Source organism: Tardiphaga sp. 841_E9_N1_2, assembly GCF_051811065.1.
In the GTDB taxonomy this organism is placed as follows: domain Bacteria; phylum Pseudomonadota; class Alphaproteobacteria; order Rhizobiales; family Xanthobacteraceae; genus Tardiphaga; species Tardiphaga robiniae.
In genome coordinates this window covers 115,344-170,134 of sequence record NZ_JBPWQC010000001.1, presented here as the reverse complement: position 1 = coordinate 170,134, position 54,791 = coordinate 115,344, and the positions used below count along the sequence as shown (strand labels likewise).

Sequence of the window (54,791 nt, the reverse complement as noted above, 5' to 3'; positions counted from 1 at the left end):
TTCGACGATGAAATCCATCACCGCGACACGTGCGGTCTCATCCACATAGTGCAGCCGCGGCGCGATCCCTGCCTGTGCGGCGATGCGCATCGACGTATATTGGTGCGGATTACGCAGCGGACTTGCGGCCCCCTCCATGCGCAATACGTAGCGGCGATCGCCGGCGGCTACTCGATAGACAAAAGCACCCGAGACGCCACCTGGAATCGGCCGGATGGAATCGATGGTTGCAGAACCGACGGTCGCCCTGAGCGCGACCCTCGCCGTCTCGCGGTGCGTCATCGGAATATTGGAAAGATGCTCTCCGCTCATTGTCCCCCCGGGGCGAACCGCGTGGGAACGACGTGTAGCAGAACCGATGACCTAAATCTTCGCGACCTTGGCGACCAGATCCGCCAAACGCTCCGCGGCATCGAGCTTGCCGACCTTGCGGGCGCCTGAGGCCATCGCGGTCAACCGCGACGGCTCGCCGGCCAGCGCCGAGATTTCAGCCGCCAGACGATCCGGCGTAAAGTCGCTCTGCGCGATGCGGAGTGCGCCGCCGGCATCGGCAAGCACACCGGCATTGGCGAACTGATCCTGATCGAGCGCACCGGGCAGCGGCACCAGAATGGACGGCCGCCCGATGGCCCCGAGTTCGGCGACGGTGCCCGCACCGGAACGCGAGATGACGAGTTGGGCTGACGCGAGACGCGCGGGGAGATCGCTGAAGAACGGTGCGAGTTCGGCCCTGATCTTGAGCTTGTCATAGACCGCACGCACACGGCTCATGTCTTCGTCGCGCACCTGTTGTGTGAGCACAAGGCGATTCCACAGCGCCGGTTCGAGACGCTCGATCGCCGGCGGGACGATATCAGCCATGATGCGCGCGCCCTGGCTGCCGCCGACGACGAGCAAGCGGAATGGCCCGGTGAGATCCGGCGCGGCATAGGGGACGGCGGCGGCCGCGAGGATCGCCGGGCGCATCGGCGTGCCTGTCGTGGTGGTCTTCTTCGACAATTCGGGATCGCGGTCGAGCACGCCGGGCAACGACGTCGCGATGGCGCTGACCTTGCCGGACAGCATGCGATTGGCGCGGCCCATCACGGCGTTGGAATCGTGAATGAGGGTGGGAATGCCGAACAGACGCGCGGCAAACAGCGGCGGCACAGTCGGATAGCCACCGAAGCCGATCACCGCCGCGGGCTTCAGGCTGCGCATCAGATTCAGCGCCATCGCGGTGCCGGCAGCGAGCATGATCGCGGTGCGGGCCAGCGAGATGGGATTGCGGGAGCGCACCGTCTCGCTCGGCACCACGTCGATCATCTCGCGCGAAAACAGACCGCTATATTTCAGCGCACGCGCATCTGTCACGAGCCGGACGCGCAGCCCGCGCTTCATCAGCGCAACGCCGAGCGCTTCCGCCGGAAACAGATGTCCGCCGGTGCCGCCCGCCGCCAGCAATATGAGGGGCGCGGTACTCATCACGCGTAAGTGCGCGCGACGTGGGCGTCGATCGCCTCGACTTCGGTGCGCGGGCGCATCCGCGTCAAAGCGAGCAGCATGCCGACGCTGTAAGCCAGCGAGATCATCGACGAGCCGCCATAGGAGATGAAGGGCAGCGTCATGCCCTTGGCGGGGATCAGATGCAGATTGACCGCCATGTTGATCGCCGCCTGCACGCCGAACAGGATCGCGAGGCCCGAGGCAGCGAAGCGCGAGAACAGATCTTCGGTGGCGTAAGCGCGCGACATCGCGCGGATCACGATGAAGGCAAACAGGCTGAGCACGGCGAGGCACAGCAGGATGCCGAACTCTTCGGCGCCGACGGCGAAGACGAAGTCGGTGTGGCTGTCCGGCAGGCTGCGCTTGGCGATGCCCTCGCCGGGCCCAAGGCCGAACCAGCCGCCATTCGAAAATGCTTCCATTGCCGTATCGACCTGGAACGTGTCGCCCGAGGCGGGATCCATGAAGCGTTTGATACGGCCGGCAACGTGCGGCACCAGGAAGTAAGCCATCAATAGCCCGCCTGCCGCGGTGGCGCCGAGGCCGAACACCCAGACCATGCGCATGCCGGCGATGAAGAACAGCGAGCCCCAGGCCATCAGGATCAGCATGGTTTGGCCGAAGTCAGGCTGCATCACCAGCAGCGACACCAGCATCATCAGCAGCACGATCGCCATGGAGGTCGCCGGCATTTCCGGTTTGCGCGCGGATTCCGAGAACAGCCACGCGGCGATGACGACGAAAGCCGGCTTGGCGGATTCCGACGCCTGAATGTTGATGCCGAGAATGGTGATCCAGCGCTTGGCGCCCTTCACTTCCGGCCCGATCAGCAAGGTCGCCAGGATCAGCACGATGGAGATCGCGAACACGACCAGCGCCGAGCGGCGGATCTGCCGCGGCGTCATGAAGGACACGCCGATCAGTACGATAATCGACGGCACCAGGAACAGGATGTGGCGGTTGAAGAAGTGGAACGGATCAAGCCCGATGCGGGTCGCCACCGGCGGCGACGCCGCGAGCGAGAGGATCACCCCCGCCAGCATCAGCGCGATGATCGCCGCCAGCAGCAGGCGGTCCACGGTCCACCACCATTCGCTGAGCGGGGTGCGTTGTTCGCGAGAGATCATAAGCGCGTCCTGCGGGTCGATGAACTCCTATCGATGGGCCATCGTGGTTGCCAGACGGTTAATGGATTGTGAAAATTTGGCCCCATTCAGGGCGGCCAGCGGCGGACTGTGACTGCAGGGTGCGTGAAATCGGAATAGTCGATGACGAGATTCGCGCGGTTTTGCGGGTCGTTCTCTTGCAGATACAGGCGCTGGCCTTCGATATAGCGCCGGTTGGACGCGGCATCCACATCAGCCGATCCGTATCCGGGGCCGCGACCGGCGCCGCGCGGGATGGTGATGGTGAATGGCGCATCCAGAAAAATCGACAGATCCCAGACGTCCCTGAGTTCCGGGCGGTGCAGAAAAATGCCATCGAAGACGAGGACAGCATCGAGATCGGCGATCGACCAGCAAGCGGCGACCGGGGCGTTCACGGTGTGATCGAAGATGGCAGGGCAATAGACGCGCGAGCCGCCGGGTCCGAGTGGATCGAGCAATACTTTCCGCAACTCAACATAATTGTAGGAGTCCGCGTAAAAGCCATGTGGAGAGGTTTTCCCCTGCCGGTATCGGATCTCGCGCCTGTTGTGAAAGCTGTCCACGGAGGCGCGGATAACGGGCCGTCCGAGCGTGCCGATTACACGCGCGAGCGTGTCCGCGAACACCGTCTTTCCTACACCGTCCACGCCATCGATGCCGACGCGGAGGATCGAGCCCGTCGCATGATGCCGAATAAATTCAGCGATCTCTGCGATCAGTGGCGACGTGTCCTTGCGATCATCCGACGGCTCAATCATCAACGCCCCCTGTACGGTGCGATCAAATGACCTCGACTGTTGGCTCCCAACAGCCGCGTGATATTCCCTCGACTGAGCCAGAACACGTCGGCTGATACTGGATCGTGAAGATCGCGCCTTAAACCGCCCTCACCCCATCCAGCGCCAGCACCAGCTCCCTGAACCGGTCGCCGCGGATCTCGAAATTGCGGAACTGGTCGAACGAGGCGCAGGCGGGCGACAGCAGCACGACCGGCTCTGTCAGCCCGGCTTCCGCGGCATCGCGCGCGGCATTGGCGACCGCGACGTCGAGACTGACGCTGATCTCATACGGCACCTTGCCGTCCAGCGTCTGCGCGAAATCGTTGGCGGCTTCGCCGATCAGATAGGCGCCGCGGATACGCGGGAAGAATTCGGCCAGCGAGGTGATGCCGCCCTCCTTCTGCTTGCCGCCGGCGATCCAGAAGATGTCGTTGAAGGACGACAGCGCTTTCGCCGCGGCGTCGGCATTGGTGCCCTTGGAGTCGTTGACGAACAACGTCGCGCCCTGGCGCCCGACCTGCTCCATGCGATGGGCGAGACCGGGGAACGAGCGCAGGCCCTTCTGCAATACGGCCGAGCTGACGCCCAGCGCCAATGCGGCAGCAGAGGCACAGGCGGCGTTCTGCGCATTGTGCAGGCCGCGCAACGAGCCGATGCCGGCGATATCGACCACATCGCTTTGCGCGCCGCCGGCATTGCGCACAATGGTGCTGCCACGAATGGTGAGGCCATCGGCGAGCGGATGTTCGACGGAGACGCGCACCACGCGCTTGCCGGATTGCTCGATGCGATCAGCCGCCTTGCTGCACCAGTCGTCGTCGACACCGATGATGGCGGTGCCGCCAGCCTGCACACCGGCAACGAGACGCTCCTTCACCGCAGCGTAATGCGCCAGCGTGCCGTGACGATCGATATGATCGGGCGTGACATTGAGCAGGATGCCGACGGACGGATCGAGCGAGGGCGTGAGATCGATCTGATAGGACGACATCTCGATCACATGGACGCGGCCGGCCGTGGGCGGCTCCAGCGACAGGATCGCGGTGCCGATATTGCCGCCCATCTGCGTATCGAAACCCGCCTCGCGCATCAGATGCGCGACGAGCGCCGTCGTCGTCGATTTGCCATTGGTGCCGGTGATGGCAACGAAGGGCGCATCGGGCACATGCAACTTGCGCTCGCGGCAGAATAATTCGATGTCGCCGATAACCTCGACGCCGGCTGCCTTCGCAGCGACGACTGTCCAATGCGGCGCCGGATGCGTCAACGGCACGCCGGGCGTCAGGATCAGTGCGGCAAAGGCACCCCACGCCACCGTGCGCAAATCGGCGGTAATGAAACCGGCCTGCGTGGCCTGGACCATTCTGTCGATGCTGTCGTCACAGGCGATGACTTCGGCGCCGCCCGCCTGCAGCGCGTGGCAAGACGCAAGGCCGGAGCCGCCGAGGCCGAAGACGGCGACGGTCTTGCCGGCGAAGGATGTGACGGGGATCACGAGATCACCGCAGCTTCAGCGTGGAGAGGCCGACCAGCGCCAGCATCACCGAGATGATCCAGAAGCGGATGACGATCTGCGGCTCGGTCCAGCCCTTCTGCTCGAAGTGGTGATGGATCGGCGCCATGCGAAATACGCGCTTGCCGGTGAGCTTGAAGGAGGTGACCTGCACAATCACCGACACGGCCTCCAGCACGAACAGGCCGCCGATCACCGCGAGCACGATCTCGTGCTTCACGGCCACCGCGATGGAGCCGAGCATGCCGCCCAGCGCCAGCGAACCGGTGTCACCCATGAAGATCGAGGCCGGCGGCGCGTTGAACCAGAGGAAGCCAAGCCCTGCGCCGAGCACCGCGCCGCAGAGTACAGCGAGTTCGCCGGTGCCCGCGACGTAGTTGATCTGCAGATAGTCGGAGAACACCGCGTTGCCGGCGAGATAGGCAATCATGCCGAACGAGGCAGACGCGATCATGACAGGTACGATGGCGAGACCGTCGAGACCATCGGTGAGGTTCACGGCATTGCCGGCGCCCACGACGATGAAGGCGCCGAACAGCACGAAGAACCAGCCGAAATTCACGATCACGTCCTTGAGGAACGGGATCACCAGCGAGGAGGACAGCGGATCGCGGCCGAGCTTGACGAAGGCGAAACAGGCGGCACCCGCGATGATGAATTCGATCAGCAACCGCGTGCGACCGGCAAAGCCCTTGTGGCTCTGCTTGGTCACTTTGAGATAGTCGTCGTAGAAACCGACGAAGCCGAAGCCGAGGGTAACCGCCAGCACGATCCAAACATAGGGATTGCGCGGATTGGCCCAGAGCAGCGTGGAGACCACGAGGCCGGACAGGATCATCAGCCCGCCCATGGTCGGCGTGCCCACCTTGACCAGATGCGACTGCGGGCCGTCGGTGCGGATCGGCTGACCTTTGCCCTGGCGCAGGCGCAGATTGTCGATGATCCAGGGTCCGAACAGGAACACGAACAGTGCGCCGGTGACCACTGCGCCGCCGGTGCGGAAGGTGATGTAGCGGAACACGTTGAACACCGGCACGGTGCCCGCGAAGTCGATCAGCCAGTAGAACATTCAGTCCGCCCTATACCGCGGCGTCGTCGAGCGCGGCGTTGCCGGGAAAGCGCTTTTCGAGCGCGGAGACAATCGGTTTCATCTTCGAGCCGAGCGAGCCCTTGACCATGATGGCGTCACCGGCGCGGATCGCGGCCAGCACCTGCGATTCGAGCGCCGCCGCATCCCCGGCATAGCCGCCCCGCTTGCCCGTGGAAAGAGCATCCCAAAGGTTGCGCATCAGGGGACCACAGCAAAATACCAGATCGATGCCATTGGACTGCACCGCATCCAGCAACCCGGCATGAAGTTTCGCGCCATCGGCGCCGAGTTCGAGCATGTCGCCCAGCACCACGATGCGGCGACCCTTCGGCCCGACAGCCGCAGCGCCCAGCACGTTGATGGCGGCCGCCATCGAAGCCGGATTGGCATTGTAGCTCTCATCAATCAGCGTCGCCTCGCCGCCTGGCACTTCGAGCACATGGCGAGCGCCGCGGCCCACAGCGGGCACGACCTGCGACAGCGTCAGCGCGGCATGAACGAGATCGGCGCCCATCAATTCGGCTGCCGCCAGCACCGCCAGCGAATTCATTGCCATGTGGCGGCCGGGCATACCGAGCTTGTAGGTGACGTCATGGCCGAGGATATTGGCGTGCACCGCCGAGCAGGTTGGGTGCAATGAGACGTCGAGCAACCGCGCCTCAGCCTTCTGGTCGGCGCCGAACGAGACAATGCGCGAGACGCCGGCCTTCTTGGCGCTCTTCTGCAACCGCGCGAATTGCGCATTGTCGCGGTTGAGAATCGCGACGCCATCGGGCTCAAGCCCGGAAAAGATTTCGGCCTTGGCGTCGGCAATAGCTTCGACGCCAGCGAAGAATTCCAGATGCACCGGCTCGACGGTGGTGATGACGGCGTAATGCGGCCGGACCATCTTCACCAGCGTCTCGATTTCGCCGGCGTGATTCATACCGATCTCGAAGATCGCGAAACGTACATCGGCCGGACAGCGCGCCAGCGTCAGCGGCACGCCCCAGTGATTGTTGAACGACGCGACCGAGGCATGTGTCTTGCCCTGCGCTTCCAGCACACGGCGTAGCGCTTCCTTGGTCGAGGTCTTGCCGACCGAACCGGTGATTGCGACGATCGGCGCTTTCAGACGTGCACGCGAGGCGATGCCGAGTTCGACGAGCGCTGCGAGCACGTCGTCGACCACCAGCAGGCGCGCATCCGCGGGAAACTTATCGCGCTGCGCGGTTTCGACGACGGCCAATCCTGCGCCAGCTTTCAGCGCAGCCTCGACGAAGGCGTGGCCGTCATGCACGTCACCCTTGATCGCGAAATACGCCTCGCCGGATTTGATGGTGCGGGTATCGATGGAGATGCCGGTGATGCCTTCCGGCAGCGCGCCTTGCACCGTGGCGTGCATCGCGTCGGCCATCGCGGATGATGTCCAAAGAAACTCGCTCATGCAGTCCTCTTGGCAAGCGCCGCTGCGGCGGCCTCGTGATCGCTGAAAGGCAGCGTGCGGGTACCAACGATCTGTCCGGTCTCATGGCCCTTGCCGGCGATCAGGAGGGCATCGCCGGGCTGCAGGCCTTCGACGGCCACGCGAATGGCTTCGGCGCGGTCACCGATTTCGGTGGCGCCCTTCGCAGCCGCCATGATTGCCGCGCGGATAGTCGCTGGATTCTCGCTGCGCGGATTGTCGTCGGTAACGATCACACTATCGGCATTCTCGGCGGCAATCTTGCCCATCAGCGGCCGCTTGCCGGCATCGCGATCACCGCCGGCGCCGAACACCACGACGAGCTTGCGCTTGGCATAAGGGCGCAGGGCCTGCAGTGCCTTCGCCAGTGCATCCGGCTTATGTGCGTAATCGACGAACACCGGCGCGCCATTATGAGTGCCAACCTGCTCGAGCCGCCCCTTGGCGCCTTGGAGATGTTCGAGCGCGGCGAAGGTCGCATCGACATCACCGCCGGTGCCAATCACCAGACCTGCCGCGACCAGCGCGTTCTCGATCTGGAATTCGCCAACCAGTGGCAGCCTGATCGCGTAGGTCTTGCCGCGATGCTCAAGCGTGAGTTTCTGCGCGAAGCCTTCGACCGTGGCATCGACAAGGCGAATACCCTCGCCCACGCCGTCGCCCTTGCGACCGACCTTCATCAGGCGCAAATGGCGCGACTGCGCGGCATGGATGACTTGCGGCGAATGCTCGTGATCGGCGGCGATCACGGCGACGCCGCCATCAATGACGAGATTCAAAAACAACCGCAGCTTGGCACTGAGATAATGCGCGACGTCCGGATGGTAGTCCATGTGATCGCGCGACAGATTGGTAAAGCCGGCGGCGCTGACGCGCACGCCATCAAGCCTGAATTGATCGAGGCCATGGGACGACGCTTCGAGCGCGAGACGAGTGACGCCCTCGCCGGTGATCTCGTCGATCTGCTGGTGCAGCGAGATCGGATCCGGCGTGGTCAGCGAGCCATAGACGGTGCGCTTCGGCGAGACGAGACCGATGGTGCCGATGCTGGCAGAGGCATATCCGAGACGGCCCCAGATCTCGCGCGCAAAGGATGCGACCGAGGTCTTGCCCGATGTCCCCGTGACGGCGGCAATGACCGCAGGTTGGCGCGGATAGAATTTCGACGCCGCGAGAGCCAGCGCAAGGCGCGGATTGGGCGTGCGCACAAAAGGCACGGACAGATCGTCGGGCTTGTGGTCACCGGCGACAGCGACGGCACCTGACGCCAGTGCCTGCGCGATGAAACGCGAACCGTCGGTCTTCGCACCGGCGAGTGCGAAGAACAGATCGCCCGGCTTCACTGCGCGGCTGTCCACAGCCAGTCCGGTGACGGTGACGTCCCTTGCGGACTGCTCCATCACGGCATCAGGGTTGAACAAATCGCGTAGTTTCATGCTGCTCCGGGCAGGCCAGATCGAGGGACACATCGGGTTCCGCAACGCCACGCAAACCGCATTTTGCACCGGCTGTAAAGCGCAGATGCGGCGTTACTGAGTCACCTTGGATGTCGCAAGAATAAGGCGGTCGGACGGCGCCAGATCGAAGCGCGGCTCAAGCCCCAAAAGCGGCGCGATACGGGCGATCACATTGCCCCCCGTCGGCACCGCATTCCAGCCCGAGGTGATGAAACCATGGGTTTCCGGCAGCGCCTTCGGCTCGTCCAGCATCACCAGAACCTGGAATTGCGGATTGTCCATCGGCAGCACAGCGGTAAAGGAATTCAGCACCTGCTTCTTGGAATAGCGGCCGTTGACGACCTTCTCGGCCGTACCGGTCTTGCCACCGAGATAGTAACCCTTGGCCCTGGCTTCGGCCTGCCGCGCCGAACCGGTCTCGGCATTCAGGCGCATCATGTAGCGCACCTTGTCGCTGGTCTCTTTCTTAATGACGCGCTTGCCGATCTCCCGCGCTTCCTCTTCGGTGCGCTTCAGGAAGGTCGGCGGGATCAGCAGCCCGCCATTGATCATCGCATTGACGCCCATCACCGCCTGCAGCGGCGCCACGGCCATGCCGTGACCGAATGCGATGGTGATGGTGTTCAGTTCACCCCAGCGTTTCGGCACGATCGGCATCGCGCTCTCAGGCAATTCCGTCCGCAAGCGATCGAGCTGGCCGACTTTCTTCAGGAAGGCCTTGTGCGCTTCGACGCCCTGCCCGAGCGCGATCTTCGCAGCACCGACGTTTGACGAAAAAGTGAAGACTTCGGTGAGCGAGATCGGACGCGGCACCGGATGGGTGTCGTGGATCTTGAACTTGCCATAGCTCAGCGGGTAGCGCGCGTCATACATCGTATTGAGATTGGCCTTGCCGCTGTCGAGCGCCATCGCCAGCGTCAGCGTCTTGAAGGTCGAGCCCATTTCATAGACGCCGGTGGTCAGGCGGTTGATGCGGTCCGGATCGTGCGCTTCCTTCGGATTGTTCGGATCGAAGTCAGGCAGCGAGACCATGGCGACGATCTCGCCGGTCTTCACGTTCGAGACGAGCCCCGACGCCGCCTTGGCGCTGTACTTCGCCTTGGCCTTGAGCAGTTCGTCGCGCAGCGCATGTTCAACGCGCAGGTCGACGGCGAGCTCGACCGGCTTCTGCAGACGGTCGGACGCAAAGCCCGCGCGATGCAGATCTGCGAGGCCATTGCTGTCGAGCCATTTCTCGATGCCGGCAATGCCCTGATTGTCGATATTGGTCAGGCCGATCAGATGCGAGACCGCCGCACCGCTCGGATAGACGCGCTTGTTCTCGCGCAGGAAGCCGATGCCGGGAATGCCGAGGCGATGAATGTCGCGCTGCTGCTGCGGCGTGATCTCGCGCTTCAGCCAGGCAAAGCCCTTCTTGCTCATGATCCGCTCGCGCACTTCGGCGCCGTCGAGATCGGGCAATGCGCCAGTGAGCAATTCGACCGCTTCGTCCTTGTCGATGATGCGGCGCGGCTCCGAGAACAGCGACGGTGACTTCACGTCGGTCGCCAGGATCGCGCCGTTGCGGTCGACGATATCGGGACGTGCGGTCGCGATGGCGTCACGCGTGGAGCGGCGCTCGGCATGGGTGTCGCCGTTGACGGCAAACATGATCAGGCGCACGGCAATGATGCCGTACACACCGCCGAACGCGATCATCGCAAGACCGACGCGCGCACGTGCCTTCGCCGCACGATCGACGTTGCGCCCGTAGAGCAGGCTGCGGATCAGACGCTGGCGCCAGGGCTCCGGCGGCCGGGTGATCGGTTTGTTCGGGTCGAGTTGCGGACCTGTCACTGCGGATCCTCCGGCGCCGGCAGCGAACCGGTCACGATAGCCGGATCGATGGTATGGATCATCGCGCCGATCGGATCGGGCTCACCGGGCTTGGCAAAGTTCGGCGGCCGATCCGGCAGGTTCTTCATCGTGTCGAATTGCTGCGCCGTCACCGGCTGCAGCTTGAGATGACGTTCGGCCAGCCCCTGCAGCCGCATCGGCGCATCCAGCTTGGCCCATTCGGCACGCAACGACGCGATCGCATCGCGCTGTTCGCGAATATCGGCATGCAGGCGCAGCACCTTCTCGGTGCGCACCGTGGATTCCATCTTGATACGATAGACATAGGCGGCGGCGAAGACGAGAACGGCGATCACGAGAAGGTGGATGATCCGCATGGTCAGCCTCCCCTCAACACGGAGGCGAGCGTCGGCCAGCCCGGCAACGGGCCGGCATCCTGCGCCGGCGCATCGGTGCGCTCGGCGCCGCGCAGCTTCGCAGAGCGCGCGCGCGGATTGGCCTTGAGTTCTTCGTCGCCAGCAGTGATCGGGCGCTTGTTGACGAGCGAGAAGCGCGGACGGGATTGCGCGACCTCCGGCAGATGCCGCGATCCGCCGCCGGTCTTGCTGCGTTCGGTCATGAAATTCTTGACGATGCGGTCTTCCAGCGAATGGAACGAGACCACCGACAGCCGGCCACCCGGCTTCAGCACGCGCTCGGCGGCGGCGAGCGCGGTATGCAATTCATCGAGCTCTGCATTGACGAAGATGCGCAGCGCCTGGAATGTCCGCGTCGCCGGATGGATTTCGCCGGGCTTGGCCCACACGACCTTCTGCACGACATCGACGAGCTGTTTCGTCGTTTCGATCGGCGCTTCCTTGCGCGCCGCGACGATCGCGCGCGCAACAGAGCGGGAATGCCGTTCCTCGCCGAAGATATAGATGATATTGGCGAGATCGGCCTCGGAGGCCTTCGCCACCACATCGGCCGCGGTCGGCCCGTGCTGGCTCATGCGCATGTCGAGCGGGCCGTCGAAACGAAACGAGAAGCCGCGTTCGGCCTGATCGATCTGCATCGACGACACGCCGACATCCATCACGACGCCATCGACGAGCGGCTCGCCCTGCGCGGTGCACACATCGGCGAGATTGGAGAAGCGATCCTCGACCAGCGTGAGACGGCCGTCAGATGCGTCGACCAGATCGAAACCACCCGCGATGGCGGTCCGGTCGCGATCGATGGCGATGACGCGGGTTCCCTCGGTCGCGAGAATGGCGCGGGAATAGCCGCCTGCGCCGAATGTGGCATCGACATAGATGCCACCGGCGCGCGGGCTCAGCATGTCGACGGCTTCGACGCCGAGAACGGAGATATGTCTTGTATCGGGCGTGCTCATGCGCGCGCCGGCCGGAGGCGTGCAGACAGCGCGTTCCGTTCCTTCGCATCGAGGCGCAAAATCAAACTGGACACGAACAGGCCCATGTCGCCTCAACTGTCGGCGCGCCGCCTGGCTTTTCCTCCTGAAAAGCCCGGTCGCCGCGCGATTGCGGGTTCCATTCGACGCGCCACCCGCGTTTGGCGCGGGAAAGGCCGGACGTCCGCATGGATTTGTCGGGATTGCCATGGGATTTGAACGTCAAAACGGAACTTTGGCCGCCCTTTTCAGGTTGGCTCTTCACCACTCAGTAACGGCACTTAGCGTTAAGAAAGCGTTGATGGGTTGGAGAGCAATCAATCAATTGCAAGTGCCGGTTTCATCGTAGTGCTGATGCTTTAAGCCCACAGTGGATAAAAATGGGGCAAAACTGTATGCAGTCGTTGCATAGCGAGGTGCCAGTCGGGGATAGTACGCGCCTGCGGCACAACCGATATGTGCCGCTGTTCTCGTGACCGATTTGAGTTTTCTGATGGCTTCACCTTCGTCCGCACCCGCTGGATCCGACTCCAAGCGTCAACGCGCCCTCCCGATTCCCAAGGGCGCTGCGGACATGCCGACCTTTACCCCGGATTCTTCCGTCGTTTCCGACGTGATCCCGTCGCCGAATTTCGGTGAGCGTAACAAGGGCCTCGTGCCCGATATGATCGTGCTGCACTATACCGGCATGCCCGATCCGGAAGGCGCGATCGCGCGCCTGTGCAGCGCGGGCACCGATGTCTCTGCCCATTACATCGTGCTCGAGGATGGCCGCATCGTGCAGACGGTGCCGGAAGCCAAGCGGGCCTGGCACGCCGGCGTCGGTTTCTGGGCCGGCGAAGAGGACATCAATTCCTGCTCGATCGGCATCGAGATCATCAATCGCGGCCATGACTGGGGCTATCCGGATTTTCCGAGCCGGCAGATCGCCGCCGTCACCGCGCTGTGCCGCGGCATCATGCTGCGTCATGACCTGCAGCCGCATCGCGTGCTCGGCCATTCCGACGTCTCGCCCTCGCGCAAGAAGGATCCCGGCGAAAAATTCCCGTGGCACTCGCTGGCCAATTCGGGCGTCGGACACTGGGTGATGCCGGCGCCGATCGTGCGCGGCGAAACTATGAAACTCGGCACTGCAGGCGACGACGTACTGGCGCTGCAGCATGCATTGGCGCGCTATGGCTACGGCATCGAGACCGATGGCCAGTACAATGCTCCGACCATGGAAGTGGTCACCGCCTTCCAGCGCCATTTCCGTCCCGAGCGCGTCGATGGTCTCGTCGATCACTCGACGCTGACCACGCTGCAGGCCCTGCTCGCCAGCCTGCCCAGCGAAGCGTCAGCCTAGATCTCCGGATCGGTCATCTCGTCCAGCTCAGCCAATCGCCGCGCGTAAAGCCGGCGCAATGGCTCAAGTTGTGTGGCCGCACTGGCCCGATGATACGCATCGCGGGCGGCATCGCGCCGGCCAAGACGGCGCAACAGGTCGGCGCGCACGGCCGGCAGCAGATCGTAGCCGTCGAGTCCGCCCCTCGCCTGCAATGCGTCGACCAGATTCAAGGCACGCAGCGGACCATCGACCATCGCCACCGCGGCGGCATGGTTGAGCTCGATTACCGGCGATGGCCTGATCCGCAGCAGAACTTCGTAGAGCCCGGCGATCTGCGGCCAGTCGGTGGCTTGATAGCTTGGCGCCTGCGCATGCAGCGCCGCGATCGCGGCCTGCACCACATAGTCATCGGGTCGGCCCGGAGCGTGCAACGCGTCCTCGACCAGCCGCAATCCCTCGGCAATCTGTTGGTGATCCCACAGCGACCGATCCTGCGCTTCCAGCAGCACGATATCGCCATCCGCCGTAGCACGACCGGAGCGGCGCGCGTCGTGCAGCAGCATCAGCGCCAGCAGGCCTTTGATCTCGCGTCGCTGCGGCATTAGCGCATCAAGCAAACGAGCCAGCCGGATTGCTTCCCGCGCCAGGTCCGGCCGCATCAGATCGTCACCTGACGTGGCAACGTAGCCTTCGGTGAAAACCAGATAGATCACGGCCAACACGCCGCGCAGGCGCTGTTCGAGCGCATCCAGCACAGGCACTTCATAGGGAATTCCGGCGATGCGGATCTTCTGTTTGGCACGCACCAAACGCTGCGCCATGGCGTCTTCGCCGATCAGAAACGCCCGTGCCACCTGAGCGGTGCTCAATCCACAGACGGTCCGCAGCGTCAGCATCACCTGCACCTCCACGGCGAAAGCCGGATGGCAGCAGATGAAAATCAGCCGCAACATGTCGTCGTCGAGAACGGCGTCATCACAGCGATCGTCATTTGCGCACGCATTCAGCAACAGCTCGTGCGTCACCTGTTCCTGCTTGCCGCGAAACGAGACCTGACGCCTGACACGGTCGATCGCCTTGTTGCGGCCGACATTAACAAGCCACGCACGCGGGTTTGCCGGCGGCTCAGCGGTTGGCCATCTTTCAAGCGCAACTGCAAAGGCATCCTGCAACGCATCTTCAGCCAAATCGAAATCGCCGACGAGGCGGATCAGCGTCGCCAGCGCGCGACCCGCCTCGTTGCGAAAGATCTTGTCGATTTCGGCCAGCGTCATGGTGTCAGTTATAGACCCAGATCGGCCGCACCTCGATCGAACCGACCCGCGCACTGGGAATCCGCGCCGCAATCGCCAGTGCGGCATCGAGATCCTTGGCGTCGACCAGATAGTAACCAGCGAGCTGTTCGCGCGTCTCGGCGAACGGACCATCGGTGGTGAGCATCTTGCCTTCGCGCACCTGCACCGTCGTCGCTGTGGTCGTCGGTTGCAGCCGGTCACCGGCCTTGAAATTGCCGCTCTGGACGATGGACTGGGTGAACGCGCCATATTCCTCAAGCATCTTCTTGCCTGTGGCGGCGTCCATTTTCGCGTATTCGGCTTCGTTCTGGTAGATCATCAGCAGATACTGCATTGCGTTCTCTCCTCTTGAGCGGCGCATTCGCCGTGACATGGGCATGATCGGGTCCGAAAACTGGTTGCCACTTTCCGGGATCATGCGGTCAGTCGAACGAACCGGCAGCAGAACGACATCTTCAGGATAATTTATTTTGGCAAAGACTGCGCGCGTTCCTGGCTTGACGCCACGGCCCTGAGCCTCCATGCCTGTGCCGTCAGTCGGCTGGACGGCCGCTCCCGCTACGGTCGAAAGGCTGCGGGAGAGGAAAGTCCGGGCTCCATCGACATACGGTGCCGGATAACGTCCGGCGGGGGTGACCCCAGGGAAAGTGCCACAGAGAACGAACCGCCTCGCCTCCCTCCGCAAGGAGTTGGTGCGGTAAGGGTGAAAAGGTGCGGTAAGAGCGCACCGCGTATCCGGCAACGGAAACGGCATGGCAAACCACACCGGGAGCAAAACCGAATAGGGACGGCAAAGCAGTCAGTTCGCTCACCTTGAGCGATAACACTGCGGGGCAATGTCTTGCTCGCTGTCCGGGTAGGTTGCTTGAGGCCATAGGCAACTATGGTCCCAGAGGAATGGCCGTCACGTATCGCCGGTGCAAATCGGCGATGCCCTACAGAACCCGGCTTACAGGCCGGCTGATAACTTTCTGAACAACGAAGGGCCCGGCGCAAAACGCCGGGCCCTTCGCCAGTTCTGGCGCCGGTGACCGCACATAAATCTGCTTCAGTCCCGTCCTGCCTGAATGATCGCCTCTGCGAGGCGTGCAGGATTGCTGAAGAACATTTCATGGCTGCCCGGACATTCGACCAGTCGAAACAGACCAAGACGTTCGGATAGTCGCGGATGCCATGGCAGGCTGTGTGGCAGCGCAATGTCCTGCTGACAATTCACGTAGGATTTCCCGACCGCAAGTTCGGCGAGAGGCTTGCTCAGCGAAATCTTGTCGGTGAATGTCTTGTAGGGATGCGGATTGAGTTGCTCATAGGCCGACTTCGCCAGTCCGAAATCGGCATCGTTGATAAAAGCGTCACGCCAGATTTCGAACGGCAGCATCACCGCGTTGTTGTTGGCGGCAGCGATGGAATCGAACAGACCAAGGTAATGCGGGGGCACCATGTCGTTGAGCGACTGTCCGTCCAGCGGAACGAAGGCGTTGACATAGACCAGCCGCTTGATGCGTTCTGCCATACGGTCCGCGACGCCTGAAATCACCATGCCGCCATAGCTGTGTCCGACAAGGCGTATGTTCCGCAGATCTTCCTTCTCGATGTAATCCGCGATCGAAGCGATGGCTTGCGTCAGTCCAACACTGCTGCGGTCGTCATTTGCGTTGTTGCCAGCGACCGTCGGGCAATGAACCACATGCCCGCTCGCACGCAGATGACCGGCGACCGCGTCCATCTCCTTCCCCGTGTGCCAGGCGCCGTGAACCAGGACGTATAGATCTGCCATGCAATCCTCCCGATGTTTCCCGGACATTCATAAACACCGACATGCCGGGCAGATGGCCGGATTGTGCCAGCCCAATCGACGATTTGCGTCACAGGCTATCGTCGGCGCCTGAACTCGCCAGGTGTCACACCCAGATATTTGCGGCACTGCCGGATAAAATGTGATGGATCCGTCAGGCCGACCTTCTGGCCGATGCCACCGATACTCACGCGGTCGAAGCGCGGCTCGGCCAGCATCTTGCGGGCCATTGACATACGGCAGTCGGCAAGCAGCCCGCTAAAGGTCACGGACGCGCTGGCGAGACCGCGATGCAGCGTGCGCTCCGAGATTTGCAGTTGCGCGGCAATCGACGCTGCAGTGAGGCCGGGCTCGGCATAGCGTTCGCGCAGAGCGCGACGAATCCGATCAATCAGCGCGGCCGTGCCGGACGTCTCCGCCGGCGACTGCGTCACATCGCCTTCCAGTGTCAGAGCCAGCAGGGCTCCCAATTGATCGACGAGGAGAGGCGCCGGCAGCGGACTGCGAACGGCCAGCTCCGGTGACCATTGCCAGACGAAGCCGCTCAGTGCCAGTCCCCAGCCAGACTGTCCATCAATCACCCGGCCAAGATGCTGCTCGGGCGCGGTAAGCCAGCGCTCGACCCATCCCATCGGCAGCTCCAGCGAAATCGTGTCCGACGTCACCGGAAAATGAAATTCATAGGGGCGCCGCGAATCCACCAGGAGAAGATCATGGGGGCGCAACATCGCCGTTCTCTCGCATTGCATGGCCGACCAGTTCCGGTCGGTCTTGCAAAGCAGATAGTAAAAATTGGACTGGCCGCGCGCGATGGCGCGTCTGGTGCGATAGACATGCTGGGGATCGCCTCGAACTTGATTGACCCCAATCACATCGAGCTGCCCGCGTTGTAGTTCGGACGCAAAGCTCGCGGGCGCGAGGCTGGCGATATCCATCTCCAGAAAGCCTTCGCAGACCGCGGAAATCCAGTAATCCAGCCGTCGTTCCGGCTCGACGAGAGCAGTCGACCATGTCTGAATGTCCGGCGAGCAATCCATCGTCGACCCCCAATACGGTCTATACTGGTCGCAGGATCGACAGAGTGTTGCGCAAAGCAGGAACTGTCAACGACATCCGATTTTGCGACGACGGGCGTCACCGTGCGGGTGTCGCCACGATCGGCTCGCCCACGGGGGACGAACGCATTCACGACATGCGCCAAAATGCGAACGAGGGCCAACGGCGGCCCCCGTTCCTTCCTGATATCATTCCGCGGCGGCGGTGCGATCGAGATCCAGCACCTGACGCTCGAACAGACCGCGATAGATGCCACCCGGTCGCGCTGTGAGCGTGGCATGCGTGCCCTCTTCCGCGATGTGCCCGTGATCGAACACCAGAATGCGATCGAGGCTGCGCACGGTCGACAGGCGATGCGCGATCACGATCGAGGTGCGGCCTTTCATCAACCGCTCCATCGCCTCCTGGATCAACGCCTCCGACTCTGAATCAAGGCTCGATGTCGCCTCGTCCAGAATCAGCACCGGTGCGTCCGCCAGGAATGCACGCGCCAGCGCGACACGCTGCCGCTCGCCGCCCGACAGTTTCACACCACGCTCACCGACCAGCGTGCCGTAGCCTTTCGGCAGCCGGGTGATGAAGTCATGCGCATTCGCCAGCCGCGCCGCCTGTTCAATCGCCGCCATGCTGGCGCCGGGCCGGCCATAGGCGATGTTGTCGGCCAGCGAACGGTGAAACAGGATCGGATCCTGCTGCACAATCGCAATCCGGCTGCGCAGTGACTCCTGCGTGACCTCTGCAATGTTCTGACCGTCGATCATGATGCGCCCGCTCGAGACATCGTAGAGCCGCTGGATCAGCTTGACGAAGGTCGTCTTGCCGGAGCCCGAACGCCCGACCAGACCGACGCGTTCGCCCGCGCGGATGTCGACCGACAGCCCGTCATAGAGCGGCGTGGCATGACCGCCATAGTGGAACGTCACGTCATCGAACAAGATGCGCCCGCCCATGATGGCAATCGGCTTGGCATCGGGTGCATCGGCGATGCCGAGTGCGACATCATGGATGGCGACAAGCTCCTCCATGTCGTTCACCGAGCGCTGCAGGTTGTTGATGTGCATACCGACATCGCGCAGATAGCCGTGGATGACGACATAGCTCGTCAGTACATAGGTGACATCGCCCGCCGTCGCCTGACCTTGCAGCCACAGCCACAAGGCGCCGCCGATCACCGCTGTGCGCACGCAGAGCAGCACTGCGAGCTGCACCGTGCTCGTGGTGTTGTAGCGATACCATGTGCGCGCCACGCGCACACGCCAGCGGCCGACGACCTGCCCCAGCCGCTCGTCTTCGCGGCTTTCCGCGCCGAAGGATTTCACCACGGCGTTACAGGTCAGGGCATCCGCCAGCGTACCGCCAACCTTGGTGTCCCATGCATTCGACACGCGCGCGGCCGGCGCGATGTAACGCGTGGAGAACCACACGGTCATGGCGATATAGGCGACCGTGCCGACGGCGATCACACCGCCCAGCGCCGGCCAGTGCCAGCCGAGCAGCAGCATCGAGCCAAGCAACACCACCAGCGACGGCAGCAGCGCCATCAACAGCGTGTCGTTGAGCAGATCGACCGCCCACATTCCGCGCGTGACCTTGCGCACCGTGGAGCCCGCAAAGCTGTTGGCGTGCCAGTCGGTCGAGAAACGCTGCACGCGCGCGAAAGCCTCGCGCGACAGATCCGACATGATGCGCAGCGTGAACGGAACGATGGCGTGGATGCCGAGTAGCCGCAGCAGCATCGACGTCGCGCCAAGCGCCACAATGGCGCCAAAGGCTGTGAATGCCGCCTGCCGGGCCGCCGGATCGGCGCCGCCTTTGGTGACGGCATCGACCAGTTGCCCGGAGAACAGCGGCATGAACAGATCGGCCACCGTTGCGCCCAGCAGACCGACAGCAACTGTCGCCGCGCGCCCGGGCTGCCGTAACCAATGCCGGATCACGAAAGGGATCACCACGCGGATGGCGGCGGCGCGGTCCTTCGATTTCAGAGTCATGACTTCATCCGGCAGCGCCCCTGCGCAGACCGGCTCCATGGTTTGACACGCAACGGCGGGGCCGAGCGCGAGCGTCCTAAAAGTACAGAAACGGGAAAGATCAGGATGATCGGGACATCAGGCCCGACCGGCAGAGGCGGAACCGGGGCTCAACGAGCCCGCATAAACCCGCATGCGTGCACCGAACCGAGAATTCCGGAGAGCAGATCAATCGACTTCATGCAGACTCTCCCTCGGGTTCGAGCAATGTAAGGTAGTTTTATAGATGTGCCGCCGACTTTTGGCAACATGATGGCCGGCTTCAATCGCTGATTGGCGATAGAACCGCTCCAGCCGCTCTAGCTTTTTGTTTTGACGCGTTTTCTTGACGCGAACCGGCATCCACTTCGCTCGAAAACGCTCTAGTGCCCGCCGCCGGCATTGGCGGGATTGCTGGGCTTGTTCAGCAGCATCACCATGAGGCTGAGGCCGACATAGAACACCGACAGCGCGAAGAACGCATCGCCAAAGCTCATCACGACGGCCTGACGATGCACGATCTGCGACAGCTGCTTCATCGCCATGCGCGAGGCGTCGCCCATGCCCTGGAACTTCTGGGTGAACATGTTGAGCATCTCGACCGCCTGCGCATTACCCCAGGTGACCTTGTCGTGCAGCCGCGTGATGTGGAAGTCGGTGCGGTGATCAAGCACGGTGTTGATCAGCGCGAGGCCGAGTGCGCCGCCAAGATTGCGCGTCAGATTGAATAGGCCGGAAGCGTTCTTCAGCATCTGCGGCGCCAGCGTGCCGAGCGCAATGTTGTTGATCGGCACCATGGCCATCATCATGCCGATGCCGCGCAGGATTTGCGGCAGCAGCAATTCGTAGAAATCGAAATCGCGCGTCACCCAGGTCATCTGCCAGGTGCCGGCAGCGAACAGCACCAATCCCGTCATGATGAGATAGCGCATGTCGATTTTCTGCATCAGACGCGCCACCAGCGGCGCCGTCAGGAACATCGCAACGCCCGAGACGAACATGGTCTCGCCGATCATCAGCGCGCTGTAGCCACGAATTTCGGCGAGATAGCGCGGATAGAGATAGGTCAGGCCGTAGAGGCCGATGCCGACGCAGAACGAGAACAGACAGCCCAGCGCGAAATTACGATCGGTGAAGGCACGGATGTCAACGATGGGCTCCCGCGCCGTCAGCACGCGCCAGAAAAATGCGATGGCCGACAGCAGGCAGATGACCGCGAAGATCGCAATCGACGTGTCCTGGAACCAGTCGTTACGCGGCCCCTCTTCCAGCACATATTCCAGCGAACCGAGGAAACCCGCCATGAAGCCGAGGCCCCACCAGTCGAAATGATCGAGCAGTTCGAAATGCGGCTCGTCGAAATCCACCAGCGCGAGCACGCCGATGGTGATGCCGATGCCCGGCACCACATTGATGAAGAACAGCCAGTGCCAGGACAGCGCATCGGTGATGTAGCCGCCCACCGTCGGGCCGATGGTCGGCGCCAGCGTCGCGACGAGGCCGATGATCGGGCCGACGATGTGGAATTTGGAGCGCGGAAACACCGTATAGGCCGAGGCGAACACCGTCGGGATCATGCCGGCGCCAAGGAAGCCCTGGATCGCGCGCCACAGGATCATCTGCTCGATCGACGAGGTGAAGCCGCACATCAGGCTGGCGAAGGTGAATCCGGCGGCCGAGATCGCAAACAGCAGCCGCGTGCCGAGGGCGCGCGACAAAAAGCCGGACAGCGGGATCGCGATCACTTCCGCGATCAGATAGGCCGTCTGCACCCAGGAGACTTCGCTGGACGACGCGGACAATCCGGCCTGGATTTCAGACAGCGAGGCCGAGACGATCTGAATGTCCAGGATCGACATGAACATGCCGAACACCATGATCAGAAACGCGATCAGGCGTTTCGGCGCGACATAGTCCGCAGCCGGAGCGGCCGGCGGTGCGCTTGACACGGTGGTTGTCGTGGACATCTGCTTGTCCTGACTTAGCGCGCGGGTTCTGCACCCGGCTTGGTGTTGACGCGGACATAGACCGACATGCCGGCGCGCAGCAGGTTTTCCTTGGCGACGTCAGCCGGCACCCTGAGACGCACAGGCACACGCTGCACGATCTTGGTGAAGTTGCCCGTGGCGTTATCCGGCGGCAGCAGCGTGAATACCGAGCCGGCGGCCGGCGCGAGGCTTTCCACCGTGCCTTCGATGGCGCGGCTGCTATCGGCATCGAGCTCGATCGAGACCGGCTGGCCCGGCTTCAGGCGGCGCAGCTGCGTCTCCTTGAAGTTGGCATCGATATAGACGTCGTTGAGCGGCACGACATTGCCAAGACGCTGACCCATCGAAACGAAATCACCGGTCGAGATGAGGCGGTTCGAAAAGATGCCATCCACCGGCGACTTCACGGTGGTGAAATCGAGATCACGCACGGCCTTGTCCAGCGCGCTCTGCAATTCGGCGAGCTGCGCACGCGCTTCGTTCTGCTGCGCCTTCGTCACTTCGACGCTGCTTTTGGCTGCATCGACGGAGGCCTTCGCGGCCTTAACGGCAGCCGAGGTCTGATCACGGTTCGACTGCGAGGTCTCGTAGACCGAGCGCGAGGCAAAACCCTGCTTGCTCAGCGTTTCCTGACGGTCGAATTCAAGCGAGGCGCGATTGGCAGCCGCATCGGCTGACGCAAGCTGGGCCTGCGCCTGCTCGACAGCGCTTTCCTGCGCGCCGACCTGACGGCCGATGCGCTCAATGGTGGCCTTCTGGGTGTCGATCTTGCGCTTCGCGGCATCGACGGCGATGCGATAGTCGCCGTCATCGATCCTGAAGATCACCTCGCCGGCCTTCACCGCGACGTTGTCGCCCGGCAGGATCTGCGCGATGTGGCCCGATACGCGCGCACCCAGCGTGGTGTTGCTGGCGCGGACATAGGCGTCGTCGGTCGAGACGATGAAGCGGCCGACCAGATAATAGTTCACGCCATAATAGACGCCTGCGACGGCGAGCAGCGCGCCGACACCGAGCAGCACTTTTTTCTTCTTGCCGGATTTTGGAGCAGCGGCCTGCGCGGTCGCGGCCGGTGCTGCTGTGGCGGGCTGTTCAGGTGCGGGCGCATCCGCAGGACCGCGGGCTGCGGGTTCATCCGCTGCGGGCGACACGACGCGCACCGGCGCGCTGTCAGTCTCGCCTTCGGGGCGAATGATACGGGCAGCCTGGTCGCGTGGTCCGGCCATTCCGGCCTCCTCAAACGTGAGAATGCGGACACCATCGGACATGCCGGGTCCCCGCTTGCTGCGGCAATATGTAAATTGACCGAACGGTTCGGTCAAGATAGAGTTTGGTCAGTTCATCACGATTTCGCGTTATTCCGGTTTCATCGCGGGCGATATCCCGCTGATTCATCGAACAGGCTGAACGAATGGTTGCCTCCCACCCTGCCCCCCTCTCGCCTGTCGGCGAGGAAGACAGCGCCAAGCGCCGCCAAATTCTCGACGGTGCGCGAAAAGTCTTCCTGGATCTGGGCTTCGATGGCGCCAGCATGGGCGAGATCGCGCGTGCCGCCGGCGTCTCCAAGGGCACGCTCTACGTCTATTTCACCGACAAGAGCGCTCTGTTCGAGTCGATCGTCGAGCAGGAGAAGCTCGAGCAGGGCAAGGCTGTCTTCAATCTCGATCCGGAACGCGATGCAGTGACCACGCTCGGCGAGTTCGGCCGCGCCTATATCCAGTTGCTGTGCCGGCCCGGCGGCGGCTCGGCGATCCGTACCGTGATGGCGATCGCGGAGCGCATGCCCGATGTCGGCAAACGCTTTTATGAAGCGGTGCTGGCGCACGCGATCCGGCAGGTCGCGACCTATCTCGATGCCCGCGTCGCTGCGAAGGAACTGGAAATCAAGGATACCGAACTGGCCGCCGCGCAATTCATGATGTCCTGCCAGGCGACGCTGTTTCAGCCCTTCATCTTCCAGGCCAAGCCGACACCGACGCGCGCGGAGATCGACAAGGTCGTCGACAGTGCCGTGCGGATGTTCCTCGCGGCCTACCGCATCTGACGAGCCGGCCTATTCGTTCTCGTAGAAGTCCTCGTCGTCAGGCGATTTGCGCGTCGACTTCTTGGCCGTTCGCCCGATCGAGCCGGTCACGCCGCCGTAGTCATTGCTGTTGCGCCCGGCATAGGGATTGCGACTTTGCGCGCGAGCGGCAATCTCCTCGCCCGACACGGCCGCCGGCTGGCAGATCACCGGGCGCTTGGGCCGGCGCATCAGATCCACGTGAATGTGATCGTAGTGATAGACGTTGGAGCCCGGCGCTAGCACGGTGTTGAAGACCTGGCACGCGCCGCCCTGGATGTCGCGCAGGAAGCCCTGCTCTTCCGGCATCCCCTTCCAGCCTGCCTTCACCGAGACACTGCGACCATCGGCGAGGACGAAGGCGGAGATATCGAGCGCGTTGCCGAATGCATGTTCGGAGATGTGCGCGCGCGAGTTGCCGTTCATGCCGCGGCACGAATAAGCGGAGATCTGCTTGATCTCGGCGACGCGGACGCCGAACCAGCGCATCGCTGCCGGCTGCACGGACTCCGCGAGCCACTTGTCGAGTGCCGAGACGATCGGACAGGCCAGCGTCGCCGTCGGTTTCACGACGACGGGGCCGACCGAGCCCGTGACATTGCCCTGTCCCGGTCCAAGACGCTGTGGGGCATAGTCCTGCGGCGGCTGGCTCTGCTGCACACCTGAACTATAGCGGCCGTAAGGCGCGCGCGGCTGCTCTTGCTGCGGCGCGCGCATCGTCTGCGGCGAACCTTCCGGCGGCAATTCGATTTCGTCTTCATTGTCCGGCGGCACGCCCGGCGCGTTCAGCGAGATCGGGCCGCTGTTGCTGGCAGCGCCGCCATAGGACGGCTGCTGCGGTGCGGCTTGCGGATAGGAATTCGGATAGCTGCTGGCGGGACGCGCCATGGTCTGTGGCTGCTGCTGCACCGGCCAACGTGGCTGGCTTGCACCGCTGATGCCGCCAGGCGGCCGCAAGGTTTCATCGGCAAAACCGTAGCTGCTGCTGGCCTCGCCAAGAGCTGCGACCTTCAAGGGAAATTCTGCGCCGCAGACGCCGGGCCCGGAAATCGGGTTGATCCGAACGAGATCAGCCCCCTCTTTCACCGTGCCGGATTTGAGACATGCGACTTCTGCCTCGGCACGCCATGGTTCACGTTCCTGGGTCTGAAACAGACCGCGTCCGCAACCCGCAAGCGAAACAAGGACGACGGAGCCGACGAGATACAAACGAACTCTGCGCGTCATTCGCGCAAGGTGGTCGAAATGTTTTAAAGACTCTTCAACGCATTGAATTCACGTTTGATTTACCATGTTGCCGACGCTCGTACCGCTACGGCCGCAGTTGGTCGGCTTCCTTCTCTTTTCTGCGGGAACGGACCGCCAGCTTTCGCGTTACTCCGCGCGACAACGTCAAAGGGAGGGTTCCCATGACTATGTTCGGCCAACTGAGCGTTGTGGCCGCCTATGCGGCAATCGCCTTCGTCGGCGCTATCGTATTTGGCGTGCTGTAGAGCCCTAATCCCATAAAGCTTTCTCACCTATGGCGTCCGCTCTCCCGAGCGGGCGCTTTTTGCTGTTGTGACCTGCCAGTAACCGATTGACAGTTTGACGCAGGCCGGGGCCTGATGCCCCGTTACGAGCGCTTGCGCATGGACCGGGACAACCGCCCGCGCAGTAGACCAGCGCCGAATTCAGAAGTCAGGAAACGCCTATGCGCAAATTCTTTGCCGCAGCCATTGCGGCTGTATCACTCGCCGCTGCACTTGCAGCCCCTGCTGCGGCGCAAACCCCGATCAAGATCATGGTTGGCGGTATCGACAAGCAGATCTATTTGCCGGCGAAACTCGCGGCGCAGCTCGGATTCTTCAAGGAACAGGGGCTCGACGTCGAACTGTTCAACTCCACCTCCGGCTCACAGGCGGCGACCGCCCTGCTCGCGCGCGAAGTGCAAGGCGTGGTCGGTTTCTACGATCACACCATCGACCTGCAGTCCAAGGGCAAGTTCATCACCTCGGTGGTGCAATTCGCCGTCGCGCCGGGCGAAGTCGTGCTGGTGAAAGCCGCCGACGCCGACAAGCTGAAGGATCCCGCCAACTGGAAGGGCCAGGCGCTTGGCGTCACCGGTCTCGGCTCTGCCACCGACTTCCTGACCCGCGCGCTCGCCGCCAAAGCAGGGCTGAAGATGCAGGACTACACGCTGGTGCCGGTCGGCGCAGGCGATACGTTCCTGGCTTCCATGCAGCAGGGCAAGATCGTCTCCGGCATGACGACGGAGCCGACGGTGGCGCGCGCTGTGAAGAACGGCACGGCCAAAGTCGGCATCGATCTGCGGACGCCGGAAAGCACCCGCGCTGCGCTCGGCGGCGATTATCCGGCCGCGTGTCTCTATATGGACCGCGCCTGGATGGAGGCGAACAAGGAGACCGCGCAGAAGGTCGTCAATGCCTTCGTGAAGACGTTGAAGTGGATGAACAGCCACTCGCCCGAGGAAATCGCCGCGCAGATGCCGAAGGACTACTATGCCGGCGAGCTCGACCTCTATGTGCAGGGCCTCAAGGAAGGCAAGCCGCAATACTCCGTGGACGGCATGATGCCGGCGGGTGCGCCGGAATCGGTGCTGAGCGTGCTGAACAGCTTCTCGCCCAACCTCAAGGGCAAGACCATCGACCTGGCCAAGACCTACACCACGGATTTCGTGGTCAAAGCCAACGCGACGAACTGAGCATGTCAGCAATTGCATCGCCCTCCGCCGTCGCGCTGAAGAACGTCGCGCGCCGCTTCGTCACGCCTTCGGGCGACGTTCTCTCCGCGCTGGAGGATTTCGACCTCACCATCGCGCCCGGTGAATTCATGGCCGTGGTGGGCCCGACCGGCTGCGGCAAGTCGACGACCCTGGGGCTGATCGCCGGGCTCGCTCGCCCGCAAGGCGGCGAGGTCACATTATTCGATGCGCCGGTGACCGGTGTAGATCGCCGCGTTGGTTTCGTGTTCCAGCAGGATGCCGTGTTTCCATGGCGCGACGTGCTCGGCAATGTCATGGCCGGGCCGCTGTTTCACGGTGTCCCGAAAGACAAGGCGGAGGCTACCGCGCGTGACTGGATCATTCGTGTCGGCCTGAAAGGCTTCGAACATCACCATCCGCATCAGCTCTCCGGCGGCATGCGCAAGCGCGTGGCGCTGGCGCAGACCTTCATCAACAATCCGCAGGTGCTGCTGATGGACGAGCCATTCTCCGCGCTCGACGTGCAGACCCGCGAACTGATGCAGGAGGAATTGCTGCAGCTGTGGGCGCAGGCGAAATCCGCGGTACTGTTCGTGACGCATGATCTCGACGAGGCGATCCTGCTCGCCGATCGCGTCGCCGTGCTGACCACACGACCGGCGCGGGTAAAGTCCGTCCACACCATCGATCTGCCGCGTCCACGCGATGTCGCGACGCTGCGCTATGACGAACGTTTCATCGCCATTGCCCGCAAGATCTCTGACGACCTGCGCGAGGAAGTATTGCGCGCACGGGCAGGACACTGACATGACCGAGACAACAGTGACCGCCCCCCTCGCCGCCGACGGCCGTATCGAGACCGCCGTCCAGCGCCTGCGCCGCCATCAGCGCCTGGTGCTGGCGCTGCGGCTTGCCGTTCTCGTATTCCTGATCGGCGGCTGGGAATTCGGCGTCCGCCTCGGCGTGATCGATCCGTTCTTCTTCGGCCAGCCATCCGGCATCGTCACCAAGCTGATCGACTGGACCGAAAACGGCACCTCCATCGGGCCACTGTGGAAGCAGATCTGGGTGACGATCTACGAGGCCGGCGCCGGCTTCCTGATCGGCTCCGCCATGGGCATCCTGTGCGGCATCGCACTCGGGCGTAACCAACTCCTGTCAGACGTGTTCTCGATCTACATCAAGGTCGCGAATTCGATCCCGCGCGTCGTGCTCGGCTCGATCTTCATCGTGGCCCTCGGCCTTGGTGCGGCATCGAAGATCGCACTCGCCGTCGTGATGGTGTTCTTCGTGGTGTTCGCCAACGCCTTCCAGGGCGTGCGCGAGGCCGACAAGAACCTGATCGCGAATGCGCGCATCCTCGGCGCCAGCAACTGGCAGATGACCCGTGCGGTGGTGCTGCCTTCGGCGCTGTCCTGGATTCTCGCCAGCCTGCATGTCTCGTTCGGCTTCGCGCTGGTCGGTGCCATCGTCGGAGAGTTTTTGGGCGCCCGCGAAGGCATGGGACTGCTGATCGCGACCGCACAGGGCTCGTTCGATTCCAACGGCGTGTTCGCCGCGATGATCGTTATCGCGATCGTGGCGCTGCTGGCCGAATGGATCCTGACCATGATCGAGAACCGGCTGCTGACATGGCGCCCGGATACCACCGTTAACGAGTGACCACTGAAGCCCGGCGCGCTTGATTCAAATCAGCGCGCCGGCGGTCATTCCCGGTGCAACAATGTTGTCCGCCTCCCCCCGCGACGACACATTTCCCCGCCGCGACGAAACCGTTTTGCAGAATTGACGCAAATCTCCTGAAACGGCCGCTGGGTACATCTCCTGCCAACGAGGCGCCGAACGGGCGCTCATTCACAGGCGCTCAAACGGAGATTCCCATGATCACCCTCGCTTCTTTCGAACGAAAAATTCGCCGTGCTGCCGTCGCAATCGGCGCGCTCCTTGCCGGCGCATTCTCCTTTGCCCATCCGGCAGCCGCAACGCCGCTGCCGCTGTTTCCGTTCTTCATGGCGCCGCCGGTCCAGAGCGAGCCTGCGCCCTATATGCAGTCGCCGCAGATGGATGACGAGCGCTCTGCCATCGAACAGCCGGCGCGCTTCAGGCGGCAGATCGTCAACTATCCGACCCGCGAGGCCGCCGGCACGATCATCGTCGATACGCCGAACACCTATCTGTATTACGTGCTCGGCAACGGTCAGGCGCTCCGCTACGGCATCGGCGTCGGCCGCGATGGCTTCACCTGGTCCGGCGTGCAGACGGTGACCCGCAAGGCCGAATGGCCGGCATGGACCCCGCCCGCTGAAATGATCGCACGCCAGCCCTATCTCCCGCGCCACATGGCCGGCGGCCCCGGTAACCCGCTTGGTGCCCGCGCCATGTATCTCGGCGGCACCATCTATCGTATTCACGGCACCAATATGCCCGAGACCATCGGCACGCAGGTCTCGTCGGGCTGCATCCGCCTCACCAATCAGGACGTGTCGGATCTGTATTCCCGCGTCACCGTCGGCACCAAGGTCATCGTGCTGCCGATGGATCGCCGTGCAGACAGCGCAAGCGGCAAGCGTGGCTAAAGTCGGGCACGGTTCATAACTGGCGCACGTCACCACAGCATTGTAATGTCCCCGCGTTTTCGAGCGGGGACATCATGCGTCTGAAACCAATTCTCATCGGCGCGGTGCTGGTCGCCGTCTTTTTCGTGGTCGCACTCAAGGTGATGGACTATGTGGCTCCGCGCGGCATCGGATCGACGCCGGTGCTGGTCGCATTGCCGCCACTGCCACCCTCACCCGCACGCAGTTCAAGCATCATCGCGCCGGTCGCCATTGCACTCACCGCGATCCGCGATGCCGCCGACCGCGGCGCACCGCGCAGCTTCAACGGCACCGCTGACAATCCTGTGCAGCAATTGCTACAGGATGCCGATATCAAGTGGACGGCCGCACGCGGTCCGATCGCGGCGACCGGCGCGCAGGACACGCTGACCATGTCCGCGCCCCTGACCGGCACGCTCAATGTCACAGGCGCGATCTCGACGAATGTGCGCGATGCGCTGGGCGGCGCGCTCGGCAACCTGCTCGGCGGCAATGTTGCCAAGCAGCTTGGCAACATCAACATCAAGAACGTCAATGCCAATGCGGAAATCCGCGGCAATGTGGTGGTCTCGGCGCAGCCCCGGCTGACCCCGAACTGGCGGATCGACCCGAACCTGACCGCTCAGGTGACACTCGGCGACACCAATGTCGCGGTTGCCGGCGCCCGCATCAATGTGCCCGCGCAGGTCAAGCCGATGATCGACAATGCGGTCAACGAGCAGATCATCGCCCTGCAGCAGCGCCTGCGCAACGATCCCGCTTTCGAACAGAATGCCCGGCGTGAATGGGCCAAACTCTGCCGGTCGATCCCGCTGCAAGGTGCGAGCGCATTGCAGAACCTGTTCATCGAACTGAAGCCGACGCGTGCCGTCGCCGCCCAGCCGCGCATCGATGCCAGCAATTTAACGCTGACACTCGGCGTCGAGGCGGAAACACGCGTGACCTCAACACAGACGCAGCCGAATTGTCCGTTCCCTGCCACACTCGCCATCGTGCCGCCCGGCCCCGGCAAACTCAGCATCGGTGTGCCCGTGGACATGCCTTTCACTGAACTGAACAAGATCATCGAGGCGCAGCTCGTCGGCAAGACATTCCCGGAAGACAATTCCGGCGCGGTCGCAGTGACGGTGAAGAAGGCAACTGTCTCGGCATCCGGCGACCGCCTGCTCATCTCGTTGCTGGTGAATGCCAAGGAGAAGCAAAGCTGGTTCGGTCTTGGCGGCGAAGCAACCGTCCATGTCTGGGGCAAGCCTGCGCTCGATCAAGCGGCACAGACGCTGCGCTTTACCGATCTGGAACTTGCCGTTGAATCAGAAGCGGCCTTTGGCCTGCTCGGCGCGGCAGCACGTGCAGCTATGCCATTGCTACAGAAGACGCTGGCCGAACGAGCGACCATCGATCTGAAGCCCTTTGCCTCGAACGCGCAAAAGAAGATCGCCGCCGTCATCGCAGATTTCCAGAAGAACGAAAACGGCATCCGCGTCGGCGCCGAGATCAGCAGCCTCCGCCTGGGTGGCATCGCTTTCGATTCCAAGACACTCCGGGTGATCGCGGAGGCCGATGGCGCCATCAATGTAAATGTGACGGCGTTGCCGGGGCTGTAGATTTAGCGCGATGACGCGGTGAAGAGCGCACCCGCAAAACGGGCACGCTCTTATCGTCAGCCTACTGGTTCTTGGCTCGCGTTGTCACAACGTGACGCAAAAAGGCCTTACATCGCATACTTGAACTCAGGCATCGCCTTCAATTGATCCTTGCTCGCACCGCTTAGCACGGCATGATCGGGATACCAGGGATTCGCCTTGGCCGGCGCGACGGCTGCGGGAGCTGCACCCGTGGTGGCTGCACCCGTGGTGGCTGCACCCGTGGTCATGCCGCTAGGGGGCGAGGTCGACTTCATGCCCGACGAACCGCCAGTTGAAGACGCCATTGTTGCGACCGGCTCGTTCACGAATTTGATCTTGTCATAAGGCACGGCGATCAGGCGTTCGCCGACACCGAGGAAACCACCGACGCCGATCACCACCGCCTTGATGTTCCCCTGCTTGTCGGTCAGGAGATCGTTGATCGAGCCGAGGCTCTCATTGGCTTCGTTATATACGCTCAGACCAACCACCTTCGATGTACGCCAGTTGCCATTGAACGTCGTATCAGATGCGGTGACCGGCGCAGCTGCCGGGGCTGTGGTTGTCGTAGTTGCGCTCGGGCTCTGCGCAAAAGCTGCGGTTGCCAGCAACGCCGAACCAACGATACCAGCCGTCATGTATTTCTTGAACATATGTTCCTCCTGTCGTTGTGGGTCGTCCAAAACCAACGCGGAGGTACAATGACTGTTCCGGTTCCACCGAAATTGGTCGTTAGAATTCGCCCCAATAGGGTGCGACGCCGTAGTGGCGATGCAGCGCTTCTTCCTGCGACCTGTCGCCCCAGTCGAACTCGCGTTTCTCGGTGAATGACGGCGCGCTGCGCAATTCCTCTTCGCTGATATCAAGTTGATACGCGTCGAGCGTGCGATTGAAGGTCAGCCGCGCCCAAGGCAGCGGCAGCAGATTCGAGCCGAGACCGAGAAAGCCGCCGAAGCTCAGGATCGCGTAGGACACTTTGCCGCTGATCTTGTCGATCATCAGACGTTCGATATGACCGATGCGTTCGCCATTCGGACGTCGTACCGCCGTTCCCTCGATCCGGTCGCTCGCAATCAGGCTATGCGGCTTCGTCATGACGTCGGGAGTCATTGTCGCCTCCATAAATCAATTGAAGGGGTAACAATGCCCGGACGTGTTCCTTGTTCCGGCAATAGCGCGAAAGTGACCTGCACAAAAGAAACCACCACCTTATCCCTTGCGGGAAAGATGGTGGCGTCAGCCTGGTCGTAAGCGTCGCGGTCTTCGTATCAGGTCTGGTAGTCGATCAGCAGGGCCGTGAATGACGCCTTGCTGCTGGATGCTGTAGCGCTGGTGCCGCTCGCGCTGTAGGAGCTTGAAGACGAGGCCTCCAGCGATTGCTTCAGCGAGTCCAGGAACTGCTTCATGATATCGGAGATACTGGTCGCACTGTCCGTATCATCGGTACTGTCGGTACTATCGGCGCTATCCGACGGCGGTGGGCCGCCGGGTCCACCGCCAGGAGGTGGACCACCGGCACCGCGAGCGCCGCCTGCTCCACCCGGACCACCATCGGCGAAGGCCGACTGGAACACGCCCTGCAATTCGGTGGCCTGGTCCGAGGTCAGCTTGCCGCTGGACACCTGGGCACTGATGAGATCGTCGATCTTCGATTTCATCTCGTCCGGCGACGGCCGGCTGCCGCTGCTCTGGCTCGAACGGTCGGCCTGCAGCGACGAGTCGATATCGGTTAAAGCAGAAGACAGCGCATCCTGATCGCCGCTGCTGATCTTTCCGGAGGAAAGCTCGGCCTGCAGCTCCTGCTGCAGTTTCTGAAGGGGGGATTGGTAGGAACTGCTGGACGCAGCCGAGATAGAGGTCATGATCTGCTCCAAGGTGCTTGCTTAGTGCTCGCAACTTGCGGTTAACCTTCTTAACGAGGTCTTGTTATTGCCTTGCTGACATGTTGCGGTTTGTTGCGCCTCAGCCACCAGCAACAGTCCGAAACAAAAAACTTCTGCAGCCCGCGCCGATCCCGGCCAAAAGAGTTCGCATGGCAAACGTACCGAACATCCTGGTCGTAGAAGACGACCGCGAAACCCGTACGCTGATCGCGAAGTATCTGCGTACCAATTCCTGCAACGTCACCACCGCTGCCGACGGGCGCGAGATGGAAAAGGTGATGGCCGACACCCGTGTCGACCTGCTGATCCTCGACGTGATGCTACCCGGCGAAGACGGCCTCAGCCTGTGCCGCAAGGTCCGTGCCGAGTCGCAACTGCCGATCATCATGCTGACGGCGCGTGGCGAAGACGTGGACCGCATCCTCGGCCTCGAAATGGGCGCCGACGACTACCTGCCAAAGCCCTTCAATCCGCGCGAACTGCTCGCACGCATCAATGCGGTGCTGCGCCGACAGGCCACGGCGCTCAATGCCAGCGCCACGCCGAACGCCGCGGCGCTGTCATTCGCAGGCTGGCAGATCGACCTGCGCCTGCGCGAATTGCGTAATCCCGAAGGCGCGCGCGTCGCCATGACCTCGGCCGAATTCGATCTGCTGCGCGCCTTTGTCGAGCGCTCGGGCCGCGTGCTGTCGCGCGACAGCCTGCTCGATCTCACGCAAGGCCGCAGCGCCGGCTCGTTCGAACGCAGCATCGACGTGCTGGTCAGCCGTATCCGCCGCAAGATCGAGATCGACCCGCAGGACGCGCAAATGATCAAGACGGTGCGTTCCGGCGGCTACATGTTTACGCCGACGGTGGAAGCGGTCGCGACGGCGACGACCAACTAGTTTCAGCGAGATGTTCAGCGTCCTCAATCTGCGTCGGATCAGCGGCCAGATCACCGCCCTGGTGGTGATGTCGATCGTGGCTATCCACATCGTTCTCTCGCTGCTGTTCACGCTGATGAGACCGGACCCGAATGATCAGGAGCGGGATCGTGGCCACGGCGAGTTGATCGCGATCGTTCGCTTGCTGAAGACGACACCGATTGCCGATCGCCCGGAACTTCTGGTCAATCTGAAAAACGCCTTTCCCAAATTCGACATCCGGCCAGTCCCTCGGGATGCAACGATCACAACCGACAACGGCCCCGACTATCCGCGTCACAGCTTACGCCGGCTGCTTGGTTCCGACGCGCGACTGCTGACGATCGGTGGCGCGCCGGACCGGATCGGGATCACCCTCCCGGACGGCGACATGTTCTCCTTCAGTAGTCTGCCAGAGCGGCGACCAGGCTTCTTTCTGGGCGGTCCCTGGGTTCTCACGTTTCTGTTCGTCGTGATCAGCCTGACGCTGCTGGGCCTGTGGGCGGCCCGCATGCTGTCCGCGCCGCTTTCGGCCTTTGCCAAGGCAGCAGAAGAGTTCAGCCTGAACGGCTCGGCTGAGCCTCTTCCGGAACGCGGTCCCGAAGAAATTCGCTCGGTGGCACGCGCGCTGAACCGGATGCGCGAGCGCATCGGCACGTTGATCGACGACCGCACCAAGATGCTGGCCGCGATCAGCCACGACCTGCGCACGCCGATTACGCGACTGCGTCTACGTTCGGAATTCATCGAGGATGACGGCCATCGCCGTCACATGCTGCGCGACCTCGACCAGATGCGATCGATGCTCGAAGCCGTGCTGTCATTCTTGCGCAACGACCGTCGGCTGGAAGAGATGACGCTGACGGATATCGCCACAACCCTGCAGCTGATCGCCGACCAGTTTGCCGACATCGGGCATATGGTGACCTATCAGGGCCCGTCCCATGCCATGGCGATGGCCCGGCCCGACGATCTGCATCGCGCAGTGACCAACCTGGTCGAGAACGCCGTGAAGTTTGGCTCGGAAGCGAATATCTCTCTGACGATGTCCGAGGGCGGCGCCATCATCGACGTCGCCGATGACGGTCCTGGCATTTCGGACGCACAAAAGAGCGCGATGCTGCAGCCCTTCGTACGCGGCGACGACGCCCGCAACATGGATCATGAAGCTGCCGGCTTCGGCCTCGGCCTGTCGATCGCCCGCGCCGTAACGTTGGCCCATGGCGGCGAATTGACACTGCTGGATCGCCAGCCGCGTGGCCTGATCGTCCGCATCACGCTGCCGGCACGCGATACGGACAGAGCCGCAGCGTAGCGCTCAGTTCGCCTTCACCGCAGGCGCGACGCTGTGGACCGCACCCGGTTTGCGCAGATGGACCGTGGCGATGTCGTCACTATAGACCTTCTCCCAACCATCGACGCGATCGAGCAGCTTGGTTGCTGCGCTCTGGGTTCGCAGCAAGGTCGCCTCGATGTCGTAATCCTTCAGCAGCCGGAACAGGTTGTCGGGCTCGATCAGACCGCTGGCATTGTTGTGGTCGACCATCAGCTTCGTCCCGAACAATTCGGTACGGCCATCGATGAAGGTCGGCACCCCACGCGCGATCAGATAGCCGCCGAAGTCGTAGTCGTTGAACACGCGGCGGAGCTTGAGCTTCTGGAGTTCAGTCACCGCCTTCGCGGGCGCAGCCGCCTCGAGCGGCATGTAGCGTTGCACGGACGCCAGTACGAACGTTCCGGCAATCAGGCAGATCGCGATCCCCGCGAACAGCAGATGCCGCGACGGCGATACATGATTGGCCGCCGGCATCTGAGGTCCACCGATTTGTTGGCCAAGCGGCGTCGCCAAGACCATCGGCGCCAGCAGCGCCAGCACTTCGGCGTTGCGCACGTGACTGAGCGCCATGAACACGAAGCCGATCACGAGCACGATGCGCATCGGCGGCAGCGTGATGCCGCGCCATAGCGCCAGCGCGAACGCCACCAGCGCGGTCAGTTCCAGAGGCCCGGCATGATTGAAATTCGCAGGCCGCCATTCGCCGATCAGCGCCAGCGCTTCGCCGAGATTGAGAATGCGACGCGACGCCAGCAGCGAGTCCCAGCCATAAGGCGTCACGCAACTCGCCACGAGCGCGGCCACGCCGAACAGCGCCCAGCGCAGCAGCAGCGCGCGCTGCATCGTCTTCGGTGCATGCCAGATCGCATCGATGCCGATCGGACCGATCAGCGCCAATCCGAGAATGAAGCCGCCGTGCAGGTTGGCCCAAAGCGCCATCAGCGGCAGCAGCCAGAAGGATGGCACACTCCTGCGATCCATCGCATTCACAAGGCCGGCGACCCATGCCACCATCACCGGCATCGCCAGCAGATGCGGCCGCGCAACAACATGCCCCGCCATCAGCGTGAGAGCCGTTGCAACCAGCGCCAGTGTTGCCGTGGTCGGCAGACGCTTGTCGAGAAACCGCGTCAGCACCGCGATGGTGAGAGCGACCGCACCCGCGCCGAGTACGACAGGGCCGGTCCAACCGGCGACGCCATAGACCAGCGCGTAAAGCACCTGCGCCAGCCACTGCGTGGAGATCCACGGCTGGCCACGCATCGTAAAGGAATAGATGTCGGTCTGCGGAACTGCCTGATGATCGAGAATCCACTGCCCCACTGCGATCTGCCAATAGGTGTCGGGATCGTTGAGCAGTGCTTTGCCCGCCGCCAGCAGCAGCGCATAGACCGCGATTCCCGCCCAGAGCGGGAGCAGCCCGTGCATCGTCTTGCGGGCCTCGGCGGGATGGGTGGCGGACATCGTCATGCTCGGCATGCCCCTGGAAAGTCGCAAGAAAAGCGCTGGAATACCGCAGCAAATCACGACAGGGCATAATTTGGGGTAAATATCGGGCGGAACTCGCGAATCTGGCCTACAGAAAGACGCAATTCGAGCCCTCATCTCGGATAATTGAATCGGATGGTTTAGGCCGTCTGAAAGACCGCCTCCGCTACTGGCGGGGGACCGAAGTTTTCGAGACCATTCATGAAACGTATTTCTCTGTCCCTGGCGACGATTCTGGCTGTTGCCGCTCTTCCGCAACTGGCATCCGCGCAGCAGCGTGCCGACTACGACGCCATGGTTGCCACCCATGCCCAGGCCAATGGCGTGCCCGAGGCGCTGGTGCATCGTGTGATCGTGCGCGAAAGCAAGTATCATCCCAATCTGATCGGCCGCGGCGGCACCATCGGCCTGATGCAGATCAAGCTCGCGACCGCGCGCGGCGTTGGCTACACCGGCACCGCCGAAGGCCTCCGCGATCCCAACACCAATCTCACTTACGCGGTGAAATATCTCGCTGGCGCCTATCGCGCCGCGAACGGCAATCACAACCGCGCGGTGTCCTACTATGCCGGCGGCTACTACTATGCCGTCAAGCGCCAGCGCCGCGAGGTTTCCGCGCCGCCGCATCAACCACTCTTCGCCAAGGATGCCGAGCGCCTCCACCTGCAAAACACGGCCAATGCCAACGCCCAGGCTCCGAAGCCGTAATTGTGCGTGATCGGGTGGAATCCCAAGGGATTACACGTCAAGGGATTCCCGGGGCGCGTTGACACGCCCATCCATAGGTTTACATTAGAGTCGTTCCGAGGGGGGCTCCGACGAGGAGCTGAGATACCGCAAGCTTGCACTTTTCCTGTTCCGGAAGAGACGCGCGAGACCGCGGTGACCCTTTGAACCTGATCCGGGTCATGCCGGCGAAGGGACAGGGATGTTTCAGGCTACGCAATCTCCGCGCGGGGACTCTCCCGTGGCGGGTCAATCGATATCAGTGATTGGCGCTGGCATTGCCGGCGCTTGGCAGGCGTTGATGCTAGCCAAGGCCGGCCACGCCGTGACGCTGCATGAGCGCAGCGATTCCAGCATGCGCGACGCCACCAGCCATTGGGCCGGCGGCATGCTGGCGCCTTGGTGCGAAGCCGAGGTCTCCGAGCCCGTGGTGTCGCGACTCGGCTTGCGCGCACTCGATCTGTGGCGCGAGGAATTGCCTGACACACCGTTCAATGGCTCGCTGGTCGTGGCGCATGCGCGCGACCGCGCCGATTTCGAGCGTTTCGCGAAAATGACCTCCGGCCATACGCGGCTGGATGCAGCAGGCGTCGCCGAGATCGAGCCCTCGCTCGAAGGCCGGTTTCGCGACGGGCTGTTCTATCCCGGCGAAGGCCATGTGGAGCCGCGCCGCGTGCTCCCGCAACTACACGCCCGGATCACCGCCGCCGGCGGCATCATCAAATACAACAGCGAGCAGCAGCCGAAGGACCTCGACGGCCTGGTGATCGATTGCCGCGGGCTTGCAGCACGTGATGATGCGAGCACGCCGAAGCTGCGCGGCGTCAAAGGCGAAATCATCATCGTCGAGACCGACGAGGTGCAGCTCTCGCGCCCGATCCGCCTGATGCATCCGCGCTGGCCGCTTTATGTGATTCCACGTGCGGGGAACCGCTTCATGCTCGGTGCGACCTCCATCGAAGGCGAGGACACCGGCGTTAGCGTGCGCTCTGCACTCGAACTGCTCGGCGCTGCCTATGCGGTGCATCCGGCCTTTGCCGAAGCGCGCATTCTCGAATTCGGTTCGGGCCTGCGCCCGGCTTTCCCTGATAACCTGCCGCGCATCGCGATCGACAAGAACACGATCGCGGTGAACGGCCTCTATCGCCACGGCTTTCTGCTGGCGCCTGCGCTGGCGGAGCTGACGCTCGCGTATGTGCAGCGTGGCGAGATCGACAATGAGGTGATGCAATGCAAGTGATCGTCAATGGCGAGCACCGCGAGATCGAGGCGTCGCATGTCGGTGCGCTGCTGCAGGAACTGGACTACGAAGGCACCCATTGCGCCATTGCGCTGAATTTCGACGTCGTGCCACGCAGCGCATGGGCACAGACGCCACTCAAGGCAGGCGACGAGATCGAGATCATCACGCCACGGCAGGGAGGCTGATTCTTGATGGTGAGTTTCTACGGCAAGGAATTCAAATCACGGTTGCTGATCGGCAGCGCGCTCTATCCGTCGCCCGCGATCATGCAGGACGCGATCCGCGCCTCCGGCGCCGGAATCGTCACCGTGTCGCTGCGGCGTGAATCAGCCGGCGGCAAGACTGGCGATGCGTTCTGGTCGCTGATTAGAGAACTCGACGTCACCGTGCTGCCCAACACCGCGGGCTGTCGCAGCGTGCGCGAGGCAGTCACGACCGCAAAGCTCGCGCGCGAATTGTTCGGCACCTCCTGGATCAAGCTCGAAGTGATCGCGGACAACGACACGCTGCAGCCCGATGTGGTCGGCCTCGTCGAAGCCGCCGATATCCTGATCAAGGACGGCTTCGAGGTGTTCCCCTATTGCACCGAGGACTTGAGCGTCGCGATGCGTCTGGTGGATGCCGGCTGCAAGGTGGTGATGCCATGGGCGGCGCCCATCGGCAGCGCACGCGGCATCATCAATGCCGACGCGCTGAAACTGATGCGCGACCGCCTGCCTGACATCACGCTGGTGGTCGATGCCGGTTTGGGCGCGCCATCGCATGCCGCCGAAGCGCTCGAACTCGGCTATGACGCCGTGCTGCTCAACACCGCCGTCGCGAAGGCCGCCGATCCCGTCGCCATGGCCAATGCCTTCCGCCTCGCCGTCGAGGCAGGCCGCACCGGCTTCGAGGCGGGCCTGATGGGCGCGCGCGATTTCGCTTCTCCTTCCACTCCAGTCATCGGGACACCGTTCTGGCATGCCGTATCCTGACCGTTTCTATCCCGTCGTCGACACCGTAGCCTGGGTGAAACGCCTCACGCAGCTGGGCGTTGGCACCGTGCAGCTTCGCGCCAAGGATCTCGACGACGACGACGCCACCACGCTGTTTCGCGAGGCGCTGACCGTGACCAACGGCACCAAGACCAAGCTGGTGGTCAACGACTACTGGCGCGTCGCCATCGACCTCAAGGCGCAGCATCTGCATCTCGGCCAGGAAGATCTGGCCGAGGCCGATGTTGCCGCGATCCGCAAGGCCGGCATCACGCTGGGCCTCTCAACCCATGACGAGGACGAACTTGAAACCGCATTAAGCGCGAAGCCGGATTACGTCGCGCTCGGACCGATCTTCTTCACCACGCTGAAATCCATGCGCTTCGCGCCGCAGGGCATTCCGAAAATCTCGGTCTGGAAGAAGCGCATCGGCACGCTGCCGCTGGTGGCGATCGGCGGCATCAAGTTCGAACAAGCCGCAGAGATCTTTGCCGCCGGCGCGGATTCCATCGCCGTCGTCAGCGACGTCACCCAACACGCAGATCCCGACGCCCGCGTCCATCAATGGCTTGGCGCATCCGCCAAAGCCGCCTGACATTTCAAGAACGACAACGGAGGATTAGTCCATGAACATCCGCTCCAATCCCGACACCACCCTGCCCGCCGTCACGACCGGCAACCTGCCTTCGTCGCGCAAGATCTACGCGATCCCGGAGAGCGCGCCGGACCTGCGCGTGCCGCTGCGCGAGATCATTCTCTCGGAAGGCGCCGGCGAGCCGAACCTGCCCGTGTATGACACGTCGGGTCCCTATACCGATCCGAACGTGCTGATCGACGTCAATAACGGGTTGTCCCGCGCGCGCCTCGATTGGGTCAAGGAGCGCGGCGGCGTGGAGGAATATCAGGGCCGCGAGATCAAGCCGGAAGATAACGGCAATGTCGGCGCAGCCCATGCCGCGAAGTCGTTCAAGGCCTATCACAAGCCGCTGCGCGGCACCGGCGATCACATGATCACGCAGTATGAATTCGCCCGCGCTGGCATCATCACCAAGGAAATGATCTATGTCGCCGAGCGCGAGAACCTCGGCCGCAAGGTCCAGCTCGAGCGCGCCGAGGCCGCGCGCGCCGATGGCGAGAGCTTCGGCGCCGAAGTGCCGCTGTTCGTCACGCCGGAGTTCGTGCGCTCGGAGATCGCGCGCGGCCGCGCGATCATCCCCTGCAACATCAACCACGCCGAACTCGAGCCGATGATCATCGGCCGCAACTTCCTCACCAAGATCAATGCCAATATCGGCAACTCCGCCGTGACATCGTCGGTCGAGGAAGAAGTCGACAAGATGGTGTGGGCGATCCGCTGGGGCGCCGACACCGTGATGGACCTCTCGACGGGCCGCAACATCCACACCACCCGTGAATGGATCCTGCGCAATGCGCCGATCCCGATCGGCACCGTGCCGATCTATCAGGCGCTGGAGAAGTGCGACGGCGATCCGGTCAAGCTGACCTGGGAGCTCTACAAGGACACGCTGATCGAGCAGTGTGAACAGGGCGTCGATTACTTCACCATCCATGCCGGCGTGCGCCTGGCCTATATCCATCTCACCGCCAACCGCGTCACCGGCATCGTCTCGCGCGGCGGCTCGATCATGGCCAAGTGGTGCCTGGCGCATCACCAGGAGAGCTTCCTCTACACGCATTTCGAAGAGATCTGCGACATCATGCGCAAGTATGACGTGTCGTTCTCGCTCGGCGACGGCCTACGCCCCGGCTCGATCGCGGATGCCAATGACCGCGCGCAGTTCGCCGAACTGGAGACGCTCGGTGAGCTCACCAAGGTGGCATGGGCGAAGGGCTGTCAGGTGATGATCGAAGGCCCCGGCCATGTGCCGCTGCACAAGATCAAGATCAACATGGACAAGCAGCTCAAGGAATGCGGCGAAGCGCCGTTCTACACCCTGGGGCCACTGACCACCGACATCGCGCCGGGCTACGACCACATCACCTCGGGTATCGGTGCGGCCATGATCGGCTGGTTCGGCTGTTCGATGCTTTGCTACGTGACGCCGAAGGAGCATCTCGGCCTGCCCAACCGCGACGACGTCAAGGTCGGCGTGATCACTTACAAGATCTCGGCGCATGCCTCCGATCTCGCCAAGGGCCATCCCGCCGCGCAGCTGCGCGACGACGCGCTCTCCCGCGCCCGTTTCGACTTCCGCTGGCAGGACCAGTTCAATCTCGGTCTCGATCCGGAAACCGCTGTCGCCTATCACGACGAGACACTGCCCAAGGACGCTCACAAGGTCGCGCATTTCTGCTCCATGTGCGGACCGAAGTTCTGCTCGATGAAGATCACGCAGGACGTGCGCGACTATGCAGCGACCCTCGGCGACAACGAGAAAGCCGCACTGAACCTCGGCGGCACGGCGTCGATGGGCATGAGCATGTCGGGCGTGATCGAGGACGGCATGGCCAGCATGAGCCAGAAGTTCAAGGACATGGGCGAGCAGGTCTATGTGCAGGCTCAGGCAGTGAAGGATAGCAACAAGGCGCTGTAAGCGCATCCCCTGCTTGCATCATCATGCCAGGACTTGGCCCGGCATCCATCTCGCCAAAGAAGGCCGGGCATTTGCCCGGCCTTCTTTCGTATCCAAACGTTGCAAAACTGGCCCGGTTCAAGCGCGGCGTATCCTTGCTTTTCGCAATTGACACCGGCGCGCTCCGCATTTTGTTTCACGCCGATGCAGAACAATCGCGCGCTATGATAACGTCCATCACTGAACGACGACACGGTCGGTGGAGGCCACAACCATGCATCACCTTACGCCTCTCTCTGGAATCGTCGGCGGCGCGCTGATCGGGCTCGCTGCCTCCATGCTGATGCTGCTGACCGGACGCATCGCCGGGATCAGCGGCATTTTCGGGGGGCTACTCCAGCCCGGTGCCGGCGATCGCGGCTGGCGCATCGCCTTCGTCGCCGGACTTCTGGCAGCGCCCCTGCTCGCTTCGCTTTCGGGCACACCATTGCCAGCACCAGCGATGCCAGCGAGCCTGATCGTCATCGTTATCGCCGGGCTTCTGGTCGGTTTCGGCAGCCGCATGGGCGGCGGCTGCACATCCGGCCATGGCGTATGCGGTATCGCACGCCTGTCAGCACGTTCAATCGTCGCCACAGCGATCTTCATGGCCGCAGCGATCGCCACGGTCGCCGTCGTGCGTCACGGTATCGGAGGCTGATGCAATGCTACTTGTTTTCGTCAGCTTTGCTTGCGGTCTCGTGTTCGGCATCGGCCTCCTGATCTCGGGCATGACGGACACCGGGAAAGTACTCGGCTTCCTCGATATCTTCGGGGCTTGGGACGCGACGCTGGCTTTCGTGATGGCCGGCGCAGTCGCGGTCACCGGTCTTGGCTTCGCACTGGCGCGGCGGCGCGGCACACCTGTCCTTGCCGCAAAGAACCTGTGGCCGACACGCAGGGACGTCGACACACCGCTCGTTATCGGGACCACGCTGTTTGGGATCGGCTGGGGCCTCCTGGGGCTCTGTCCTGGCCCCGCGCTGGTCAACCTCGCGGGGCTAGGCCGTCCGGTGATTGTGTTCGTCGTCGCAATGGCGGTGGGCATGCTCGGTCACGATGCATGGGGCACACGTCGCACGCTCATGCGACAGATCGAGAAAGCGTAGATTGGGTAACGGCCTGAACCAATCGTAACCTTGAAAGCGACCAATGCAGTACCCGCGGCATGGCGTCATAATCGGCGATCACTGGCTGTGCTCGCACCACTCCCCTATCCTCACTGACATCACAAGGCACGCGCGCCCTGTGCGCTTATCGACATGCCGGGTTCCAAGGCGTCAGGGGCAGACAAAGCGACTTTCTTTGTTGCAATATCCCGGCGGTACACCCAATGGTACCCATTGATTAACCTTTCGTTAACCAATCGCGCCCAACCTGCCGCAACGCAACGGCTGGGGGCTGTTCGTTCTCGATGTTGTTGCTTCGCGCAACGAAGCAGGCGTTGATCGGGAGATACCCATGATCCAGGAATCCCTTTACGAGTCCCTTCGCCGCCCGCGTGACGATTCGCCGGCTGAAATGGACATGTTTGCGCCCTCGTCAGATCCAAGCGAGGTCGTGACGATGCTGATCGGCGCGACTGTCCATGAGGTCGAACGCGAGTTGATGCTACAGACGCTGGCGCGCTGCGACGGCAATCGCACCCACGCCGCCCGCGTGCTTGGCGTCTCCGTCCGCACCATGCGTAACAAGATCAAACAGTATTCAGCGGATGGGGCCGACGTGCCGGGGCACGGCTAGCGCGCGGCGCTATTCCTGGAGCGCGCTGGTATCCAGCACCCATGTGGAGCCCTGCAGCCGGTCTTCGGTCTGCATCTCGACACCGACGAGATGCGCCTTCGGCTCAAAGCCGCGAATTCTGACAGTGAGCGGCCTGGTGAATTGCCATGCCTCGCGCGCCTGCAGCAGGCCATCCTGATACGACGCCAGAGCTTTTGAATCGCCGGCTTTCTTCAGTGCCTGCCATCGCGCCAGATTCGCGCGATCCTCGAACCAGATCGAATCCGGTTTTACCTGCATGGACGCCCCTAGGCGTATCTCGCCGGCATGCGTTGCGCTCGTGAGGGCCAACAAGGTCAGCAGCGCCAGATATGATTTCATATGTCGTCGCCCGTTGCCCTGATGAGAGCGTAAGTCGCCGCGGACCCCGTTCCGGTTCGACAGGGCTCGGCAATTCGCGGGCGCACCTTGCCTAGACCTGCTACGCTGGCCCGTCACATGAGCGCGAGGCCTGATCATGCCCATCCAGCACTTCCCGCCCCCTCCCGGAATCAAAGCGCCGCCGCTGTCCTATGCGGCGCGGGTCGGCGATCTCCTGTTCGTCTCCGGCATTCCCGGCTTCGACGCCAATGGCCAATTGCCGGAACAATTCGAGGCGCAGTTCGGATTTGTGGTGCGCACGATCAAACGAGTACTGAAGGATGCAGGCACCGACATCTCGCATCTCGTCAAGGTCAACGTGCTGCTGACGCGCGCGTCCGACGTGGCTCCCATGAATGCTCTGTATGCCGAAGCCTTCGGACCACCGCCCTATCCGGCGCGCACCACTTGCGTGGTCCAGGCGCTGCCCAATCCGGCGATGCTTATCGAGATCGAGTGTGTGGCTTCGCTACCGTAACGACGGTCATCGGCCGGCCATCGCATCCTTCACCGTCTCGCTGACGAAATCGGCGGCGCGGCGGAATGCGGTGTCAGTATCGCCGCGGAAGGTGACGGCGCGGCGCATCACCAGCTGCTCGCGCTCAACATCGAACAACTGCACCTCGCCCCATTGCACCAGCGTACTCATCTTGCGGATGCCGCCATAGACCAGGTAACGCGCACCGTCGCGGCGCGCTGCGGCGACGAGATCGTCGGGCGCCATGCTGACGGCAGTGCAGGCAGGCTGCGGACAGGCCGGGCGCACCACGCGGTAGTCGCGCTGCGCCAGCCCGTCGCGCAGCAGTGCAGCGAAGATGGTCATGCGGTCGCGATGCTGCGCGGATTGGTCGGCCTCCTCGCCGGAGGTGTCGCTATAGTCGAAATCGGCCACCGCGACGGCGAGCTGTCCGGCGGCCGGGGCCGGCGCAGGTGCGCCCAGCAACGCCACGGCGCCGCACAGCAACCACAGAACCTGCCCTCTCCGCATGTTCTCCTCCCTGATCTTCTGTTCGCCGCCACGCCAAACTGGCGCAGGTGCCAGCAGGTCGAGCGACAGCCGATGCTAGTCCGCATGTGGTGAAGCGCAACCGGCAATGTCTGTGGTGGCATGGCAGCAGCGGCGAATTGAAGCCGTCATCCATCCCCTGTTAAAAGCGGCCGGACAGAATCAATACGGAGTGTGAGGCGTGGCAAAAGATACGATCAGCCAAACCGGATTACGCGGCCCCCGCGGCGAACCGGGACTTCCCGGACCGCAGGGCCATCCCGGACGGCCGGGGCCGGACGGCGCGCAGGGCAAGCCGGGCCTGGCCGGCAAAGCCGGCGCCAATGGCAAGCCGGGGCCGCAGGGCAAGCGCGGCGAAGCAGGCCCCCAAGGTAAGGCTGGCGTCAATGGTAAGGCTGGCGCCGACGGCAAGCCTGGTCCGATCGGACCGCAGGGCAAGGCCGGGCCGCAGGGACCACGGGGTGAACAGGGCCTTCAGGGCAAGCCCGGCGTGCAGGGCGAAGCCGGGCCGCGCGGCGAGCAAGGTCCTCCCGGCGCGCTACCGAGCCTCGAGCAGATCATGCCGTGGCTGCACATGGTGTTCGACGCCTGGGAAGACCACCGCCAGATGCGCCTGCGCGAAGCGCAGGAGCGCGAAGAGGCCCTGCTGCGCGAGCAGCAGGAAGCCGTCGAACGCGTCGCCGCGATGATCGAGGCCGAAGCCGCCATCGCGGATGAGTCCGATGAAACCGACGACGGCAAGAAAAAGAAGAAGCGCAAGAAGAACAAGGACGACTAGCACCGCTGCGTCGTTCGATACGGACGCGCAACAACAGATCAGGCGACGCGCCGCAATGCCGGCCCGTCGCCTTTACTTTTTACATGGTCCGCTGCGGTGCGGTCTGCAGCAGATCCTGAAGCTGCTGTTTGTAGAATTTCGCACCGCCTGTCGTGAGATGACCGCGGGTCTCGGTGCTCGCCGGAATCAGCAGCATCTTCGCGTTTTTGATCCGCTTCAGCGCGACGTCCATCAGCCCGGTCTCCGGCGGATTGCGCTCGTCATCGGCAGCGTTGATCGCGAGCACGACGGATGTGATCTTCTCCAGACCTGCTGATGGATTGTAGTCGCGCGAGGATTCCCACTGATAGATGAAATCATTTGCATCGGCGACAAATGGCGCCTTGAGCCGGTCATCGACATTCTTGTCGGCGGCCTCGCCGGTTGGTGCCAGCATCTGATAGGCCAGCGTGCCGCCAGCTGTCGCGATGCCATACATCACGCTGGCAAATTTGATCATGCCAGGCTGCGATGTGTAGTTGCCGGCCTTGTAATCTGGATCGGCGCGCACGGTCTCGATCATCACGCGCCGCATCATCCAGTTGCGTGCGCTCATTTCCGTAGGCTGTGATGCCATCGGCACCAGAGCGTCCATCGCATCGGGATATTTAGCGCCCCAGATCCACGCATGCATGCCGCCCATGGAATTGCCGATCACCATCCGCACATGCTTGATGCCGAGCCCTTCGATCAGCAGCCGGTGCTGGGCATCGACCATATCGTCGTAATTGTACTTCGGAAATGCAGTCTTCATCCCGTCAGAGGGTTTTGACGATTTGCCGTGGCCGAGCGCATCGGGAATGATGATGTAGTATTTTGCGGCATCGAGCGGCTGGCCCGCGCCGAATAACTCACCCGCAAAAGCAGGCGTCAATATGCTCTGCGCCGAACCGCCGGTGCCATGCAGCACCAGCACCGGCTGGCCGCTCGGCTCGCCTACCGTGGTGTAATGCAGCTTCAACTCCGGCATCACATGGCCAGTATGAAACTTGAAATCCTTCGCGATCCAGTCGCCCTGCTTTGGCGCCGGATAATCAGCGGCGAACGCGGTCACGGCAGCAAGCGAAGCACATGTCACGACAGCAGCAGCGCACAACGCGCGCATAGAACGGCTGGGCATCGTCATCCTCCCCGGCGCAGCCATTTGATCGGGCCGCTTGACACAGATGCTAGCATGGCAGCGCGAGCCAGGAGACCAACAGATCGATACTGCAGCGCAGCGATCCCCAGCTCGTCGCGCCGGGTATAATCTTTGGGCAGGCGTCGCCGCCATAGCTCGGGCTTAATCATCGCAAGAATCCGAGTCGTCCCGTGCGGCACCCGGCGTCCGCGCGTGATGCAACACCGTGAGGTTCGCATGCGGGGATTGATTCAAGTGGTGCTGCTGGCAGCGCTTACCGTGATGGCGACGACCGCTCACGCCATCGATCGCGGCCAGTTCAACGATGTGCCCGACGATATCCGGAACTGGTTCAAAAGCGTCATCAGCCCTAATGGCGTGCCGTGTTGCGATATCTCCGACGGCCATCGCACCGAATATGACGTCCGCAACGGCTCCTATTGGGTGCCGATCGAAGGCATATGGACGGAGGTGCCGACGCGCGCCGTGATCCGCGATCGCGGCAACCCCGTTGGCGAAGCCGTCGTCTGGTATATGCGCCATCGCGGCGAGATCATCATCAGCTGTTTCGTTCCGGCTGACGCCGCGTGATGACGATCACGAAACGGTGCCAGGGTGCGGCCTTGCAATCCACAGGCAATCGGGCCCAATTTGAGGCTAATTCTGCGCGCGGCGCGTTAGGTCACTCTGGCCCCGCCGTCACCTCGCCGCGGGCGCTACAGGATAAAGAGAGATCGATATGACGGAAGTGACCTATGTGATCGTCGAGCATGATGGCGGTTGGGCCTATAAGGTTGGCGCCGTCTTCTCCGAGCCGTATGCGACGCACGCACTCGCCACCGCAGCCGCCAAGCGCGCCGCGGCCGAGCAGAGAGTGCCGGGACGCACCGAGGTGATCGCCTATGAGGACGAAAAAGGGCAGTGGCACGAGGAAACTGCCTCGGGCAGTGATCGTCCCAACACCCACATCATCGACAAGGCCTGATCGCGAAGACAGGTGAATGATCCAACTGACGTCAACGCGTCCAATGGCGCCGGCATTGCCGTATCTCGCCATGCCGGAGAAGTTGTTGCTCGTCACGCCCGCCTGGGTGCCCTTCGCGCGCGAACTCATCATCGCCGCGGCGTCATTGAAATCGCCGCATCGCTTGCACTTGTGACACGCACACGGTTGAATTGGTGGGCCGGCGTCATCAATTGGCCCGGGCCACACAAAGACGCCACAGACTCATAGCGAACGGGCCAAATCGACAAACCACATACGTTATGGAGTCACATGGTGACTCCGGCGTCGGTTGCGGTGCTGTCTGCGCGACTTTTCTGCAAGGCGCCGCCATGCTAGTTTTGCACCATCAAATTGCATCGGGAGAGCAGACGTGACCGACGTCGCAGCAGACGAACTCCGCACCATTTATCCAACGCCGCATCCGCGCGTGATCGCCAAGGCGCGACCGACGCTTGACATGCATTCCAGCAAGTTCATCTCGCTATCCCCGTTCTGCGTGCTTGCTTCGTCGGGTCCCGACGGGACTGTCGATGCATCGCCGCGCGGTGGCGGCGTCGGCTTCGTTCGGATTGCCTCGCCGACCGAATTGCAGATGCCGGATCGTCCTGGCAACAATCGCATCGATACGTTCCAGAATCTGATGGCGGGCAGCGGCCACGTGCAGCTGATCTTCTTCGTTCCGGGCATCGACGACACCTTGCGTGTCAGCGGCGTCGCCAGGCTGATTAAAGACCCGGAACTGATGGCGTCGATGGAGGAGTTCGGCAAGCTCCCGCGCGCGGTGTTGAGCATCACCGTGACCGAAGCCTATTTTCATTGCGGCAAGGCGCTGATGCGTTCGAAGCTGTGGTCGCCGGAGGTGCAGGTGAAGCGCTCGGTGATGCCGAGCATCTCGGAAATGGTTCACGACCAGACCAAACTCGGTGAACCGATGACCCAGGAACAGATCGACGTCGCCTATCGCCAGCAGCTGTAGCTCGTCGGCCTCGTCCGGAGCCAAAAGGAGCTCCGGCAGCCGCGGCCATCCACGCACAACCCCTATTTGAAATTATCACTTAAGGTTGTATAATGACGACGCTTGGGGAGAGCGTTGTGCGTGGCGTTGCGTTGATTCAGCTGATGACGGTCGCGGGCGTCATCCTAGGCGGCTGCGCGCGCGATCCATTCGTGACAGAACGGGACGAAACCTATGCGGGCGAATGGTTGATCCCGCACCAGATCGACCGCATCACCGGCGCCGAATTGCCCAGCGCCTATGTCTTTGCCGAAGCGTCAAACAGCAATGTGGATTTTCCACGTGTCTCGTCATTGCTGCTGACATGCATCGATGGCGCGCCGCTGATCCGCTTCGCCTTTGATTTCAAGATCGGCAGCAACCGCAACACGGTGCTCGGCTATCGCTTCGACGGAAAACCTGGTCACGACGACGTCGGCTCGCGGGTGGTGCGGGGAAACCAGATCATCGTCATCGAAGACAGGGCAGAGATCGCGACCTTCGTCAGCGAGCTTGCCGGTGCGAAGACGTTGTATGTCCGGATCAGGTCGATCAACGGGGGTCGAACGGCCGTAGAATATCCGCTGGAGGGATCGACTGCCGCGATCCGCGCGGCATTCTCCAAATGCGATATGCCTAAACCGCCCCTGCCGGAACAGGGGCGGACGACATTGTCCGGCGTCTATTGAGACGCCGGGGATGATCCTGGCCTAGAACTCGCTCTCAAGGCCACCCATGTGCTTCTGGGTGTAGAGATCGATACCGATCCGCTCGATCAGATCGAGCTGGGTTTCGAGGAAGTCGATGTGACCTTCCTCGTCCTTCATCAGCTTCTCGAACAGATCACGCGAGACGTAATCCTTGACGCCGTGACAATAGGTGGCGGCTTCTTCATACAGCGTGCGGGCACCGATTTCGGCAGCGAGATCGCATTCGATGATTTCCTTGACCGTCTGGCCGATGCGCAACGGATCGAGAACCTGCATGTTCGGGAAGCCGTCCAGGAAGAGAATGCGATCGGTAAAACGATCTGCGTGATTCATCTCTTCGATGGATTCCTTGCGCCACATCTTGGCCATGTCGACCAAGCCCCAGTGATTCAGGAGCCGGAAGTGCAGCCAATACTGGCTGATCGCGGTGAGCTCGCTGCGCAGGCCCTTGTTGAGGAATTCGATGACCTTCGGGTCGCCCTTCATGATGTTCTCCTGTCTGCTGAACCCGTCCGAAACAGGCCCTCGTCTGAATTTAGAATGTTTCTAAATCAGATTCACCGACAGGACAACCCTTCTTTGCTCAATTCGGCAAGGAGCGTGGAAAAGCTGGAAAGCTGTTGAATTTATAAGTGCTTAGGCTGCCGCTTCGATCGAGGCAATATCTGCCAGTTCGATATGCGCATGAGTTTCGGTGTGAGACTGCCCATGGGCCGCCGTATGCGGGCAGCCGGCACAGCAGGACTTGGCACAAGCGCCCAGCGCTTCGTCCATGATCTTCTTGATTGTCCGTACACACCGTCCGCACTGGGCGCTGCAACCGAGGCATCCATAGACCTGCCCCGGCGTACGCGGCGGACGCGCTCCGGCAACGGCACTACGGACATCATGGTCGGAAAAGACGTTGCAGGAACAAACGATCATGAGATGAAGGCGAACTCGCAGGTCAGGACCCCTCTTGGATATGTAAGAGGCCGCCCCGATGCAAAAGGAAAACGCCGACTTTGAAGCTATTCCAAACTACTGATCGCATGAGAGAAATTGGAACGAATCTAAAATTCGTCTGAACCTCGCAAGCGCCGTGATCAGATGACGGCTAGCCGACAGAATGCCCCTATCCAGCAACCGCCTGCGCCGTGGCATGCCCTTAGGGAGGGTCGCGGACCTCTGTTCGGAATGGCTTTAAGATCAAGATGTAACCTGGATCGCGCGGTCCCGTTCATTGATCATTCAAGTGAAGTATGAAACTTTTCGCGTCAGGCAGCGCTATGTGTGAGCGAAGCCCGATTGAGAAAGGGAATGCCATGAAGAAAACTCTGATGGCCATTGCCGCCGTTGCCACCCTGGCCGTTTCCGCCATGGCTCCGACATCGGCAAGCGCGCAGCACTGGCGTGGACATGGCGGCGGTGGCGCGGTGGCTGCAGGTCTGATTGGCGGCGCCCTGCTTGGCGGCGCAATCGCTGCCGGCTCGGGATATTATGGTCCCGGCTACGGCTATTACGGCCGTCCGGCCTATGTGGCCGGCCCGGGCTATTACGGCGACTGTTTCTGGCAACGTCAGCGTTTCTGGGACGGCTATGGCTGGCGCATTCGCCGCGTCCGCGTGTGCGGCTGAGATCGTACGATCTCCGGGATCATGCGATCTCTGAGATCACTCTGATCTCCTGTTACGCATCGGAAACCTACGACATTTCCAGTGCGTGATGCTTGCAATGGCCCGAAAAAACCGCTTTTTCGGATCACTGACTGGCTAACGTTTACATCGAATTGACGGTTGGGCGCTTCTAAGTGAGATCGTCAGTTCGAATCGCAGCGTGAGTAGACCTTTAACCGTGCGTCGCTTGCGGCGCCCTTCTGGAGAGACCTGAGATGAAGAAGACGATTTCCGCCTTGCTCGCCGCCGCGACGGTTGCCGGTTCGCTGGTTGCTGTTGCGCCTGCCGCAAAGGCCGACGGTGGCCGCATCGCCGCTGGCGTTGCCGGTGGCCTGATCGGTGGCGCTCTCCTCGGTGGCGCCATTGCAGCCAGCCGTCCGGCTCCGGCCTATGGCTACGGCTACGCCCCCGCTCCGGTGTATGTCGAACCGGAATGCCGTGTCGTCCGCCAGCGCGTCTGGGACGAATATCGCGGCGTCTGGCGTTCGCGTCCGGTCGAAGTTTGCAATTGATCTGATCTGACGACTGCGCATTCGCGCGCACGATCCAAATTCAAAACCCGGCCGTTTACGCGGCCGGGTTTTTCGTTGGGCGATTGAAGGTGCGACTATCTTGCGTTCATCGCACGCAACACCGTCTCGCTGGGCCAGCAATCGACCTTGAGGCCCGCTGACTTCTGATAGGCACCGAGCGCGGCACGCGTCTTCATGCCGGCCTTGCCGTCCATCTTGTCGGCATAGAGACCAAGCCTCGTCAGGTGCCGCTGCATGGCCTCGACATCGGTGCTGCGCAACTGGTTCGATGCCGACCACGGCGTAGCAAAGGGCTGCGCATTAGCCATTCGATCACTGAGATGGCCGACGAACAACACATAGAGATCGGAAAAATTGTATTCCTTGATGACGAAATAGTTCTTCGTCGTCAGGAAGGCCGGGCCATAGATGCTCTCCGGCTGCAGCAGCGATGCCGACTGCGCCTGCTCCGCCGCGCTGAGCTTCTCGCCACGGACCGGAATGAAGCCGGCACGAATCCACTCCCCAATCGGCCGGGTGACTTCTGGCACACCCATCGTACAGTCGGCATTGGCCGGCGCACGCACTTCATAGGCCCAGCGCAGACCGCGCTGCCAACCCTTGTTCGTGAGTTGCTGCGCCGCTGATGCCAGCGCATCCGGCACCGACTTCCAGATATCGACACGGCCGTCGCCGTCAAAATCGACGCCGTGCTTATCCAGTTCCGACGGCAGGAATTGCGTGAGCCCCGTCGCGCCGCCCCAGGACACGCGCAGATCCTTGCGCGATACGTCGCCGCGCTCGATCAGCTTCAGTGCCGCGATGAACTCGCCGCGATACTGGTCCTTGCGGCGACCGACATAGGCTTGCGTCGCCAGCACGCGAATGCCGTCATAGGGCAACGCATACCGACCGTAATCGGTCTCGCGCCCCCAGATCGCCAGGATGATCGTCGCCGGCACGCCGAAGCGCTGTTCGATGGCAGCCAGTGTCGCGCGGTGCTTCTGCAACAGCCGCTGCCCCTCACCCGCCAGCCGGATGACGCTGGCCTCCTTTACATAATCCGCCGGCACCTGCACGAATTCCGCCTGCGACGGCGCACCAGTCGCAGGACGGCCGGGCAAAATGAGATCCGGAAGCTTGTAGTCCGGCTCGAGCCCGCGTGTGACCTCATCGAAGGTCTTGCGCGAGATGCCAGCTTGTTGGGCTTCCGGCCAGAGCGAAGCAATGAAGGTGGTGAAGCCGGCGTCAGGTGCAGCAAGCAACGGAGCCGGCCCGATTATCAGGCACAGGACGACGACGACTGAGAGCGGTCGCAGTGTCGTCCACATGCCCGGCTTCAATTTCAATGCGCGTGGCCTCCATGGCCCTGCTTGCCGTGACCGTTTTCTGGCGAATGCGGAACAACTCCGTTCGAGAGCTTGTCCACATAGGCGATGCCAACGGCCGAGAGAATGAACACGATATGGATGATGGTCTGCCACATCACGCCGGTCTCGGTGTAGTTCGTCGTGCGCGCGCTGGTGCTTCCGAGATTGCCGGCCTCGATGAAGGTGCGCAGCAGATGGATCGACGAGATGCCGATGATCGCCATCGCCAGCTTGATCTTCAGCACGCTGGCATTGACGTGGCTGAGCCATTCCGGCTCGTCCGGGTGACCGTTCAGATTGAGCCGCGATACGAAGGTCTCGTAGCCACCGACAATCACCATCACCAGCAGGTTGGAAATCATCACAACGTCGATCAGACCCAGCACGACCAGCATGATCTGCTGTTCGCTGAAGTCGAACGAGTGTGCGATGAGGTGCCAGAGCTCCTTGAGGAACAGCACGACATAGACGCACTGCGCCACGATCAGGCCAATATAGAGCGGCAGCTGCAGCCAGCGCGAGCCAAAGATCAGCGCCGGAATCGGTCGCATCGCCCCGCCTTTTCCTCTGGGCGGCAATGGCGTTTCGGGCGTCATGGACATGGGGGGGCTCGCTATGGGTCGAATCGGAATGCAATGGAAGCGCCGATCTTATAACGGCGCGCTCTGGACGCGATGATGTCGTGAATGCGCGGCAACTGGCCGCATCAGCTATTTGACAGCGACAATGAAGATCCGCGGAAATTTCAGCAGAACCTTGCCATCCGCCTGCGGCAGATAACTGGCGGCGATGCGCGCGGTATACTCAGCGATGTAAGCCTTGCGCTCCGGCGGCTCCAGCGGATCGACGAACGGACGCAGCCCGGTACCCTTCACCCATTCCACGATCGCGGCGGCATCGGCCAATGCATGATAGTAGACGGTGTGCCAGATCTCGACCCGCGAACACAGCGGCTGCAGCGCATCGTAATAGGCCCCGGGCTTCGGCAGCGAGTCGCGCAGCTCCGCAGCCTTCGAGAGCTGCGCGCGCCATGGCTCGAGATAAGCGACCTCGCGCATCAGGATGTGCGAGGGCTCGTCGAGATTGTCCGGCATTTGCACGGCCAGCACGCCGCCGTCAGGCAAGGCACCGACCAGACGCTTCAGCTGCTTGATGTGATCCGGCACCCACTGAAACACGGCATTGGCAAACAAGACATCGGAGCCGGCCGGCGCTACCCAATGAGCGATGTTGGCTTCGATGAACGTCTGCGCGGGCAGACGTTCCCGCGCCTGCCGCAGCATATCGGCCGACGTATCGACACCGATGACCGACGCTTGTGGCCAGCGATTGACCAGAAGTTCCGTCGAGTTGCCAGGCCCGCAGCCGATGTCGACGACCTTGCGGGCATCGAGAAGCGGAATCTGCGCGAGCAGATCCCGTGCCGGCCTGGTTCGCTCGTCCTCGAACTTCAGATACTGCTGCGCGCTCCAGTCGGCCATTTGAGAGTTCTCCTCAGCGCGTCAGTTTCTTGTATTTCACGCGATGCGGGATGATCGAATCCTGCCCGAGCCGGCGCATCTTGTCCTTCTCGTAGTCCTGGAAGTTGCCTTCAAACCATTCAACATGGCTGTCGCCTTCGAAAGCGAGCATATGCGTCGCGATACGGTCGAGGAACCAGCGGTCATGGCTGATGATCACGGCGCAACCGGCGAAGTCTTCCAGCGCCTCTTCCAGCGCACGTAGCGT

The 54,791-nt window shown here is 62.5% G+C and carries 59 protein-coding genes, 1 other RNA gene and 1 riboswitch (2 of these 61 cut by a window edge); of the genes, 28 read left to right on the top strand and 32 right to left on the bottom strand.

Annotation, left to right across the window (positions count from 1 at the left end; translation table 11 throughout):
• The 11 genes from AB8A50_RS00815 to rsmH form a co-directional block, all read right to left on the bottom strand.
• Positions 1-312 carry the beginning of a phosphotransferase gene (locus tag AB8A50_RS00815; RefSeq protein WP_231077575.1) on the bottom strand. It extends 723 nt beyond the left edge of the window, so only the first 312 of its 1,035 coding nucleotides appear in the window; its start codon is at positions 310-312; the stop codon falls past the left edge of the window.
• Between the two features lie 51 nt (positions 313-363).
• The gene (murG, locus tag AB8A50_RS00810; protein ID WP_231077576.1) at positions 364-1,467 is read right to left on the bottom strand and encodes an undecaprenyldiphospho-muramoylpentapeptide beta-N-acetylglucosaminyltransferase; all 1,104 of its coding nucleotides are present in this window, start codon (positions 1,465-1,467) and stop codon (positions 364-366) included.
• Positions 1,464-2,612, bottom strand: a complete 1,149-nt coding sequence (ftsW, locus tag AB8A50_RS00805) for a putative lipid II flippase FtsW (RefSeq protein WP_089267347.1) — start codon at positions 2,610-2,612, stop codon at positions 1,464-1,466. Before ftsW ends, murG begins: the two co-directional genes overlap by 4 nt.
• Positions 2,613-2,698: 86 nt before the next feature.
• Positions 2,699-3,391 (bottom strand): uridine kinase, encoded by a 693-nt coding sequence (locus tag AB8A50_RS00800; RefSeq protein ID WP_210185350.1) that lies wholly within the window; start codon positions 3,389-3,391, stop codon positions 2,699-2,701.
• Positions 3,392-3,509: 118 nt separating this feature from the next.
• Positions 3,510-4,907 carry a UDP-N-acetylmuramoyl-L-alanine--D-glutamate ligase gene (murD, locus tag AB8A50_RS00795; protein ID WP_439076431.1) on the bottom strand — a complete coding sequence of 466 codons (1,398 nt, stop codon included), beginning with the start codon at positions 4,905-4,907 and terminating at the stop codon, positions 3,510-3,512.
• Positions 4,908-4,911: 4 nt separating this feature from the next.
• The gene (gene mraY, locus AB8A50_RS00790; protein ID WP_068732324.1) at positions 4,912-5,994 is read right to left on the bottom strand and encodes a phospho-N-acetylmuramoyl-pentapeptide-transferase; all 1,083 of its coding nucleotides are present in this window, start codon (positions 5,992-5,994) and stop codon (positions 4,912-4,914) included.
• A gap of 10 nt (positions 5,995-6,004) precedes the next feature.
• Entirely contained in the window at positions 6,005-7,441 is a 1,437-nt protein-coding gene (locus tag AB8A50_RS00785; protein ID WP_439076430.1) for a UDP-N-acetylmuramoylalanyl-D-glutamyl-2,6-diaminopimelate--D-alanyl-D-alanine ligase, read from the bottom strand.
• Positions 7,438-8,895, bottom strand: coding sequence for a UDP-N-acetylmuramoyl-L-alanyl-D-glutamate--2,6-diaminopimelate ligase (locus AB8A50_RS00780; protein WP_439076429.1), 1,458 nt, complete (start codon positions 8,893-8,895; stop codon positions 7,438-7,440). The genes AB8A50_RS00785 and AB8A50_RS00780 overlap by 4 nt, the downstream gene beginning before the upstream one ends.
• Before the next feature lie 93 nt (positions 8,896-8,988).
• Positions 8,989-10,752 carry a peptidoglycan D,D-transpeptidase FtsI family protein gene (locus AB8A50_RS00775; protein ID WP_231077580.1) on the bottom strand — a complete coding sequence of 588 codons (1,764 nt, stop codon included), beginning with the start codon at positions 10,750-10,752 and terminating at the stop codon, positions 8,989-8,991.
• Positions 10,749-11,129 (bottom strand): cell division protein FtsL, encoded by a 381-nt coding sequence (gene ftsL / locus AB8A50_RS00770; RefSeq protein ID WP_439076428.1) that lies wholly within the window; start codon positions 11,127-11,129, stop codon positions 10,749-10,751. Before ftsL ends, AB8A50_RS00775 begins: the two co-directional genes overlap by 4 nt.
• Before the next feature lie 2 nt (positions 11,130-11,131).
• A complete protein-coding gene (gene rsmH, locus AB8A50_RS00765) occupies positions 11,132-12,127 on the bottom strand; it encodes a 16S rRNA (cytosine(1402)-N(4))-methyltransferase RsmH (RefSeq protein WP_439076427.1) in 996 nt (331 codons plus the stop codon).
• A gap of 511 nt (positions 12,128-12,638) precedes the next feature.
• On the opposite strand from rsmH, the gene AB8A50_RS00760 reads away from it, so the two are divergent.
• Entirely contained in the window at positions 12,639-13,490 is an 852-nt protein-coding gene (locus AB8A50_RS00760) for an N-acetylmuramoyl-L-alanine amidase (protein WP_439076426.1), read from the top strand.
• Here the strand turns inward: AB8A50_RS00760 and AB8A50_RS00755 are convergent.
• Both AB8A50_RS00755 and AB8A50_RS00750 read right to left on the bottom strand, forming a co-directional pair.
• Positions 13,487-14,746 (bottom strand): RNA polymerase sigma factor, encoded by a 1,260-nt coding sequence (locus tag AB8A50_RS00755; protein WP_439076425.1) that lies wholly within the window; start codon positions 14,744-14,746, stop codon positions 13,487-13,489. The genes AB8A50_RS00760 and AB8A50_RS00755 overlap by 4 nt on opposite strands.
• 4 nt (positions 14,747-14,750) lie before the next feature.
• The gene (locus AB8A50_RS00750; RefSeq protein WP_439076424.1) at positions 14,751-15,101 is read right to left on the bottom strand and encodes a YciI family protein; all 351 of its coding nucleotides are present in this window, start codon (positions 15,099-15,101) and stop codon (positions 14,751-14,753) included.
• 199 nt (positions 15,102-15,300) lie between these two features.
• Between AB8A50_RS00750 and rnpB the strand changes: the two genes are divergently transcribed.
• Positions 15,301-15,735: RNase P RNA component class A (gene rnpB / locus AB8A50_RS00745), an RNA gene on the top strand.
• A gap of 80 nt (positions 15,736-15,815) precedes the next feature.
• Here the strand turns inward: rnpB and AB8A50_RS00740 are convergent.
• From AB8A50_RS00740 to AB8A50_RS00720, 5 genes are all read right to left on the bottom strand, one after another.
• Positions 15,816-16,544, bottom strand: coding sequence for an alpha/beta hydrolase (locus AB8A50_RS00740; protein WP_089267355.1), 729 nt, complete (start codon positions 16,542-16,544; stop codon positions 15,816-15,818).
• Between the two features lie 95 nt (positions 16,545-16,639).
• A complete protein-coding gene (locus tag AB8A50_RS00735; RefSeq protein ID WP_439076423.1) occupies positions 16,640-17,599 on the bottom strand; it encodes a helix-turn-helix domain-containing protein in 960 nt (319 codons plus the stop codon).
• 207 nt (positions 17,600-17,806) lie between these two features.
• Positions 17,807-19,609 (bottom strand): ABC transporter ATP-binding protein, encoded by a 1,803-nt coding sequence (locus tag AB8A50_RS00730; protein ID WP_439076422.1) that lies wholly within the window; start codon positions 19,607-19,609, stop codon positions 17,807-17,809.
• 401 nt (positions 19,610-20,010) lie between these two features.
• Positions 20,011-21,594 carry a DHA2 family efflux MFS transporter permease subunit gene (locus tag AB8A50_RS00725; RefSeq protein WP_439076421.1) on the bottom strand — a complete coding sequence of 528 codons (1,584 nt, stop codon included), beginning with the start codon at positions 21,592-21,594 and terminating at the stop codon, positions 20,011-20,013.
• A gap of 14 nt (positions 21,595-21,608) precedes the next feature.
• Positions 21,609-22,841 carry an HlyD family secretion protein gene (locus AB8A50_RS00720; protein WP_439076420.1) on the bottom strand — a complete coding sequence of 411 codons (1,233 nt, stop codon included), beginning with the start codon at positions 22,839-22,841 and terminating at the stop codon, positions 21,609-21,611.
• A gap of 185 nt (positions 22,842-23,026) precedes the next feature.
• On the opposite strand from AB8A50_RS00720, the gene AB8A50_RS00715 reads away from it, so the two are divergent.
• Positions 23,027-23,659, top strand: coding sequence for a TetR/AcrR family transcriptional regulator (locus AB8A50_RS00715; RefSeq protein WP_068732302.1), 633 nt, complete (start codon positions 23,027-23,029; stop codon positions 23,657-23,659).
• A gap of 9 nt (positions 23,660-23,668) precedes the next feature.
• Here the strand turns inward: AB8A50_RS00715 and AB8A50_RS00710 are convergent, their stop codons facing one another.
• On the bottom strand, positions 23,669-24,904 hold the full coding sequence (locus tag AB8A50_RS00710) for an extensin family protein (RefSeq protein WP_439076419.1): 1,236 nt from the start codon (positions 24,902-24,904) through the stop codon (positions 23,669-23,671).
• Between the two features lie 466 nt (positions 24,905-25,370).
• Between AB8A50_RS00710 and AB8A50_RS00705 the strand changes: the two genes are divergently transcribed.
• From AB8A50_RS00705 to AB8A50_RS00685, 5 genes are all read left to right on the top strand, one after another.
• Complete coding sequence (locus tag AB8A50_RS00705; protein ID WP_439063330.1) at positions 25,371-26,381, top strand: ABC transporter substrate-binding protein; 1,011 nt, start codon at positions 25,371-25,373, stop codon at positions 26,379-26,381.
• Between the two features lie 2 nt (positions 26,382-26,383).
• On the top strand, positions 26,384-27,187 hold the full coding sequence (locus AB8A50_RS00700; RefSeq protein WP_439076418.1) for an ABC transporter ATP-binding protein: 804 nt from the start codon (positions 26,384-26,386) through the stop codon (positions 27,185-27,187).
• A gap of 1 nt (position 27,188) precedes the next feature.
• Complete coding sequence (locus tag AB8A50_RS00695; protein WP_089267362.1) at positions 27,189-28,043, top strand: ABC transporter permease; 855 nt, start codon at positions 27,189-27,191, stop codon at positions 28,041-28,043.
• A 218-nt stretch (positions 28,044-28,261) separates the two neighbouring features.
• Positions 28,262-28,957 carry a L,D-transpeptidase gene (locus AB8A50_RS00690; protein ID WP_439076417.1) on the top strand — a complete coding sequence of 232 codons (696 nt, stop codon included), beginning with the start codon at positions 28,262-28,264 and terminating at the stop codon, positions 28,955-28,957.
• Positions 28,958-29,031: 74 nt separating this feature from the next.
• On the top strand, positions 29,032-30,582 hold the full coding sequence (locus tag AB8A50_RS00685) for a DUF4403 family protein (RefSeq protein WP_439076416.1): 1,551 nt from the start codon (positions 29,032-29,034) through the stop codon (positions 30,580-30,582).
• 107 nt (positions 30,583-30,689) lie between these two features.
• Here the strand turns inward: AB8A50_RS00685 and AB8A50_RS00680 are convergent, their stop codons facing one another.
• From AB8A50_RS00680 to AB8A50_RS00670, 3 genes are all read right to left on the bottom strand, one after another.
• Positions 30,690-31,256 carry a PRC-barrel domain-containing protein gene (locus AB8A50_RS00680; protein ID WP_439076415.1) on the bottom strand — a complete coding sequence of 189 codons (567 nt, stop codon included), beginning with the start codon at positions 31,254-31,256 and terminating at the stop codon, positions 30,690-30,692.
• Between the two features lie 79 nt (positions 31,257-31,335).
• Positions 31,336-31,713, bottom strand: coding sequence for a PRC-barrel domain-containing protein (locus tag AB8A50_RS00675; RefSeq protein WP_120289287.1), 378 nt, complete (start codon positions 31,711-31,713; stop codon positions 31,336-31,338).
• A gap of 158 nt (positions 31,714-31,871) precedes the next feature.
• Complete coding sequence (locus AB8A50_RS00670; protein ID WP_089267575.1) at positions 31,872-32,465, bottom strand: hypothetical protein; 594 nt, start codon at positions 32,463-32,465, stop codon at positions 31,872-31,874.
• A 170-nt stretch (positions 32,466-32,635) separates the two neighbouring features.
• Here AB8A50_RS00670 and AB8A50_RS00665 point away from each other — a divergent pair, with 170 nt between their 5' ends.
• Together AB8A50_RS00665 and AB8A50_RS00660 are read left to right on the top strand one after the other, a co-directional pair.
• Positions 32,636-33,373 (top strand): response regulator, encoded by a 738-nt coding sequence (locus AB8A50_RS00665; RefSeq protein ID WP_439076414.1) that lies wholly within the window; start codon positions 32,636-32,638, stop codon positions 33,371-33,373.
• Positions 33,374-33,383: 10 nt separating this feature from the next.
• Positions 33,384-34,706, top strand: a complete 1,323-nt coding sequence (locus AB8A50_RS00660; RefSeq protein ID WP_439076413.1) for an ATP-binding protein — start codon at positions 33,384-33,386, stop codon at positions 34,704-34,706.
• A gap of 3 nt (positions 34,707-34,709) precedes the next feature.
• Here the strand turns inward: AB8A50_RS00660 and AB8A50_RS00655 are convergent, their stop codons facing one another.
• Complete coding sequence (locus tag AB8A50_RS00655) at positions 34,710-36,197, bottom strand: hypothetical protein (RefSeq protein ID WP_439076412.1); 1,488 nt, start codon at positions 36,195-36,197, stop codon at positions 34,710-34,712.
• Positions 36,198-36,416: 219 nt separating this feature from the next.
• Between AB8A50_RS00655 and AB8A50_RS00650 the strand changes: the two genes are divergently transcribed.
• The 9 genes from AB8A50_RS00650 to AB8A50_RS00610 all read left to right on the top strand — a co-directional run bounded on the left by AB8A50_RS00650 (position 36,417) and on the right by AB8A50_RS00610 (position 43,474).
• Positions 36,417-36,923, top strand: coding sequence for a transglycosylase SLT domain-containing protein (locus AB8A50_RS00650; protein ID WP_439076411.1), 507 nt, complete (start codon positions 36,417-36,419; stop codon positions 36,921-36,923).
• 88 nt (positions 36,924-37,011) lie between these two features.
• A riboswitch (TPP riboswitch) is annotated at positions 37,012-37,156 on the top strand.
• Positions 37,144-38,181 carry an FAD-dependent oxidoreductase gene (locus AB8A50_RS00645; RefSeq protein WP_439076410.1) on the top strand — a complete coding sequence of 346 codons (1,038 nt, stop codon included), beginning with the start codon at positions 37,144-37,146 and terminating at the stop codon, positions 38,179-38,181. (Overlaps the previous riboswitch by 13 nt.)
• Positions 38,172-38,369 carry a sulfur carrier protein ThiS gene (gene thiS / locus AB8A50_RS00640; RefSeq protein WP_068732274.1) on the top strand — a complete coding sequence of 66 codons (198 nt, stop codon included), beginning with the start codon at positions 38,172-38,174 and terminating at the stop codon, positions 38,367-38,369. The genes AB8A50_RS00645 and thiS overlap by 10 nt, the downstream gene beginning before the upstream one ends.
• Positions 38,370-38,375: 6 nt before the next feature.
• Entirely contained in the window at positions 38,376-39,158 is a 783-nt protein-coding gene (locus AB8A50_RS00635) for a thiazole synthase (protein WP_184514638.1), read from the top strand.
• A complete protein-coding gene (locus AB8A50_RS00630; protein ID WP_439076409.1) occupies positions 39,145-39,753 on the top strand; it encodes a thiamine phosphate synthase in 609 nt (202 codons plus the stop codon). Before AB8A50_RS00635 ends, AB8A50_RS00630 begins: the two co-directional genes overlap by 14 nt.
• A gap of 31 nt (positions 39,754-39,784) precedes the next feature.
• Positions 39,785-41,713 (top strand): phosphomethylpyrimidine synthase ThiC, encoded by a 1,929-nt coding sequence (gene thiC, locus AB8A50_RS00625; RefSeq protein WP_439076408.1) that lies wholly within the window; start codon positions 39,785-39,787, stop codon positions 41,711-41,713.
• A 253-nt stretch (positions 41,714-41,966) separates the two neighbouring features.
• On the top strand, positions 41,967-42,392 hold the full coding sequence (locus AB8A50_RS00620) for a YeeE/YedE family protein (RefSeq protein WP_120289016.1): 426 nt from the start codon (positions 41,967-41,969) through the stop codon (positions 42,390-42,392).
• A 4-nt stretch (positions 42,393-42,396) separates the two neighbouring features.
• The gene (locus AB8A50_RS00615) at positions 42,397-42,840 is read left to right on the top strand and encodes a DUF6691 family protein (protein ID WP_439076407.1); all 444 of its coding nucleotides are present in this window, start codon (positions 42,397-42,399) and stop codon (positions 42,838-42,840) included.
• 412 nt (positions 42,841-43,252) lie between these two features.
• The gene (locus AB8A50_RS00610) at positions 43,253-43,474 is read left to right on the top strand and encodes a helix-turn-helix domain-containing protein (RefSeq protein ID WP_439079894.1); all 222 of its coding nucleotides are present in this window, start codon (positions 43,253-43,255) and stop codon (positions 43,472-43,474) included.
• A gap of 9 nt (positions 43,475-43,483) precedes the next feature.
• Here AB8A50_RS00610 and AB8A50_RS00605 read toward each other — a convergent pair whose 3' ends face one another.
• Positions 43,484-43,834: a hypothetical protein gene (locus tag AB8A50_RS00605; RefSeq protein WP_439076406.1), complete on the bottom strand. Its 351-nt coding sequence runs from the start codon at positions 43,832-43,834 to the stop codon at positions 43,484-43,486.
• A 136-nt stretch (positions 43,835-43,970) separates the two neighbouring features.
• Between AB8A50_RS00605 and AB8A50_RS00600 the strand changes: the two genes are divergently transcribed.
• Entirely contained in the window at positions 43,971-44,351 is a 381-nt protein-coding gene (locus AB8A50_RS00600; RefSeq protein ID WP_093760584.1) for a RidA family protein, read from the top strand.
• A 6-nt stretch (positions 44,352-44,357) separates the two neighbouring features.
• On the opposite strand, the gene AB8A50_RS00595 is transcribed toward AB8A50_RS00600, so the two are convergent.
• A complete protein-coding gene (locus AB8A50_RS00595; RefSeq protein ID WP_439076405.1) occupies positions 44,358-44,861 on the bottom strand; it encodes a DUF2380 domain-containing protein in 504 nt (167 codons plus the stop codon).
• Positions 44,862-45,060: 199 nt separating this feature from the next.
• On the opposite strand from AB8A50_RS00595, the gene AB8A50_RS00590 reads away from it, so the two are divergent.
• On the top strand, positions 45,061-45,657 hold the full coding sequence (locus tag AB8A50_RS00590; RefSeq protein WP_439076404.1) for a collagen-like protein: 597 nt from the start codon (positions 45,061-45,063) through the stop codon (positions 45,655-45,657).
• 79 nt (positions 45,658-45,736) lie between these two features.
• Here the strand turns inward: AB8A50_RS00590 and AB8A50_RS00585 are convergent, their stop codons facing one another.
• Positions 45,737-46,801, bottom strand: coding sequence for an alpha/beta fold hydrolase (locus AB8A50_RS00585; protein WP_439079893.1), 1,065 nt, complete (start codon positions 46,799-46,801; stop codon positions 45,737-45,739).
• Between the two features lie 252 nt (positions 46,802-47,053).
• Here AB8A50_RS00585 and AB8A50_RS00580 point away from each other — a divergent pair, with 252 nt between their 5' ends.
• The 5 genes from AB8A50_RS00580 to AB8A50_RS00560 all read left to right on the top strand — a co-directional run bounded on the left by AB8A50_RS00580 (position 47,054) and on the right by AB8A50_RS00560 (position 49,505).
• Positions 47,054-47,407, top strand: coding sequence for a hypothetical protein (locus tag AB8A50_RS00580; RefSeq protein WP_439076403.1), 354 nt, complete (start codon positions 47,054-47,056; stop codon positions 47,405-47,407).
• Between the two features lie 148 nt (positions 47,408-47,555).
• Positions 47,556-47,801, top strand: coding sequence for a DUF2188 domain-containing protein (locus AB8A50_RS00575; RefSeq protein WP_068732250.1), 246 nt, complete (start codon positions 47,556-47,558; stop codon positions 47,799-47,801).
• Positions 47,802-47,817: 16 nt separating this feature from the next.
• Entirely contained in the window at positions 47,818-47,976 is a 159-nt protein-coding gene (locus tag AB8A50_RS00570) for a hypothetical protein (protein WP_175367212.1), read from the top strand.
• Between the two features lie 216 nt (positions 47,977-48,192).
• Positions 48,193-48,798, top strand: coding sequence for an MSMEG_1061 family FMN-dependent PPOX-type flavoprotein (locus tag AB8A50_RS00565; RefSeq protein ID WP_068732246.1), 606 nt, complete (start codon positions 48,193-48,195; stop codon positions 48,796-48,798).
• 92 nt (positions 48,799-48,890) lie between these two features.
• Positions 48,891-49,505: a hypothetical protein gene (locus tag AB8A50_RS00560; RefSeq protein ID WP_439063313.1), complete on the top strand. Its 615-nt coding sequence runs from the start codon at positions 48,891-48,893 to the stop codon at positions 49,503-49,505.
• 21 nt (positions 49,506-49,526) lie between these two features.
• Here AB8A50_RS00560 and bfr read toward each other — a convergent pair whose 3' ends face one another.
• A complete protein-coding gene (bfr, locus tag AB8A50_RS00555; protein ID WP_068732242.1) occupies positions 49,527-50,012 on the bottom strand; it encodes a bacterioferritin in 486 nt (161 codons plus the stop codon).
• Positions 50,013-50,162: 150 nt separating this feature from the next.
• A complete protein-coding gene (locus tag AB8A50_RS00550) occupies positions 50,163-50,450 on the bottom strand; it encodes a (2Fe-2S)-binding protein (protein WP_068732239.1) in 288 nt (95 codons plus the stop codon).
• A gap of 380 nt (positions 50,451-50,830) precedes the next feature.
• Between AB8A50_RS00550 and AB8A50_RS00545 the strand changes: the two genes are divergently transcribed.
• Both AB8A50_RS00545 and AB8A50_RS00540 read left to right on the top strand, forming a co-directional pair.
• Entirely contained in the window at positions 50,831-51,142 is a 312-nt protein-coding gene (locus tag AB8A50_RS00545; RefSeq protein WP_068732237.1) for a hypothetical protein, read from the top strand.
• 254 nt (positions 51,143-51,396) lie between these two features.
• Positions 51,397-51,693, top strand: coding sequence for a hypothetical protein (locus tag AB8A50_RS00540; RefSeq protein WP_439076402.1), 297 nt, complete (start codon positions 51,397-51,399; stop codon positions 51,691-51,693).
• Between the two features lie 95 nt (positions 51,694-51,788).
• Here AB8A50_RS00540 and AB8A50_RS00535 read toward each other — a convergent pair whose 3' ends face one another.
• The 4 genes from AB8A50_RS00535 to ettA form a co-directional block, all read right to left on the bottom strand.
• Positions 51,789-53,024 (bottom strand): lytic murein transglycosylase, encoded by a 1,236-nt coding sequence (locus AB8A50_RS00535; protein WP_439076401.1) that lies wholly within the window; start codon positions 53,022-53,024, stop codon positions 51,789-51,791.
• A gap of 14 nt (positions 53,025-53,038) precedes the next feature.
• Entirely contained in the window at positions 53,039-53,665 is a 627-nt protein-coding gene (locus AB8A50_RS00530) for a TIGR00645 family protein (protein WP_439076400.1), read from the bottom strand.
• 108 nt (positions 53,666-53,773) lie between these two features.
• Positions 53,774-54,544, bottom strand: coding sequence for a trans-aconitate 2-methyltransferase (gene tam / locus AB8A50_RS00525; protein ID WP_184514614.1), 771 nt, complete (start codon positions 54,542-54,544; stop codon positions 53,774-53,776).
• Between the two features lie 13 nt (positions 54,545-54,557).
• Positions 54,558-54,791 carry the 3' portion of an energy-dependent translational throttle protein EttA gene (ettA, locus tag AB8A50_RS00520; protein ID WP_089267386.1) on the bottom strand. It continues 1,416 nt past the right edge of the window, so 234 of the gene's 1,650 nt are visible here — the last part of the coding sequence; the start codon falls outside the window, past its right edge — the gene reads right to left on this strand; its stop codon occupies positions 54,558-54,560.

What these genes read in the sequence shown, in the direction of transcription:
- AB8A50_RS00695 (WP_089267362.1), top strand. Translation starts at nt 27,189, where the DNA reads ATGACCGAGACAACAGTGACCGCCCCCCTCGCCGCCGACGGCCGTATC.
- AB8A50_RS00530 (WP_439076400.1), bottom strand. Translation starts at nt 53,665, where the DNA reads ATGTCCATGACGCCCGAAACGCCATTGCCGCCCAGAGGAAAAGGCGGG.
- AB8A50_RS00600 (WP_093760584.1), top strand. Translation starts at nt 43,971, where the DNA reads ATGCCCATCCAGCACTTCCCGCCCCCTCCCGGAATCAAAGCGCCGCCG.
- rsmH (WP_439076427.1), bottom strand. Translation starts at nt 12,127, where the DNA reads ATGAGCACGCCCGATACAAGACATATCTCCGTTCTCGGCGTCGAAGCC.
- AB8A50_RS00645 (WP_439076410.1), top strand. Translation starts at nt 37,144, where the DNA reads ATGTTTCAGGCTACGCAATCTCCGCGCGGGGACTCTCCCGTGGCGGGT.
- AB8A50_RS00755 (WP_439076425.1), bottom strand. Translation starts at nt 14,746, where the DNA reads ATGACGCTGGCCGAAATCGACAAGATCTTTCGCAACGAGGCGGGTCGC.
- AB8A50_RS00675 (WP_120289287.1), bottom strand. Translation starts at nt 31,713, where the DNA reads ATGACTCCCGACGTCATGACGAAGCCGCATAGCCTGATTGCGAGCGAC.
- AB8A50_RS00610 (WP_439079894.1), top strand. Translation starts at nt 43,253, where the DNA reads ATGGACATGTTTGCGCCCTCGTCAGATCCAAGCGAGGTCGTGACGATG.
- AB8A50_RS00560 (WP_439063313.1), top strand. Translation starts at nt 48,891, where the DNA reads ATGACGACGCTTGGGGAGAGCGTTGTGCGTGGCGTTGCGTTGATTCAG.
- AB8A50_RS00655 (WP_439076412.1), bottom strand. Translation starts at nt 36,197, where the DNA reads ATGACGATGTCCGCCACCCATCCCGCCGAGGCCCGCAAGACGATGCAC.
- AB8A50_RS00705 (WP_439063330.1), top strand. Translation starts at nt 25,371, where the DNA reads ATGCGCAAATTCTTTGCCGCAGCCATTGCGGCTGTATCACTCGCCGCT.
- AB8A50_RS00635 (WP_184514638.1), top strand. Translation starts at nt 38,376, where the DNA reads ATGGTGAGTTTCTACGGCAAGGAATTCAAATCACGGTTGCTGATCGGC.
- ftsL (WP_439076428.1), bottom strand. Translation starts at nt 11,129, where the DNA reads ATGCGGATCATCCACCTTCTCGTGATCGCCGTTCTCGTCTTCGCCGCC.
- AB8A50_RS00685 (WP_439076416.1), top strand. Translation starts at nt 29,032, where the DNA reads ATGCGTCTGAAACCAATTCTCATCGGCGCGGTGCTGGTCGCCGTCTTT.
- AB8A50_RS00660 (WP_439076413.1), top strand. Translation starts at nt 33,384, where the DNA reads ATGTTCAGCGTCCTCAATCTGCGTCGGATCAGCGGCCAGATCACCGCC.
- AB8A50_RS00735 (WP_439076423.1), bottom strand. Translation starts at nt 17,599, where the DNA reads ATGGATTGCTCGCCGGACATTCAGACATGGTCGACTGCTCTCGTCGAG.
- bfr (WP_068732242.1), bottom strand. Translation starts at nt 50,012, where the DNA reads ATGAAGGGCGACCCGAAGGTCATCGAATTCCTCAACAAGGGCCTGCGC.
- AB8A50_RS00800 (WP_210185350.1), bottom strand. Translation starts at nt 3,391, where the DNA reads ATGATTGAGCCGTCGGATGATCGCAAGGACACGTCGCCACTGATCGCA.
- AB8A50_RS00740 (WP_089267355.1), bottom strand. Translation starts at nt 16,544, where the DNA reads ATGGCAGATCTATACGTCCTGGTTCACGGCGCCTGGCACACGGGGAAG.
- tam (WP_184514614.1), bottom strand. Translation starts at nt 54,544, where the DNA reads ATGGCCGACTGGAGCGCGCAGCAGTATCTGAAGTTCGAGGACGAGCGA.
- AB8A50_RS00570 (WP_175367212.1), top strand. Translation starts at nt 47,818, where the DNA reads ATGATCCAACTGACGTCAACGCGTCCAATGGCGCCGGCATTGCCGTAT.
- AB8A50_RS00605 (WP_439076406.1), bottom strand. Translation starts at nt 43,834, where the DNA reads ATGAAATCATATCTGGCGCTGCTGACCTTGTTGGCCCTCACGAGCGCA.
- AB8A50_RS00700 (WP_439076418.1), top strand. Translation starts at nt 26,384, where the DNA reads ATGTCAGCAATTGCATCGCCCTCCGCCGTCGCGCTGAAGAACGTCGCG.
- AB8A50_RS00715 (WP_068732302.1), top strand. Translation starts at nt 23,027, where the DNA reads ATGGTTGCCTCCCACCCTGCCCCCCTCTCGCCTGTCGGCGAGGAAGAC.
- AB8A50_RS00575 (WP_068732250.1), top strand. Translation starts at nt 47,556, where the DNA reads ATGACGGAAGTGACCTATGTGATCGTCGAGCATGATGGCGGTTGGGCC.
- AB8A50_RS00630 (WP_439076409.1), top strand. Translation starts at nt 39,145, where the DNA reads ATGCCGTATCCTGACCGTTTCTATCCCGTCGTCGACACCGTAGCCTGG.
- AB8A50_RS00580 (WP_439076403.1), top strand. Translation starts at nt 47,054, where the DNA reads ATGCGGGGATTGATTCAAGTGGTGCTGCTGGCAGCGCTTACCGTGATG.
- AB8A50_RS00615 (WP_439076407.1), top strand. Translation starts at nt 42,397, where the DNA reads ATGCTACTTGTTTTCGTCAGCTTTGCTTGCGGTCTCGTGTTCGGCATC.
- AB8A50_RS00670 (WP_089267575.1), bottom strand. Translation starts at nt 32,465, where the DNA reads ATGACCTCTATCTCGGCTGCGTCCAGCAGTTCCTACCAATCCCCCCTT.
- AB8A50_RS00785 (WP_439076430.1), bottom strand. Translation starts at nt 7,441, where the DNA reads ATGAGCGAGTTTCTTTGGACATCATCCGCGATGGCCGACGCGATGCAC.
- mraY (WP_068732324.1), bottom strand. Translation starts at nt 5,994, where the DNA reads ATGTTCTACTGGCTGATCGACTTCGCGGGCACCGTGCCGGTGTTCAAC.
- AB8A50_RS00680 (WP_439076415.1), bottom strand. Translation starts at nt 31,256, where the DNA reads ATGTTCAAGAAATACATGACGGCTGGTATCGTTGGTTCGGCGTTGCTG.
- AB8A50_RS00730 (WP_439076422.1), bottom strand. Translation starts at nt 19,609, where the DNA reads ATGACTCTGAAATCGAAGGACCGCGCCGCCGCCATCCGCGTGGTGATC.
- AB8A50_RS00780 (WP_439076429.1), bottom strand. Translation starts at nt 8,895, where the DNA reads ATGAAACTACGCGATTTGTTCAACCCTGATGCCGTGATGGAGCAGTCC.
- AB8A50_RS00620 (WP_120289016.1), top strand. Translation starts at nt 41,967, where the DNA reads ATGCATCACCTTACGCCTCTCTCTGGAATCGTCGGCGGCGCGCTGATC.
- AB8A50_RS00665 (WP_439076414.1), top strand. Translation starts at nt 32,636, where the DNA reads ATGGCAAACGTACCGAACATCCTGGTCGTAGAAGACGACCGCGAAACC.
- AB8A50_RS00535 (WP_439076401.1), bottom strand. Translation starts at nt 53,024, where the DNA reads ATGTGGACGACACTGCGACCGCTCTCAGTCGTCGTCGTCCTGTGCCTG.
- AB8A50_RS00545 (WP_068732237.1), top strand. Translation starts at nt 50,831, where the DNA reads ATGAAGAAAACTCTGATGGCCATTGCCGCCGTTGCCACCCTGGCCGTT.
- AB8A50_RS00710 (WP_439076419.1), bottom strand. Translation starts at nt 24,904, where the DNA reads ATGACGCGCAGAGTTCGTTTGTATCTCGTCGGCTCCGTCGTCCTTGTT.
- AB8A50_RS00650 (WP_439076411.1), top strand. Translation starts at nt 36,417, where the DNA reads ATGAAACGTATTTCTCTGTCCCTGGCGACGATTCTGGCTGTTGCCGCT.
- ftsW (WP_089267347.1), bottom strand. Translation starts at nt 2,612, where the DNA reads ATGATCTCTCGCGAACAACGCACCCCGCTCAGCGAATGGTGGTGGACC.
- AB8A50_RS00725 (WP_439076421.1), bottom strand. Translation starts at nt 21,594, where the DNA reads ATGTCCACGACAACCACCGTGTCAAGCGCACCGCCGGCCGCTCCGGCT.
- AB8A50_RS00690 (WP_439076417.1), top strand. Translation starts at nt 28,262, where the DNA reads ATGATCACCCTCGCTTCTTTCGAACGAAAAATTCGCCGTGCTGCCGTC.
- AB8A50_RS00550 (WP_068732239.1), bottom strand. Translation starts at nt 50,450, where the DNA reads ATGATCGTTTGTTCCTGCAACGTCTTTTCCGACCATGATGTCCGTAGT.
- thiC (WP_439076408.1), top strand. Translation starts at nt 39,785, where the DNA reads ATGAACATCCGCTCCAATCCCGACACCACCCTGCCCGCCGTCACGACC.
- AB8A50_RS00750 (WP_439076424.1), bottom strand. Translation starts at nt 15,101, where the DNA reads ATGCAGTATCTGCTGATGATCTACCAGAACGAAGCCGAATACGCGAAA.
- thiS (WP_068732274.1), top strand. Translation starts at nt 38,172, where the DNA reads ATGCAAGTGATCGTCAATGGCGAGCACCGCGAGATCGAGGCGTCGCAT.
- AB8A50_RS00540 (WP_439076402.1), top strand. Translation starts at nt 51,397, where the DNA reads ATGAAGAAGACGATTTCCGCCTTGCTCGCCGCCGCGACGGTTGCCGGT.
- AB8A50_RS00585 (WP_439079893.1), bottom strand. Translation starts at nt 46,801, where the DNA reads ATGCGCGCGTTGTGCGCTGCTGCTGTCGTGACATGTGCTTCGCTTGCT.
- AB8A50_RS00720 (WP_439076420.1), bottom strand. Translation starts at nt 22,841, where the DNA reads ATGGCCGGACCACGCGACCAGGCTGCCCGTATCATTCGCCCCGAAGGC.
- AB8A50_RS00595 (WP_439076405.1), bottom strand. Translation starts at nt 44,861, where the DNA reads ATGCGGAGAGGGCAGGTTCTGTGGTTGCTGTGCGGCGCCGTGGCGTTG.
- AB8A50_RS00760 (WP_439076426.1), top strand. Translation starts at nt 12,639, where the DNA reads ATGGCTTCACCTTCGTCCGCACCCGCTGGATCCGACTCCAAGCGTCAA.